Raw genomic sequence first — 57671 nt, forward strand, 5'->3', positions numbered from 1 at the left:
TACGATACTCAAAATCTCTTGCATGACTTTTGTAATGCTGATGATATTGGGCATCTCCTCATTCAGTTCGGCATTTACAATATGCAGCGCAATAAAGCCTGCCTCATCCTCCGGCAGAGACACGCCAGTCTTGTTTTTTACCATGATCAGCGCTTCTTTTCCGATTGCAAATTCGTCTTTGTAGAGCCTTTTTGTTTCCCACAGCAAGGCATTTTTGATATCCAGCCCTTTCTTATTGCGCTGGATGGCAAAGTTAATATGGTCGGTCAGCGACACATAAATGCTGTCGTTGAGCTTTTTGCCGAGCCGTAATTTCGCATAGCTGATAATCTCTTCGGATACTTCCATACACTCGATCGGGATATCATACAAAAGGGTTTTGAACTTTTCGGATACATCTCTGTTATCGAGGGTGAACACTTTCTCAATACGGGCTTCATCTACAGGGTCTCCCGTTTTCTTTTGAAAAGCAATGCCCCGGCCCATGATAACCAATTCCTGATTGCCTTCCTTAAGCACACTGACGACATTATTATTAATGACTTTCGCAATCTTCAATTCTGTCTCCCTCCCGCCTGACCATTACCTGCCACACCTTGATTGTACATCCTTTTTGAACTAGGTCAATATCTCCAGGTCAATCAGAAAACATTGTCCAACGATGCGGATGAGGCGCATATAATGCAGAGAACCGGTTTTTGAGAAGGAGCGTGTGTGATGAAACGGTTTACGAAAGAAGAAAGCAGCTGGATGCTGTATGATTGGGCCAATTCAGCTTATTCGGTCATTATTATGACGGCGGTATTTCCCCTGTTTTTTAAAGCAGCCGCGGCGGAAAACGGCGTCAGCGCGGCTGATTCCACCGCTTATTTAGGGTATACGATTGCCGCCGCGACTTTTATTTTGGCGATGCTCAGCCCCGTCTTAGGAACGATTGCCGACTACAAAGGATGCAAGAAACGGTTTTTTGCCTTCTTTTTTCTGATCGGTGTGGCGGGCACCGCCGCGCTGGCTTTGATTCCCGGCGAATCTTGGATGCTGTTGTTAATTTGTTATACGATTTCCACGATCGGCTTTGCCGGGTCTAATGTGTTTTATGATGCGTTTCTCGTTGATGTGGCCGCAAAGGAGCGGATGAATATGGTGTCGGCCAGGGGGTTTGGGCTGGGCTATATCGGCAGCACGATCCCTTTTCTCCTCAGCATTGCCGTCATTCTGTCAGCACAAGCGGGGGTGATTCCGCTGTCAGCCCAGACTGCGGGCCGCATTGCCTTTTTGATTACGGCTGCTTGGTGGGGACTGTTCACGATTCCGCTCCTTCGCCGCGTCCGCCAGCGCTATTATATCGAGAGAGAGCCGCGGCTTGTGATCAGCAGTTTTAAACGGCTGGCCGGCACGCTGAAGCAGATCAGGAAGTACCGGGCGCTGTTTTTGTTTCTGCTCGCCTATTTCTTCTACATCGACGGGGTCGGCACCATCATTACGATGTCGACGTCATACGGGGCAGACCTCGGCATCAGCGCGGCAAATCTGCTGATTATTTTATTTGTCACACAGGTCGTCGCCGCGCCTTTTTCGATTTTGTACGGGCGGCTGGCCGAACGGTTTAAGGGAAAAACGATGCTTTATGCCGGAATCGGCGTGTATATGATTGTCTGCACGTATGCGTATTTTATGGATTCCGCTTTTGATTTCTGGGTTTTGGCTATGCTTGTCGCCACTTCCCAAGGCGGTATTCAGGCGCTGAGCCGCTCTTACTTTGCCAAGCTTGTCCCCAAACAGCACGCCAATGAGTTTTTCGGCTTTTATAATATCTTCGGCAAGTTCGCTTCGATTATCGGCCCGCTTTTGATTGCCGTGACCGCCCAGCTGACCGGGAATTCGTCAGCCGCCGTGTTCAGTCTGATTTTATTATTTGTGATCGGCATTGCCATCCTTGCATTTGTGCCGGAAGAGAACAGTGCCGATATCAGCCAGCAGCAAAATGACCTGCCCCTTTAACTGGGAGCAGGTCATTCATCATTTATTCGCTTTATTCACCTTCAGCTTTTTCCCTTTGACGGTTGTGTTCTTCATCACTTTAAGAACTTGAGGGCCTTTTCCGTTTAAAATCTCCACGTAAGAGGCGTTGTCCATGATTGTGATAATGCCGATGTCATCAGCTGTCACACCGTCGATTTTGGCGATCGTTCCTACAAAATCAACCGCTCTGATTTTCTTTTTCTTCCCGCCGTTAAAATACAGCTTCATGATGTCTTTGTTTAACTGTTCGCTTCTGTCTGTTTTGACGTCTGGGCGGGCGTTCAATTTTTCCGCAAAAGCCGCTTTCCGTTCCGCTGTTTCTTTTTCTGACGGTGCTTCCCGCTTTTGGATGCGGAAACCGATATATGTCTCAATGTCATTCAGAAACCGCCCCTCAAACGGCGTCACAAACGTGATGGCCCGGCCGCGGTGTCCGGCGCGCCCCGTTCGGCCGGTGCGGTGCACATAGCTTTCTTTTTCTAGCGGAATATCATAATTGATGACGAGGCTGATGTTTTCAATATCAATTCCTCTGGCGGCAACATCGGTCGCAACGAGATAGCGGAACTCGCCGCGCTTGAACTCATTCATGACGTCAAAGCGGTCTTCCTGCACCATGCCGCCGTGAATTTTATCGCAAGGATAGCCCAGCCTGTCCAGCTCATCGGTTAACTGGATGACTCTTTCTTTAGTCCGGCAGAATATGATGCAGCTGTCCGGATTTTCGGTGATCAGGACATCACGCAGCAATGATGATTTGTCCTCTTCTGCTGTTCCGGTGACAAAATGCTCAATATCTTTTGTCGTCAGGCCTTCCGCTTTTACTTCAATCAATTCAGGGTCTTTCATATATGTGCGGCTCAGCTTCTCGACGTCGTCCGGCAGCGTCGCTGAAAAGAGCATGGTGACTCTGTTTTTCGGCAGGTGCTGAATGATGGCTTCCACCTGTTCAATAAATCCCATATTCAGCATTTCGTCCGCTTCGTCAATCACTAAATACGCCAGCCGTTCAAGCGGCAGCGTCCCTTTTTCGATATGATCAAGCACACGCCCCGGCGTTCCGGCAACGACGTGGCTTTTTTGCTTCAGTTCGGTTTTCTGTTTATCAAAAGAAGCTTTTCCGAAAACCGCCGTGGCTTTTATCCGTTTAAAACGGCCGATATTTGTGATATCTTCTTTAATCTGCGCCGCAAGCTCGCGGGTCGGCGTTAAAATCAGGGCCTGCGGTTTGTTTTCCTCCCACTCCGCAAGCTCGCAGATCGGAATGCCGAAAGCTGCGGTTTTGCCGCTCCCCGTCTGCGATTTGACGACGAGATCTTTTTTTTGCAGCGCGGCGGGGATGACGCGCCGCTGCACTTCAGTCGGCTCGGTGTATTGCAATCCTTTCAGCGCCCGTTGGATATCGGGGCTGATCGCGTATTCATTAAACTCATTCATGACTAAACTCCTTCTCTGTCCGGCTCCCCTCATTATACGCGAAACGCCGCCGCTTTACCCTGACGTTTTGCCGGAACATTCGGGGACTGCTTTTTCTTCATGTCAAGCACGACCCATTTGGCGCAATAAAAGCTCATGCTTCCTTCCCCGTCATCGACATAATAGCGTATCGATTCCCAGCCGCCGTCGACCGGGCTGATATCCAGACGGATGTCGGTGATGCTTTCCAGGTCATCCAGCCGGGCAGCACTCACACCTTCAAACCGCAGCACAGCATCATACTGTCCATCAGTCAGCTTCAGCTCAAACACCGGGATTTTATCATAATACTCGTTATACCCGGTATAGAACATAAACTCCGTCAATTCAAAACAACCCGGCGAATCCGGCCGCAGCATAACTGCTTTCTCATGTTCGTGCCACTCCATTTTGTGCCTCCTTCTCCTCTGCTGCTTCATATTGACGGCAGTAAAAGCGGAACGTTTGGTTCCCCCACTCCTCCACGAGAAAATGCTGTCCCTCATCTCCATCAGCAGCAGGATCAATTATTACAATGCCTGAACCAGCCGCATGACTCTCCATTTCTTTTATTTGAACGGAAGAAACGTCTTTGCATATGAGCCTCAAACAAATGAGCTGATGTTCATACTCGAAGGAAAACGCCAACTCAATTACAGAAATCTCTCGTTCCCGGAAAAGGCGGAATTCTAAAAGCTCCTGAATCAGCCACTTATTCTTTTTCATTTTCTATAAATTCTCCTATAGAACCGGCATACAACTCAACATCGGCAGTCTCATGATCCCACAGATAAACAGTCTCCTCCATTACGCCGTCCGTCTTTTTCAAACACAGCTTATCTCCGGTTCCGTTGTCGGCAATTACGATCATATCGTCGGGCATGCTCTCTTCTCTGCACACACTGTTTTGCCTGATCACATCATCCCAAGTTTTCTGTAAGCGGCTTTGTTCACGTATAGGAAAAAAATCCATTCTCCGATTTCTGCAGGGTTCTTTTTATGAAGCAGCCGTTTATATGCTTTCGGAAAAGACGCTCTCAAGCTTTTTTCTGCAGCTCTGAACTCTTCTTCTGTCATCCTGTTATTCCTCCCCCCGTAAAAGCATGAGATTCATTCGCAAGCTGTCTTCACTTTTGCAATAAGAAAGGAGCGTTTCTTTCTATCGCCTTTATTAGCGGTGAGCCAAATATCGTAATGGTTTGCTGCCGCGGATCCCCCAACAGCCCCCACTGAAAATCCTGTTGAATAAAGAAACAATAGTCTCCGTTTGGAATAACGGGGACAGGCCATTCACCGAATTCATTTTTATCAATTGGCGCATGAGGATTAAATAGATAACATTCATGCTGCCAGTCCAGCGCATACATAAACTCTTGCTCTAACGTACAAGATTGAAATGCCTTTAGTATCTGCATCTCTGCATCTTCCAGAAAACCGATACCATTGAATCCTTGAGATACATCAAAGACCTGAAACGGTTTTGGAGGTTTTATAGAAGCAAATATACTGCCCGGTTTCCATTTCACTGCGCGATTCACCCTGCGCCACAAGCACTCTGTCTCCTCTTCACTCAAATCATGCCAATTCATGTATTTCTGCCTCCCGCAGTTCAAACGTTTCACCTCTGCTCTCCCTTGTTCAAAAGCCGCCTGTCAGCTTAGTAAGTAAAGCCGGTTGCTCTCATCAATCCCCGCAGCCTTATCTTGATACGCAGTCACTCGCGTAAAACGGAGAGCTTTTCTTGAGACTTTATCAGTGAGCTGATATTGCCCAGCCTGTTTTGTCATGTTATGAAATTTTAGTGCTTTGTCAATTCGGCACGAAGCTTCATTCCGAATCAAAAAGTAATATGATGAATCAATCTTGAATTGTGCACTAAAGCCAAAGTCTGCCTTCTGAAAGCTTAACGTTTCGCCTTGCAAATCGACCTTCCGAATATAATCTTCACCAAGTGTATGATAATGAAGAGACAGGGCATTCTTTTCTGCATATGCCCCATAAAAATGATCAATAAGGTGCGGATACGTACAGAAAGACTCACAACGAGATTTCCACGTTCCGTCTGCAAAAGGAAAGCGGGTCACGCCTTTTGAACTGATATCGTCGTCCAGACAAGAAAATATTCCCGCTTCATCGTAACCCAGCCACAAATGATTTGCCGAATCGACTGTCATTGACCGGATATAACGGCCCCCGTAAAGCGAATGACAAAACCCTTTAATCGGGTGCCATACATAAATATTCGGTTCTTCATGAATCATCCCATCTTCATAGTCAATATGAATGAGAAATAAAAATAAATCCCCTGATTTCTGAACATCGGTTATTTTCTTTGATGTTTCAATTTGATAGCAATGACGTAAATATCCATCCCTGTTCCGGAATATGAAAATGCGGTTGATATATTTATCTTTCCGCTTTTCCTGAGCCAGTACGATGAGTTCCGCTGCATTCATGGACAAAATGATTGGGCCGCTTGCGTTTATTTTTGTATTGATTCTTGTAAAGACTAATTCCAACATGAATGTACCCTTTCTTCATGCGTTTTCATATATTCCTGCACCCAATCTCTTAATTCTTCTATCGTATGCAGATACGAATCAGGCGAATCTTTCAGATCAAACCCGCTCAAATATATGAGCATCTCCCAAACGGTTTCGTCCTCAACCGCCGGATCGTCTGCAGCCACATACTCAGACGCCCAATCCGCCACTTCTTCCCTCTCCGCTTGACCGTTCAGGATCAGACCAGCCTTTTTCAGACATTCTGCCATTATTGGTTCTTTCACGTCAGAAGCCTGCCTTTCATTTCTTGTTTAAAATGCTGACCAATAGCCTTCTCACCCGTTCGTGCCGCCCGATTTCCCGGCTGAGCTCCAGATAATCTGTTAAAGCGTTTTTCAGCTGCGCATATTGCGGATAAAGCTCAAAAAAGGATTTATATAAGGCTTTACGCTGCCGCGCAGGCATTTGTTTATTCGCCAAAACAAAATCTAAGCTGCCGCAGACAAACGCGAAATACTCATAAAAATCCCCAGCGCAGGCAGCACCCTCAAAGTCTTCTTCAAATCTTCCTGCATCTGAAGGCAGCGGACCCTCTAATTCTTTTTTGTATAATTTCAGGTTTCGGATGACGTCATTAGTTAAAGAATATCTGTTGGATCTTAACATCTCATTTAGCCGAGAAGAATTCATTTTATTTTTTCCCATTACTGATATCCCGCTTATAAATCCCCGAATTCGAGACCGCGTAAATGGCATTGCCAGTCAGCTTCAGCTGATGCCCGGAAAGCTCATAGCCATCCAGATCACAGCACGTTATCTCTTGCATCGGCAGGCTGACATCGGCCGGAATGAGAGACAGTGAATGATCATCTTTGCATATCCAAAACCCGTCATCTGAAATCGCTAGCTGGTCGTAAACCCCGGAATATGCTTTATCAGAAATAATCCACACTCGTTTCACGTCGGTTTCATCAAACGCAGCAATGACTGTATAAGCGTAATACAGCATGTAGATCAGTCCGTCTTTTTCTGCAAGTGCATAGCAGTCATCTGCCGCAGGCGCGTATATTTCAGAAAGCTGCTGATCAATGTGAGTTTTCTTTAGCTGCCCGTCTAAAGTGAAGCACAGCACACTGTGCCCCTCAGGATTTTCATCACTATAAATACCTTCATCACTTAAACCGATCCACAGGTTTTGTTTTTCGTCCAAAAGACTGCATGAAACCCCTGAAGGCAGAGAAAATGCACATTGTTCTGTTCCATCTGCTGAAAATACTTTCACTTTATACTCATGCGATTCAAAGTAAATCAATACATACCCGTCAGCCGAACTCTGTTGAAACAGCATAATATCCTCACATGTGATTTGTTCATCGATATGAAGCACTCGGGTAGCGCCGGATTCGTCGATGATCGTAAACGAAAGCCCGTCATTCTGATGCCGCCCGAGATACAGACGCCCGCAGTTATCAAAATGACAAAAACATCCTTTTACTGTTTCTTCGGCTATCTTATTCATTTTTATTTTCATGTAATTGCCCCTTGTATTTATAATGCGCGGCGAGCTTTTTTTGAAATTCATCCGGAACAATCTGATCCGGGAATACAACTGATATCCAGTCTAAAACATGATCATCTATTCTAACGTTTTTCCCGCAATCTCCTGATCAATGCCTAAAATACAAATTTCAAATTCCCTCTCTCCGTAAATCGCCCACTTGAAAGTCGGTGAAGCCCAAACAACACGAGATGCAATATTCATTATGCAGTCATTTTTACTGTGCTTTGGATAATCAGTTAAGATTGAAAGATATTCATCTTCGGTTATATTTAAAGGAATCTTTAACCGGTCAAAATAGCCGAATTCCACGTGAAACCGATTCATATCATCCGGTTGTGCCAGAACAGCCATTAAGATAAATTCATCGTGATGATGCTGCGCCAAACTTTTGAGCATCTCCCAGCCATCTTCAGACAAGACCCAGTGGAATTCCTCGAATAGATAATAATGTTTTTGTTGTTTAAATACTTGTTCGGGCAACGTTTTGTTTTCATGAAGTAAGGAATATATTTGGGATTGAAAAACCGCCAATTCCTTTGTGTTCTTTATAAAAAAGGGATGCATTTTGTACCTCTTTTCTGCGGTTTACACACAAGCTCACAGCCGTATTCTGTGTGAAATAAACAGACAGCAAATGAGAAGGGCGGCTCCACTACAATAAAGCTGTTAGAAAGCAACCGGTCTTCAAAATCTATAAAATCCATGAGACAGTGCAGATGACTTGCACAATCCTTCAGCGCACATTTGATAGCACCGACTTCATTACTATACGGATGAAACAGATAAACAATATCATTCATCCGTTCAACCCCCATATCCGCAATGTTTTCTAAAATAAGCGATACGGCTGTCTCCCTGTCGCTTATATCAACTTCACGCACTGCACTTTGGAAAGAATTCGATAATACGGTCTCTAATATCTGCCTGCTTTGATCTGCGTCAGCAAATTGATAAACAAATCCTGATTCTTCACAAGATTTTAATTCAGTACAAACATGTTTCATTAAAAAATGCCACTTGTTTTCCTCAAGCTTGTCCATTAACTTTTCTCTTATCACTGAGCACTTCCTTAGAAGTTATTTTCAGGGTGCACAGAACTATCAAAACTTTACCAAATATAAATCGTTATCATTAAAGATAAACATGCGGTCCCGGACGGCTCTGTACGTTGTTTTTCCTTTTCTATCAATACCGTGTATCATGACGTCAGCCTCTGATAAGCCTTTGTTCTCTTCATGAAATGCAAATAGGTTATCCTCGTGACTTTGAATCAGAAGCACCCTCTTTTTCGAAACGGACAGCTGATCACAATAGGAGTATTGATCGCCGTCCAGCACATATTCTGCAACAGTACGAATTCTGTCACGTTCAATCTGATAATGCCCGATGATACAGCAATCCTCTCCCTCAAAACAAACATACAAATCGAATTTGATCGATTGTACAGCATAGCATTCATGCATCATTTCTTTAAAATCGTCTTCAAAATAAAACGTTCTGTCTTCTGTATGAAAAGCAAATATCGCTTTCCCTTGAGGATTCCTCTCATCATACATACCCTCGTCTGTTAATCCGATCCATAATAACCCATCCTCACTCAGATGAAATACATTAGCGCTTAATAGAAAAGAACAAATCGGATTGATTTTATTACTGTTTACGCAGTATGCGGCCAATTGACACGTATGATTTTCCAGATAAACGATCACGATAGTGCCATCATACGAATCAACCAGATAGAAATGGGCCTCTTCAGAAAATCCGTGTAGCTCTTTTTTGATTAAAAGAGAGCTGCCTTTCATAACCTCCAATATTACTTTGTGATCGTGCACCGACACAATAAATACCTGATCATCCCGGCCCGCATTGAAATAAATGATATTTTCCCTTTCGTATGACCCAACACGCTCCGCGGTAAGTTCTAACATCAGCAACACTCCGTTGAATAGGAATCTGGAATTTATATTAAATTAAGCAATGATATATAAATCTGCTGCATCGTATTCAAACCAAATGATTTTTTCATTATACCCAGGGTTTACATCAACTTTTTTAGTGTTCAGATTCATATAGGACTTGTTTTTGGAAGGGTTTGCTATTATAACAACAAAATCATTGATCGACGCTAAAAAATATAATTCATCTAATAAGTGATCTGCCATCAATTCTTCTTTTGTCAGACCACATTCAATATGAATTAACTTTTTCGATATCGTATTCATATGTATCATTTTCTTTTCAATCTTCTTCTTCCATCCCTCAATAAAAGAAGGTGATGCCATTACTTCTATCAGAACGGTTTCGAATTCTAAGTCATTCATTAATTGAGAAAAAGTATCTTTACTCCCTAGATCACACGAATATATTGAGTTGTATTTCAGCGGGTTAATCACATTCAGATTCCCTATAGCCCCCAATGATTCTTTTTGTATATTTAAAGGACTGCTCATGTTTACCTCCGCAAACGGTTTCCCGCGTAAAAGCGGTTTTGTTTGTAAGAAAAAAGAGGCTGGAAACCTCTCTTATTTGTTTATTTATGATTTCGAATGATACGCATAAAATGATTGATCATCAAAGCGAACGGTTTCAGCTTCTACAGCAATCAGCATGCTGTTCATATTAATAAGAAAGTTAGCATTTGATTGATACTCCGGAATTACAGCATTTGATAGATTTCCGATTCCTTCCGGGTGGTAACTCATCTCAAATACTTGCCAATTGTATTCTTCCGGATCTATTTTTTCTAATCTCATATCACCAATATCTGCACTAAAATAAACAGATGCTGCATTTTGAAAAAGAATGTTATGCGTATATTCGGCTTTATTTTCAACGACCTGAATCTTAAGTGAAAGTTCTTTTTTAAACACATGAAAGTCAAAATGAAGGACAGCGCACCCTCCATCTATGTAATCTACCCATTCATTTATTGTTTTGTACATCGTTTATCTCCCTAATGAAGTTTTGGAGTCTTTGAGATCTGATTTTAAAGTCTTCACGAAAATTTCTAGCTTTTCTTCACTACAGTTCAATTTATAGAAAGTTGTGTTTGAATGATTTTCCACAAATCTAATGATAAATCTGTAATGTTCGTTTTCTTTATCAATACTTAGGATAAAAAATGGTTCAATTGTTTCTAAACGTATCCTGTCTTGATTGCCTGCTAATAACGCTTCGATCCCTGATGTCAGCATTTTATATTCACTTTCTAATAAAACGGCAGAGTAATCGCGGGCAATTGCTTTATTATGTTCCAACAATTCAAACATTATTAAGATAAAAGGATCATCCTCCGCCTCATGATACCTTCTCGGTGTTATTTCAAGTTCCAGACAACCGTCTCCGATTTTGGCCATGCTGTCACCTCGTTCTCTACTCAGTAGCTTTAATTTTTTAGTAAATGATTTGAATGACGCTCTAATTCAAGCTAAGTTTCAATCGATTGTTCACCTTTTACTGTCTCGGTTCTAATCACCTACCCACTTATATTTTTTTTAAAAAAGCCTGTTGACCAAAAGATGATCAGCAGGCTCATCTATTTTTAATTTAATGCCATTATTTAATAATGTTTATAATATTTTCTCTATGTCTAGATCCTATTCTGATTGTCTCAGAATCTGTTATTTCTATATGATAAAGAACATAATCCAGTAAATCTTTAATAATTGTTTTCTCTGCTAAAGGGGCTCCATTTAATATATCTTTTAACTCAACATCTTTTTCCAATAAGATTATATTTTCATGCGCAACTATTGTATTTTTGTACTCTTCTGCTGAGGTTTTCATAAAAGAGATTTTTTTATTAAACAAAGTAGTTGTTTTTAAGCTCGCTGAGAATATACAAGTATCACTACTTTTATTCGAAACAGAGTAAGAATACATTGCATATTGTTTACTTTCCAAATTTTTCAATTTAAAAAATATTAAATCCTCTATTGTTCTATACTCTTTTTCAACCCAATCATAGTCATTGAGAGTTGATATTTCATAAAAATAGTACATTTAATTCTCTCCTTCTATCTTTTATACACTGTAAACCGCCATTGTGCACTGCCCCTTTTCCATTTCCCTTTATATATAGAAAACTTATTACTTTGTAAATGATAACCATGATTGTTATGTGGTGTATGCCACTCTAGAGATCTATATATAGACCTCCCAGTCTTTTTCTTTTTCGAATAGATTATTCCCCAATAACCTCTTCCTTTTTCTCTATCCCCTTTTATACGGCCTACTTTATGAACTCTATATGGAATCCTTTTCGCGATTTTTTTTACGCCTTTTTTAATAACTGATTTAGTCCATTTCTTTGATGCATTATATGCCTTACCAACATTCCTCTTTGCCCACTTTCCTGGAGCACCATTCCATGACCTTTTTATTAATTCCCATAGAATTTTGGCCCAGTGCCCATCCGGGTCAACCTTTATCACCGGATTGTTATTGGCATAAGTATACCCATTCTGATCCAGTGAATCGCCGTCGCTTCCCGGGTCTGGGTCGAGTGATAAGAACACGCCGTTTCTTGGTTCGTAGTAGCGGGCCATGAGATAGTACAGGCCGGTTTCTTCGTCGTATTGGTAGCCTGCGTAGCGGTAGCGGTTGTCTTTTACTTCGTCGCTCGCTTCGGTTTTTGTCGGCTTCCCCCACGCATCGTATTGATATTTGGCAACAGTTTTTCCGGTGCTGTCTGAGATGGCGATGACGTCACCGTGTGCGTTGTAGTGATAGAAATATTTCTTGCCGTTCTCTGTATAGGATAACAGCTGGCCGCTGTCACCGTACGTATATGATTTTGTGACGTTGTTGTCGGCGTCTGTTTCATACAGAACGTTCAAGCTGTCTCCGTCGTAGAAGTAGTTCGTAACTTTTCCGTTGACGGTTTTTTGGATTCTGTTTCCTTTTTCATCGTATTTGTATGTTGCGAACGGCTTGTCTTCGCCTTTTTTCGTTACGGCGGTCAGGTTGTCTTCCGCGTCCCACGTATATGTGTATTTGCCGTCGGATGTGCGGTTGCCGTTTTTATCGTAGGACAGTTCTTCGTCATTCACCTTCGTCAGCTGGTTCATGATGTTGAAGGATGCGTTGACTGATTTGCTTGCGCCGTCCTTTGTTGTGGTGACGTTTGTCCGGTTGCCGAAGCCATCGTACGTATATTGAATGACGGTGCCGTCTTCATGTGTTTCTTTGACGAGCTGGTTGAGCTTGCCGTATTCGTACTGCACCTTTCCGCCCGCTGAGCTGTCGATGACCGTGCGGTTACCGTTGGCGTCGTATTCATAGCTTTCCCGGAAGATGCTGCCGCCGTTTTTCGCTCCGATATGAAGAGAGCTGACGAGATTCCGCTCATCATACGAGAAGCTCGTGCCGACTTCATTTCCGCTGATGAATGTCTGGACATTGCCGTTTTCATCATAATCAAATGTATAAGCTGAAGTGCCGTCTTTCATTTCAATCATTTGATCAAGTTTGTTGTACGTAAAGCTGTTTGTTCCTTTTTGACCGCCGTGGCTCCATGAGAAAGTTTTCAGCTTATCTGAATCAGCCGGATACGTCCAGCTTTGGCTGCCACCGCGGTCGGTTAATTCGGTCAGTCGGTTTTTGTTGTCAAAGGTGCGTTTTTTCGTTGTATTTTGTTCTTTGTTTGTGACCGACGTTTCATTGCCGTTTTTGTCATAGGTAAAGTTGTATTTTTCAGTGCCGTTATACGCTTTTGACTTAACCCGGTCGGTGCCATCATAGGTCAGCGACACTTCATTGCCGTTGGCGGAAACGGTTTTCGTCAAGTTGCTGTTGGCGTCATATTCACTCTTCAGTACATTGCCGAGCGGGTCGGTTGTTTTGACGAGCTTGCCCATGACGTCATATTCATATTGATAGGTCTGGTCCGCGCCGGCCCGAATCGTTTTTGTCAGCTCATTTCCTTCCTTGTCATAGCTGTGAAGGATGGATGTGCCGTTTGACAGGGTCAGCTTTGTCAGCTGGTCGGCCTGATCGTATTCGTAGGCGGTTGTTTCGCCTTTCGCGTCGGTTTCAGACATTTTCTTGCCAGTCTCGTCATATGAAGCAGTGCTTGCATACCCTAGTTCGTCTTCTTCTTTTGTGACGTAGTTTCCTTTTTCGTCATAAGTGTTTTTCGTCAGGATGCTTCCTTCGATTAAACGGATATCATCAAACCATGCCGTTCCTGTGGCGCTTTTTTGGAACAGAATGCTGATTTCGATTTTATTAATCGGCTTTGTTTTCGGAATGACTGCCGCCGCCCGGTTCCATTCCTGGGTACCCTGCGGGAATTTGGCGGTGTATACGCCCGTCGTGCCGTCCGCATAGGTGACGCCGGCCTGAAGCGCGTAATCATTGTCGTTCGTTAATTTTACGCCGTCTGCCTTGGACATCCCTGTCAGCGTGATATATACCGGCTTATCGTCCGCGCTTTGGCCTAATGTGACGGTTTGTTTTGCGGCCGCATTGGCTTGTGATGCATTTGTGCGAGATGCTTTTAATGAGCTGTCATCATCGAAGCCTTCATCAAGGTCAGCGGCTGCTCCGCTTGTGCTCCAGCCATCTGTTTTGGCCGTGAAACTGCTGTTTTGAACTGGGTTATAGCTTGAAGAGACTTCGCCTTTTTCCAGCTGAACCTGATCAAACCATGCTTTTCCTTTGCCGTCCTTGTCATTATGATCCACTTCCATATAGACGATGGCTTTTCCTGCATTGGCTGGTGTTGTAAAGGTGATCTGCCGTTTCGTCCAGTCATTCTTTCCGGCTAATGCGCCTGATTCATTGTGAATCCATTGAATGCATTTTTGGTCTTTGTCACGCAGATCAATGTTGAAATACGCTCTCGCCTTTGTCAGATCTGTTTTGATCTGGCCGCTGAGTGTATACGTCGTATTAGGCTCAAGCTGCACTTCCTGCGTTGCGGACGCATGGCCGTGCTCTGTTCCGGCTGAAGCGGATTGTGAGGTGATCTCCAGTGCTTTTTGTCCGGACAGTGCGCCGCTTCTTGCTTTTACAGATGCAATACTTCCGCTGTCTCTCGTAGCGGTGAGATTCCAGCCCAGCTTTGTTCCTTCAAAGCTGCCGTCTTTCAGCAGGCTTGCCGAAGCTGCCAGCTCTTTGCTTGATTGAATGAGATTACCGTATTTGTCATACACGGCGGCGGATGAGGATTTTCCGCTTTGATCCGTTTCAGAAACGGCATCCAGTCCGTTGTATGCAATATCAGTGACGTTCCCCTCGGTATCCTTCATTTTCGTTACGTCATTGTTTTTGTTGTACTGATACGTTTCGGTGCCGTAGTTGTCTTTTACGGCTGTGACGTTGCCGTCTTTATCATATTGATAGCTTTCTGTCGCTTTGCCCGCATCGGCGTCGTTCGGATCGGTGTCCTGAATGACGTTGTTGCCTTCGTATACGGTGTTAGTCGTGATTTTCAACCCTTCGGCATCATCGATCATCTGAATCGGGTTGCCCGCCTCGTTATAGCCGTACTGCACTTTGCGGCCGTTCGGCTGCGTCATGAGCAGTGTTTTTTTGCCGGCGTCATAGCTGTAATCATACGTTTCTTTTTTCGCATTGACGGCTTTGGCGAGGCGGTGGCCGCTGTATTGGTATTCAGTGAAGAGCGGTTTGTCATCCGTGCTGTTTGCGGAATACTGCTTGACGAGGCGCCCTTCGGCATCATAGTCATAGCTTGTGACGCTGCCGTCAGTATCCGTCACCTTTTTAAGAAGATCTTTGTCATATGAATACGAAATCTTTTTGTATTTCGGTCCTGTTAAAGATGTGACATGACCGTTTTCATCGTAGGTAAACGTCAGCTTGCGCCCTGAGGCGTCTGTTATGGCGGTCAGCTGATTGCTGTCGTTATACTCGTATACGGTTGTGTTGTTGTGTCCGTCAACGATTTTTTGGAGCTTTCCGCCTTTTTTGCTGAAATAAGCGTTCGTCTGATCTTTTGTTTTTAATACAAATTGATCGCTTGTTTCCGTCAGTTCGAGATAAACGCCCGTCGGCGGCTGATACGTGCCGTCAGATTTTTTCGTGAAGACATGTGTTGTCGCGTCCTCATCAATATAAACGGCTCTGCCGTCTTCAGAAAGGATCGACGTTTCCGCATCGGCATACCAGCCTTGGCCGAACATATGGTCAGAGCTGTCAAGGCTGTTGAAGGTCCGGGAGAGTCCGAGCCCCGGTCCGCGTCCGTCGATTGACATATCTTCTTCATTGACGACGACATTTCCCGTCGCGCCATTCAGCTGTCCGTCCGGAATGTCAATAATGGACCAGAATTCTTCCGTTCCGAGGAATTCCGCCCCTTCATGGAAAACAGGGTTAAAAGGTGCCGTCGGTATGCTTTCACCATTTGCGTCATAGGCGGTCAGCGTAAAGGAATAGTTCTTCTTCCCTTTGTAATTGCCGTTTGCGTTTTCGTAAACAGGTGAAGGGTCAAGCGCCAGTTCGCCGCCCTTTCCGTCCGTGTGAAGCTGGAATCTTCCCGCTTTCACTTCTTCGGCTGACGGCCAGATGTTTTTATTTTGGGTCGTCCAATGATCGGTATCCCCGACATCGAATGATTGATAGTCTTTTCCGTTGTAAATGTTGATTTTGTAGCCTTTGGCGTTTTTGACTTTATCCCATATGAGATTGACATAACCCGTTTGGCTCGATTTCGTGTTTGTATAAACATAGCCTGTCAGGTTTTTCGGCTTTGCGATATCAGGCAGCGCCGGACTAGCTTCCGGTGAGGCGATCGCTTCTCCGTCTTTGTTATAGGCGATAACTTTAAATCCGTATGTTTTCCGGTTTGCGTCTCCTCCGGCATTTTTATAAACGGGGCCCGGGTTGATCGGCAATTCCGCTCCTTTTTTGTCTTTCAGGTGAAGCGCATATTTTCCGGCGCTGATTTCCGCCTTTGTCGGCCAGATGTTTTGATCTTTTGTGGACCAGGATGTTTTATTTCCGAGGTCAAGCGTTTCAAAGCCTTTGCCGTTAAAGACTTGCATTTTATACCCGGCTGCGCCTGATACGGCTTTCCAGGAAAGATCAAACCAGCCTGTTGCGTTGTTGTTATTAAAGCCTTTCGTGCTTGGTTTCTGAACTCTTCCAATATTCGGAATGACGGGCTTGGCAGCCGCAGACATGGCGCCTTCTCCCTGGTCAAACACCGCACTGACCGCGACCCAGTAATTTTTGCTTGCCGGATAGCTGCCGCCGGAGTTTTTATAGACCGGTGAAGGGTCAAGCGCTAATTCACTTCCGCCTTTTCCGTCTGTATGCAGCTTATATTTACCGGAATCAATTTCCGCTTTTGTCGGCCAGATGTTTTTTCCTTTTGTGCTCCAAGAGGTTGCATTGCCGACAGAAATGGCTTGATATTCTTTCCCGTTATAAAGCCACACTTTATAGCTTTTGGCGCCTTCAGCTTTTTTCCAGCTGATATTGAAAAATCCTGTCGAATCTCCGTTATGATACGCTTTGACTGACGGCGTGTCCGCCTTCGGAATCGTGTATGTCACTTCGATATAAGGTTTTTTATTAGAGTTTGCTGATGACATCAGCTTCTTCCAATATTCTTTTCCGTTTCCGTTGGTGTGAAGCTTAAAGCCGTAATTGGCGCCGCCGCTGTTCCACGACTTGACTGCGGATGTGACATCGAAGCTTGCCCATTGGCCTTTATAGACCTCAGCTTTGCCGATGTTTTTGGAGCCCGGCTTGTTTTTCCACGTGATCTTGGCATTGTCGTAATTGCTGTTTACGGTGTCGAGCCAAAGCCCCGTCGCCTTTGATCCGTAATAGGAGTGGGCTGTGTATGCTTTAAGCGTCGCTTTTGTCACCGTCATGTTTTTGATCGGCTTTAAATTATCAAACTTCATAAATGCGTAGTTCGTTCCGGTTGTGCCGTCATAATAGCCCGTTTTCAGCACATATGCTTTCAATCCGGCGTCCCATTTCTGCGACGCGGCAGAGTAGTTTGTCGTCGGATACGCGCTCATGACAAAGGTATCGGATGACACAGATACTGATGTTGACGGGTCAATAGATACCGGATAAACCCGCTTGGGATCTTTCAGCCATTTTTCATCGGCCGTTACATGGAGCAAGTAGCCTTCGCTGTTTTTTTCAAGCTTGAAGCTGACATCTTCTGACCTGCTGACTTCACCTGACTTTTCATCGAGATCTGAGTCGGTCATAAAAGGCTTCGGCACGGTGTAGACGACATTGTCTTTATCATCAGAAAACGCGATAGAGCCGTCTTCCTGTTCTTTAGCCTGAAGGTCGGTTTTGATTTGGAAGGTGAAGGAATTGTAGCCTTCATATTTGTGAAGCACAAGGTCTTCTTTTATGTTTTCGTTAAATGTGTAGGTTTGTAAATCAATAGCAGGAAACACTTGCTGATACGTAAGCTCGTTGCTGTCTTCCTTGACTTTTGCTGAGGCATCTGTCGGAGTGATTGCAGCCTGATCGGGGCCTTTTGCGCCGGTTAATGAGTATGTGAGCTTATGATCATCTTGTTCAAATGTAGCGTATAATCCGTTTTTCATTTGCTTCAGAAAATCGGAGTTCAGCACTGTATTTTCCGTCCCGACTTCCTTTGAGCCGGTTTTCAATTCAGGAGAAATGTCTTCCCAGTCCGCATTGGCGGTTTCTTTCGTATGAATGGGGTCTGTGTAGATTTCCTGTTTGTATACACCCTCGCCCTCATAATAAAGTTTTGAATTCTCAGTTCTTTCAGACGTGATCTCACCGTCTTTATTGATATCTTTTTGATCAAACGGCATCTGCTCGGATGCTTTTTCCGCCGGAAGATCTTTTTCCGGGTCTGCTGCCGGAATGGCGGCGGTTTTCACTTGATCTTGTTTCTCACGCGTTTCTGCCGCAAATACATCGGCAGGCGCAATGGAAATCATAAGCGATGCCGCAAGAGTGCCGGCCAGCCATTTTTTCCACTTATTCTTTTTTCCTATTTTCATAGGTTCTCCTCCTTCTTTTGTAATATAGACTTAACAATAGTAATATTATTGAAATTGTTTATCAATATTTTCCTAGGTATTTAAGGTTATTTTAAGGATGATAGGAATTTATGACCTTTGACCCATATAAAAAAACCGCCTGCTAGGGCGGTTTTTCGTATTATGGATAGCGGAGATTTGTATTTTGTGCTCCCGCGTAGGATTGGGCGAAGTTTTTGGCATCCTGCGCTGAAAGCGTGCCGTAGCTGTAATTTGATCTCGGATTCCAGCCGGTGCGCGGTGATTTCGGGGCTATGAGCGACGGGAATGAACCGATGTCGGTAAATTGGGCCGTCCCGTAGTCGTCTATCATTCCGCCTTTTTCATTTCCGTTGCCGAAGTAGTTGGCTTCTGAGAAGACAGTCGCGTTTGTGTGAATGGTGAACCCTAAATTGAAATTGGTTACATAGTTGTTTTTCGCGTGAAAATAGCCGTATCTCATCAGGCCCGGTGAACGGACATAGACGTTATTAAAATAGTTGTTGGTGATCGTCATGTGCGGATAGCCGATATAATTGCGTCCTTCGTTATCATCATTCGGATAACCGAGAATCAGGCCGTAAAGATGATCGGAGAATTTAGAATTAGACAGCGTTACAAAATCCGCTTTGGCGCCGACATACAGAAGCTTTCCCAAATCGCTGTGGCTGTTCGGATTGTAGCTGTGCCCTTCAAACCACACGTGGTCAATCCAGTAATTCTGTCCGTTCGCTATGTACATCGGAATGTCGTTGTTGCCCGTAATGGCTGCACTATGGCTGATAATGAGGTTTTTGAAAATCACATTGTTTGAGCCGGAGCTTGTTGTCAGATAGATGTTGGTCAGCCTGTGGCTGGTATAAGAGCCGACGATGGTTTTATTGGCGCCGACTGTCACAACAGCTTTACCCGGGGAGTAAATATCACTTGTGATGACAATGGTTTTGCGGTCTGTCCCGCCCGCATTGTTTTTCAAATCATTGAGATTGCTGACGTAGACGACGGGGCCGCCCTGGCCTCCCGATACGGCGTATTTTGCTTTTCCGTTATGATCCTTCGCATTTCCCGCAAACCCGGTAAGTCCCTGCATCACATCCGGATACGCCGCTGCCGCTTCTGCCTGCTTGGATGCGGAACATATGATGGCCAGACAAAGCGCAAATCCGAGTGCAGCTAAAAAAGCGAGATGACGCGTCTTCTTGATCATGCCCTTCACTCCTTTAATCTCTTAAATTGTAAGCACAAGAAGTATTATACAATTACTATCCTCTTTTTCCATGATCTGTTTGTCTGCTTTTTCATTATGGCTAAAAAGACCCAAAACATAAAAAAAGCAGCCGATAAGGCCGCCTATATTCGGGTGCTGTCTGCCTGAGCTTCCGCAGGCACGGCTTTATGCTTTCGAATCAAGGACAGCGCCATCCCCGCAAAAATCATCACAATCCCCAAAGATTGATAAAGGTCGGGGCGGAATCCCGTAAACACGGTGTCAAGCACGATCGCCACAGCCGGATCAAGAAATACGATGATCGAAATAAACCGAGTGGATAAAAACCGCAAGCTGTCAAAAAAGAGCAAATACACAATTCCCGTGTGAATGATGCCGGTCGATACAATCATGATCCAGTTCACCTGCGACAAATCAGAAAAAGCGCCGAAACGGACGAACGGGAGAAGAATGATGACGCCCAATCCGGTCTGCAAACAGGTGACGGCATATGGGCTGAGGCTGTTGATACCTTTCCCGGCCAGTGTCGTAAAGGCGTAAAAAAGGGCGGCCAGCACGGCCCAAATAATACCCGATCCCATCAGCTGAGAAAATGATGTATTTCCGTTGATGCCGGAAATCAGAGCGGTGCCCAGAAAACAAATCACGATGGAACTGACGGACACAAGATGCAGTTTTTCCCGGTATAGGAGACTCCCGAGGAGAAGAACGAGGACCGGTGCCAGATGATAAACGGAAATCGCTATCGTCACTGATGTTTCCTCAAATGATTTAAATAAAAACACCCAGTTCAGCACGAGAAAAAAACCGCAGGCCAGTGTCTGCAGCACCTCACGCCGGTTCCATTGTTCGGTGCGGTACCGTCCGGAACCAAACCAGCAAACGCCCAGAAACAATGAGGCGCACAGACACCGCACAAAGACCAGTTCAATTGAAGGCACATTCGTATGTTCTGAGAAAAAGCCGATAGATCCGAAAATGACCATGGAAATGACCATTTTGATGACGGCATTTGATGTTTGTTTAGCTTGCATTGATTCGCTTCCCCCATATCATTGACTGTTTATTCAGACAAATACTAACAGCCATTTTACTTGATTCAGAGGAAGATTTCACCCTATTTTTCGAGAGACGGAGGTCTTTTCTCATAAAAAAAGCCCCGCATCAGCAGGGCCGTCTGTTTAATGAACGATCAGTACAGGGCAAGGAGACAATTGTGAGACTTTGTGGCTCACGCTTCCGAGCATCATTTCTTTAAATCCGCTGATTCCGCGGCTTCCGACGACAATCAGATTGAAATGCTGTTCTTTCGCTATGTTTAAAATTTGATGTGCAGGTTCGCCTTGAACGTACAGGCTTTCCGCGTTAACTCCGCTTTCCGCCGCTTTCTGCTTAGCGTCTTCCAGAATAGCTGCTCCTTTTTGCTCGACTTCATGTTTGATGTCTTCAATGAAGTTTTCCGGAACATAGACAATGCCGGTTAAGGCTGTTGTGGAGACAACGGCTTCACGTCCCGCATAGAGAATGGTGAGTTCCGCCTGCTGTTCTTTCGCCAGATGGATCGCTGCATCCAGAGCTTTGCTGCTCATGTCTGAACCGTCTACTGCTGCAAGAATTTTTTTAAACATATGAATCCCGCCTTTCTGCTTTTATTGTCCTCCTCTCTTTGCTGAATGTCAATCTTGCCGGCTTTCTCCTGAACATTATGTTTACAGACTTTCTCCGTTTGTGGCGATGACGTCTTTATACCAATAAAAGCTTTTCTTTTTCTTTCTTTCAAATGTGCCTTTTCCGTCATTGCCGCGGTCGACATAAATATAGCCGTAGCGTTTTTTCATTTCAGCGGTTGAGGCGCTGACGAGGTCAATCGGCCCCCACGACGTGTAGCCGATCAGGTCGACGCCGTCTTCAATCGCCTCTCTTGCTTCTATTAAATGATCACGCAGATAATCGATGCGGTATTCATCCTGAATGCTTCCGTCTTCCTCCGGCTCATCAACCGCGCCGAGCCCGTTTTCGACGATAAAGAGCGGTTTCTGATAACGGTCGTACAGCGTGTTTAAGGTGATGCGCAATCCCTTCGGATCAATCTGCCAGCCCCATTCCGAAGATTTCAGGTACGGGTTTTTCACACCGCCAAGAAGATTCCCCTTAGCTTGTGCCAGATCCTCAGGCGCCGTGCTGGCCGTCATCGACATGTAGTAGCTGAAGCCGATGTAATCCACCGTATGTTCTTTCAGGAGCGCCTCGTCTCCTTCCTTCATCTCGATCGTAATTCCGTTTTCTTTAAAGAAGCGCTTCATGTAGCCCGGATAACTGCCCCTCGCCTGCACATCAGAAAAGAACAGCGTGCTCCGCTCTTTTTGCATTGCCGCATATACATCCTCCGGCTTTGGCGTCATCGGATATGTCGTCGTTGCGGCGATCATGCAGCCGATCTGTGAATCCGGGATGATCTCATGGCCGGCTTTTACCGCCAGCGCGCTCGCCACAAATTGGTGGTGGGCTGCTTGGTACATCGTGTTTTGCTTATTTTCGCCTTCCCGGAATATAAGACCGCCGCCTGTAAACGGAGCGTGGAGAACGACGTTGATTTCATTGAAGGTCATCCAATATTTCACTTTGTCTTTATAACGGGTGAAAACCGTACGGGCGTACCGTTCATAGAAATCGACCGTTTGGCGGTTTCGCCAGCCGCCGTAGTTTTTCACCAAACCGAGCGGCATCTCATAGTGAGAAATCGTGACGACCGGTTCGATCTGATGTTTCCTCAATTCGTCGAAAAGACGATCGTAAAATTGCAGCCCTTCTTCGTTCGGTTCTGTTTCATCGCCGTTCGGAAAAATTCTCGTCCATGCAATGGAGGTGCGGAACGCTTTAAAGCCCATCTCCGCAAACAGGGCGATATCCTCTTGATAGCGGTGATAAAAATCAATCGCGTCGTGATACAGATTCAGCGCATCGTCCGTCTCATGAAACGGAGACATAATGCCGTCCGGGGAGACATCCGCCGTAGAAAGTCCTTTGCCGCCTTCTTTATAAGCGCCTTCAATCTGATTGGCAGCCGTTGCGCCGCCCCATAAAAAACCTTCCGGAAATCTCTTCATGTTTTCTCCACCTCTTTTTCAGGATAACGCCAGAAGCGCTTCGTTCGGTTTGACCATTCCGCGTTTTTTCACGTCTGTAAATAAATATTGATCCGTATTCGTAATGATGACCGGCGTCATCACGTCAAAGCCGGCAGCCTTTATCTCTTCAATATCAAAAGTAATCAGCAGATCTCCCAGCGCGACGGCATCGCCTTCTTTGACGTGCATTTCAAAATGCCTGCCATCCAGCCGTACCGTATCAAGCCCGATATGAATGAGAATTTCGGCTCCCCGGGCACTCGTAATGCCGATGGCGTGCTTTGTTTTAAATACGGCTGTCACCCTGCCTTCTACGGGAGAAACCGCCGCGCCCTCTTCAGGCAGAATCGCAAAACCTTTTCCCATCATTCCACCGGAAAACACGCTGTCGTTCACTTCGCTTAATGCCTTCACTTCTCCTTTAATCGGGCTGTGAATGATTTCTCCGCCAGCCGTCACACCCGGCGTTTCAGATGCTTTGTCCCGTTCAGACTGTACATCTTCAAATCCGATCAGCAGTGCCGCCGCCATACCCGCCGCAAACGAGATAAAAAGCCCGATCAGCGCGTAAAGAAACGTCGGCCCGATGAAGACCGGAATGCTCGGCAGACCCGCGTTTCCGCCGACAATGTAGGAAGCGACACCCGTTACACCGTAAAAAGCTCCACCTGCCGCGCCGCCGATTAAAGCAGCCGCGAACGGTTTTTTCAATCTCATGTTGACGCCGTACATGGCAGGTTCGGTTATGCCCATCAAAGCCGTAATGCTCGTTGTAAACGCAAGTGATTTGAAGGTTTTGTTTTTTGATTTTAAGAAAACCGCAAATGACGCGCCGGCCTGCCCCATGTTCGCCAAAAACATCGCTGGCAGAATGTAATCATGTCCATTTTGAGCGATGTTATTGATCATGATCGGCACAAGCGCATAATGCATCCCCGTCATAATGATGAGCGAAAATGTGCCGGCCAGCAGAATCATTGCGGCAATTCCCGCATGACTGAACAAATAATTGACGCCGACAGACAGATCATTTCCGAGAATCGCGCCGAGCGGGCCGACTGTGATCAGTGTGACAGGCACGACGATCACAAGCGTAAGCATCGGAACGGCAATCAATTTCAAAGAAGAAGGAGTGACTCGGTCGATTCCCTTCTCCACATAGGACATCAGCCAGATCGCCAGCAAAATCGGAATGACTGTCGATGAATACGTGGCAGCGGTTACAGGAAGACCGATAAAGGAGATGCTTTTCCCAGACCCAAGCAAGGCCGTCACAGCAGCCGCCACGTACGGATTACATCTGAATTTCCTCGCCGCGCTTACCGCAAGCAAAATCGGCAGGAAATAAAACGCACCGTCACCGACAGCCGTAAGAATGATGTGAGTCTGGCTCTTCTCCGACATCCAGCCGAATGTCACCGCTAACGCGACAAGTCCTTTTATCATGCCCGCTCCGGCAATGGCCGGCAGAATCGGTGTAAACACGCCGGAAATCACATCAAACACGGCGCTCAGCACATTTTTCTTCTGCTTTGAAGTTTTATTTGCGCTTTCATTGCTGAGCCCGCTGCTCTCCATCAAAGCCTGATACACCTTCGGCACATGATTGCCGATAATGATTTGAAATTGCTCGCCGCTGATATTTGTCCCCATCACGCCTTCCGTCTGTTCCAGCTCGTCCCGATCTGCTTTCGCATTGTCATACAGATTAAAACGAAGCCGCGTCATGCAATGGATGACACTCTGAACATTATCCTCCCCGCCGACAAGTTGTAATATCTCTTTTGATATTTTATGATAGTCCATGAGTATACCTCCTTAAAAATGGGGGAACTGCCGGACGAAAGGTGGCCGCCTTTCTCCGGCTTTTTTTATTATGAAATAAGCATCACCTCCAAAAAAGAGTATAAAAAAAACCTAAACTGCACAGCACACGGAGGTCTTCCCCGGTCTGACGCAATTTAGGTTTTGCCTGCGGTTTGCAGTAACAATCCTAGGTGAATGATATTGGGTTGATATGTATACTTTAGCACTGGATTTATTGGGTGTCAACGCTTACATTTTAACGGATGTACCAATTAAATATAAAGTATTGATCCTCCTTTCCTATATAAGAATATCCCTCCAAACTTACCTCAGCATTATTTTTATAAGCGCTTATCAGGACTTTATTCTCTTCTTTTTCAGTATTACCTATTGGTAAAAGTAGTGATAAAATGGAATTATTGATATAAAAAAGGAGAATATGATGAGAAATCATAGAGGCTTCCATGAGGAAATTCAGCAACAGCAAAAACATTATCCAACACCACATCACATTCAACCAGTTAACCCAAAAGAATATACAGAGGTTTTGACTTTACATACAGCAAAACAACTCAGCGAGACATTTCAAGCACTTGTGGATCAAAATCAGTATGAACAAGCGATTCAACTGAGCGAGAAGATTGCATCTCAGCTGGGACAACATACGAATTTCTCATTACCGCTTTCCACAGTGCTCTACAGCTTAAATGAAATGGAACTTCCTGTTTCAGATGACTTTTCTCTGCATCGTCTGAAACTGCTAGGAAATCATCAAACTCATGATAACTTTTTCAAAGCATTAAAACACGAGATGTTAACGGCAGACCGTGTAGACTTTATGGTTAGTTTTACAAGGTGGTCTGGTGTTCAACTCCTGATTCCTCCTCTTCAGGAGCTTGCTAAAAGACACGTCCCTGTACGCATCATTACATCAACCTATATGGGTATTACAGAGCCAAAGGCATTAAGACATCTTCTTCAATTTGAGAATGTTCAGTTGAGAATTGTAAATGAATATAAAAAATCCTTCCATACGAAGGCATACTTATTTGAACGCTGTTCTGGACAGCATAGTGTCATTGTAGGGTCTTCAAACCTATCGCAAGCTGCCCTTACGACAGGGTATGAGTTAAATGTTAGACTACCCGAAACCAGATATCTCCCTGTTTATCAACAAACAAAAGATTTGTTTGACACGGTTTGGAATGAAAAGACACAGCCTGTTGACGAACAATTTTTACAAGCCTATGAGGAATTCCAAGCAGGAAGCCAAAAAGTAAGTGCTTCCTTTGTTGCTCAAAACTCTCTTTACAAAACGAAAATGTCCCCGAATGCTATGCAAAAAGAAGCATTACGAAACCTTAAAAAAACAAGAAACGAAGGGGAAACAAAAGCCGTCATCATCGCCGCCACTGGCACTGGAAAAACATTTTTAGCAGCATTTGATTTTGAGCAATTTAAACCAAATAAATATCTTTTTCTTGCCCACCGGGAAGAGTTACTTACAAAAGCAATCGAAACATTCCAGAAAGTCACAAATAATCATAAAGACTTTGGTTTATTGACTGGAACAAAAAAAGAAAGAGATAAGCGCTTTTTATTTAGCACTGTACAAACATTACACAAAAAAGAAACTTTGGAATCCTTTTCAACAGATGAATTTGACTACATTGTGATTGATGAATTCCATCATGCTGAAGCATCTACCTATCAAGCTGTATTAAACTACTTTACACCAAAGTTTTTATTAGGTTTAACTGCAACACCAGAGCGTCTTGACGGTAAAGATGTGCTTCAGATTTGTGATCATAATGTAGTTTATGAAATCAGGCTTCGCGACGCTCTAAAGGCAGAGCTACTTGCGCCATTTCACTATTTCGGAATTTCAGATCATACTGTAGATTACGAAAAAGTAAAAGTGAAAAATGGGCTGTACGAAGAGAAATCTCTAGTCAATCATTTAAAAACTCATAAACGAGTAGAATATATCATTAAGATGATCAACATGTATGGATTTCACGGCGAGAAAATGGTTGGCTTAGGATTCTGTACAAACGTCGAACACGCAATATACATGAGTGATGAATTTAACAAATTGGGATTTTATACAACTTACTTAACAGGAAATGATTCTCCTTCAAAAAGACAAGAGATCATTCGACAATTGGAGGACCCGCACCACAGTTTAGAACTTATATTTACAGTAGATATTTTCAACGAAGGAATAGATATTCCAAAACTCAATCTACTATTGTTCCTTAGACCAACAGAATCACCAACGATTTTTATTCAACAATTAGGACGGGGACTAAGAAAAACTGATGACAAAGAGTTTGTAACGATACTGGACTTTATCGGAAACTATCAAAAGTCATTCGTTATTCCACTCGCACTATCTGGACAAACAAGCCAAAAATCGTTTGATAAAGATTCCCTCCGAGTGGCCGTGACACATGAGTTTGCAGATTTACCTGGAGGATCATATGTTGACCTTTCAGCTGTAACGAAGAAAGAAATTTTGAATAAGATCGATCATATTAAACTAAATTCAGATGCCATGCTGAAAACGTTATACAAGCAATTTAAACAAGAGCTAGGACGCTCTCCAGAGTTAATTGATTTTCTATACTCCGAACAGGCACCTGGGCTTACCTTTTTTATAAAGAAATACAAGTCATGGGTACAGACAAAAAAGAAAATGGACGATTTGAACGAATCAGATCAGCTCATTCTCAATCATCCAATGGTTGTAGAAATGGTAGCCAGATTAGAGCAGCAATTACCTATTAAATGGCCCTATGAATGGTTGATTTTGCAATGTGCCTTTCAAGCTAATATCATTACGGTCGAAAAAGTAAAAGAGACATTAGAGCAACAATTTCATATCAAAATCACAACAAATACTCATGATAATCTTATTGAACGGGCAATGGAGCGTTTAGCAAAGCCCGTTCAGAAACAGAATTGGTCATTCGGCTCTTTTAAAGATCATACATTTGAGGTAGCACCTGAAGTGAACCAAATCTTAGAAGATCCTATTTTTGGGGACTATCTCATGGAGCGTGTGCAATTCGGCCTTATGGAGTATCGTAGAATGAATAATATTGAAACCCTGACTTCAAAAGAGATAAAGCTTACAATGTATCAAACCTATACAAGAAATGAACTCATTTATCTTTTTCAGTCAACTGATCAGGAAGGGACTTGGCGAGAGGGTGTACGTAGAGTTAAAAATCACTATTTAATCTTTATCAATTTGAATAAGTCAGAAAAAGTAGAAGATCATTTGCTATATAAAGATTATTTTATTGATCCTAGCCATTTTCACTGGCAAAGTCAAAACCAAACCTCACATGCTTCAAGCGTAGGGCAAAACTTTATTCATCATAAGGAAAAAGGATACCATATTCATTTATTTGTGAGGAAATTCACTGAAATGCACAACATTACTTTACCATTTATTTATTTAGGAGAAGCGGATTACGTATCAAGCCACGGAGACAAGCCAATGAATGTCAAATGGAAGCTCCATCAGCCTGTCCCAGAAAACTTGTATGTGGATTTAACGAATTAAAGCAGAAACTGTCGGAAGATCAGCGGGTGCCCATTCTAGTGATTCAAGTTCATGGATAGGCACCCATCTGAATTCTGCGTGCTCTTTCGCTACCGGCTTCCCTGATACAATCTCCGCTTTTATTGATATTAAATTTACGATGACCTTCTCATATTCATGATGAATATCAGCAATCACATCGCCTGCAACAATTTTACAGTCCAGTTCCTCTTCAATTTCTCGCACAAGTGCTTCCTGTGCATTCTCCCCTTCTTCAAGCTTTCCACCAGGAAACTCCCATAGATTAGGGAGAGACATTTTTGGCGAACGTAGAGCACATAAAATTTCATTGTTTTCATTTTGTATAACTGCGGCGGCTACTTTTATTGTTTTTTTCAAAATTAAACTTCCTTTCGTTTTTTCTTAGATATGTAGTCATATTTTTAGTTTTTTATTTATACTGTTCGGCAAACGATAGAGATTGAATCCATCATAATTCAAATAGTTTATTAAAAGCAATAGAAGGTCATTTTCCTAATTAGCAAGCAAAAAAGCACCCTCCAAATAGAACTGGTGCTGGTTCACTCCACTCCCCAAACAGCCTCGCCGTCACTGCTCAGCACACTGAACGTTACGACTTCCTTCTCACTTGCCTGAGTCCCATTCTTTCAGGAGACGCCGTCATAATTTGTGCCGTTCAGGTTGATTCGGGCTTTGCTGCTGCCGGTTATTGTTCAGGTTCTGGTCATTTCCCCGGAAATGGTGCCGTTGGAGTTAAGCCGGATGGTTTTGGGGGTTTTGATGGCGGCTGTGATGGCTTTTCCGTGTTGGATGAGTTTGCATGTTCCGGCCGCGGCGGCTGCCGATATGTGTATCCGGTTCTCCTGCGCAGCGGTACGGCGCTGCAGCCGGATTTGCCGGCGTCGTGGTGTGGATAAGAATCGCCCTGTCTCAGCTGTTATTTCGAAAGCATGATGTAAAAAACGACGGCCGCCTCACAGAACTGACCTTCCGTACGCCGTTATATCCTCTCGTTCCGATCGCTTTCGTGACATTCATTTGGATAAAACTATGCCATAAAAAAAGGCACATACTGATGGGTATGTGCCTTTTTGTTCTTATTCCGTAATCAGCGTATGAATCAGCTTCGGTGCTTCCGCTTTTTCTGAGATGCGGATGTTGTCATAGACTTTGGCGGTCACGTCGTCAACGTTTTCGCGGTTGGCGTAAAGGGTGACGAGCGGCTCTCCTTTTTCGACTTTGTCACCGACTTTTTTACGGAGCATGATGCCGACGGCAAGGTCGATTTCGTCCTCTTTTGTCGCACGTCCCGCGCCTAACAGCATCGCTGCGACGCCGATTTCGTCAGCGATGATTTCTGAAACGACACCCGCTTCTTTTGCCGGGACGTCAATTTTGTACGCCGCCTGCGGAAGTTTGGACGGTTCGTCAACGACGGAAGCGTCTCCGCCCTGATTGCTCAGGAACTCTTTGAACTTTTCAAGCGCTTTGCCGTTTTTCATGACTTCCTGCAGCTTCGTTCTCGCTTCTTCCAATGTCTCGGCTTTTTTCGCCAATACGACCATTTGGCTGCCGAGCGTGAGGACGAGTTCGTTTAAGTCTTCAGGGCCTTCCCCTCTTAACGTATCAATGGCTTCTTGAACCTCCAGGGCATTCCCGATCGCAAAACCGAGCGGCTGTGACATGTCAGAAATCACGGCCATCGTCTGGCGGCCGACGTTGTTTCCGATGCGGACCATTGCTTTGGCGAGGTTTACGGCGTCTTCATCCGTTTTCATAAACGCGCCGGCGCCCGTTTTGACGTCAAGCACGATCGCATCTGCTCCGGCGGCGATTTTTTTACTCATAATGGAGCTTGCGATCAGCGGGATGGAGTTTACCGTACCCGTTACATCACGCAGCGCATACAGCTTTTTATCGGCAGGCGTCAAGTTGCCGCTTTGTCCGATGACGGCTACTTTGTCACGGTTCACAAGCTTGATGAATTCATCTTTTGACAATTCCACGTGGAAGCCTTCGATCGCTTCCAGTTTATCAATGGTTCCCCCCGTATGGCCGAGGCCGCGTCCGGACATTTTAGCAACGGGAACGCCGAGCGCCGCGACGAGCGGTGCGAGTACGAGAGTCGTCGTATCGCCGACCCCGCCCGTAGAGTGCTTGTCGACCTTGATGCCTTCGATAGCGGAGAGATCAATCGTTTCCCCTGAATTGACCATCGCCATTGTCAGATCGGCGCGCTCCCGATCTGTCATATCCTGAAAGTAAATCGCCATGGCAAGGGCGCTTGCCTGGTAATCAGGGATGCTTCCGTCCGTATATCCTTTTACGAAAAATTGAATTTCTTCTGTTGTCAGTTCTTTTCCGTTTTGTTTTTTTACAATAAGATCTACCATTCTCATGATCTATCACCTGTCCTTCAATTATGTTCAGTGAATCAATCCCACGATCGCCGCTGTCAGGAAGCTGACGAGCGTTGCGCCGTACAGCAGCTTCAGCCCGAACCGCGCGACGACGTTTCCTTGCTTTTCATGCAGTCCTTTCACCGCACCCGTAATGATACCGATAGAGGAGAAATTCGCAAATGAGACAAGGAATACCGATACCACTGCCTGAGTATGCGCGCTAAAATGGAAATCGCCGGATGAGAGCGTCTGCATCGCCACAAATTCATTCGATACCATTTTCGTCGCCATAATGCTTCCCGCGCTCACCGCTTCATTCCACGGGATACCGGTTAAAAACGCAAACGGCGCGAAGACATAGCCGAGCAGCGCCTGGAATGTAATGCCGAAGACCGCGTTAAAAACGCCGTTGACCAGGGCAATGAGTGCGACAAATCCGATCAGCATCGCCGCTACGACAACGGCGACTCTGAATCCATCCATTATATACTCACCGAGCACTTCAAAAAAGGATTGCTTTTCTTCTTCAGGAACGACAATCAAATCCTCTTCTTTGCTGACGGTGTACGGGTTGATGATAGAAGCGATGATAAATCCGCCGAATAAGTTCAGCACAAGCGCCGTCACGACGTATTCCGGCTTCAGCATCATCATGTAAGAACCGACGATCGACATTGAGACCGTCGACATAGCAGATGCGCAAAGCGTGTATAAGCGCTGTTCAGTAAGATAGCCGAGCTGTTTTTTCAAGCTGATAAACACTTCTGATTGCCCTAAAATTGCGGAGGCGACAGCGTTGTAAGATTCGATTTTCCCCATTCCGTTCACCTTGCTTAACGCAAGACCGATATACTTCGTGATGAGGGGGAGGACCTTCCAATGCTGCAGAATTCCGATTAAAGCGGATATAAAGACGATCGGCAGAAGCACGCTCATGAAGAACGTCGTCTGTTTCGCATTCACAAGTCCGCCGAATACAAAGTTAATCCCTTCTGATGCATATTCCAGCAAATAGTTAAACCCTTTTGCAAAACCGCCGACAAGAAAATTCCCGATACCGGTGTTGAGGAGAATATAACCGAGAACCAGCTGCAGTACGAGCATGACGGCGATCGGCCGTATTCTGATTCTTTTTTTGCCATTGCTGGCGAGCCAGGCAAGACCTAAAAACACAATGATACCAATAATTCCGATGAGATACTTCATATGTGTTCTCCTTTTATTTGTATTCGCTTACAATTTTTTATGCATCAACAAAGAAAGAGGATGGCGGAAGCTTTCAGCTTCCGCACTGCTGATTAATAGTCGCTGCTGCCGCTGTCTCCGCCGCTCACGATAGAGACGCCCGCACTTGCGCCGATCCGGCTCGCGCCCGCAGCGATCATGCTGTCAACATCAGCTTTTGTTCTGATGCCGCCTGATGCTTTGACCCCGATGTCCGGTCCGACTGTTTTTCTCATGAGAGCAATGTCTTCAGCCGTTGCCCCGCCTGTCGAAAAACCGGTAGACGTTTTGACGAAATTGGCGCCTGCGGATACCGCCAAACGGCACGCGCGCTCTTTTTCTTCATCTGTCAAAAGACATGTTTCGATGATCACTTTGACGAGCGCTTTTTTATCAGCTGCTTCAACTACCGCGCGGATATCAGCCTCAACAGCCTCATCATCACCGTCTTTTAATGCGCCGATATTGATGACCATGTCAACCTCAGTGGCTCCTTTTGAGATGGCATCCTTCGTTTCAAATGCTTTTGTTTCCGATGTCGTTGCGCCGAGAGGGAATCCGATAACGGTGCAAACGTCAACTCCCGTGCCCTTCAGCTCCTCCGCTGCGAGTTTGACCCAAGTCGGGTTCACACAAACGGATGCGAATTTATACTCTTTTGCTTCTTTTATCAGTTGTAAAATATCTGCTTTTTGTGTATGCGGTTTCAAAGCAGTATGGTCTATTTGACTTGCAATTGACATTGTATGCACTTCCTTTTTCCTAGGATAGGTTTAGAATAACCGAATTTTGAACATATGTAAATTGGTTATTGAAATTATGTTCATGAATTGTCACAATTCTTGAATGAGTTTTTTGGCCGTGTGCTGATCGGTAATCAAAACGTTAGCGTATTTTCCTGTCAGGGCCCCGTGAATGGCCTTGCATTTTCTGCTGCCGCCCGCCACCAGAATCGAACGTTCTTTCATTTTCAAGTCGCTGAGCTCGACTCCGATCGTCCGGCCGTTAATGCTGCTGCTGCAGATCCTGCCTTCCGCGTCAAAAAACCGCGAACAAATATCGCCGACCCCACGCGCTTTCAGCAATTGTTTCTCTTCTTCCCGGAAATAGCCGAGTCTGAAAAGCAGCGCCTCATCCCGGACGGTTCCGACCGTAAACAGCGCGATATTGGCTTGTCTGCCCATTTCAATGATCCGCTTAATATGTCTGTCCCGCTCGACCATCTGTTTCACATCGGCGCTGTCAAATATAACCGGCAGCGGCAAATACCTCGGCATGGTCTGAAATGCTTCGGCGAACAGCTGAATCGTTTCAGACGAATACGTATTGACATTGGAATGACTGATGCCGCCTTTGAGCTGTACGACTTCAACGCTCTTTACCTGCTTCGGCTCCATGCGGCTTGCGATCTGGTACATCGTCGTCCCCCAGCTTACGCCGAGTATATCGCCGTCCTTTACGGTTTTATGCATATAGTCTGCGCCATAACGGCTTAAGTAATGTGTAATGGCCTGGTAATCGTCACTTGGAGAAAAGACGACGTGCGCCTCAAGCAGCCCGTATTTTTCTTCCAGCTTCGCGCCGAGTTCGTCCAGATCCTCAAACGGGTCCATGACGCGAATTTGGACATATCCTTTTTCCTTTGCGTACTGAAGCAGCCTCGAAACGGTGGGGCGTGACAGATTAAGCCGTTCGGCGATCTGCTGCTGGCTGTAATCTGATTGATAATATAGTTTTGCCGCTTCTATGCTGAGCTGCTGTTTTTCACGATCCATATCGCGCCTCCCCTCTCCGCTTATCATATCACCAAAACACGCGGTAAAAAAGCACCCTCTGATGGGGTGCCTATTTTTTCAGCACAAGCTCCTGAATCGCATGCGCTACGCCGTGTTCGTTGTTTGATTTTGTTTCAAAATTTGCAATTTCCCTTACTTCCGGGATGGCATTGGCCATTGCGACACCGCAGCCGGCCCACTGAATCATAGACATATCATTGCCGTTATCGCCGATTGCCATGACGTCTTTTTGTTCAATGCCGAGTTTTTCAGCCAGCAGCTTGACCGCGTTTCCTTTACTGACTTTCGGATGAAGAATCTCATGAAAAAACGGCGCGCTTTTGACCATTGTGTATGTTTCCGTGAATGATTCCGGGATGGAAGCGATCGTTTTCTCCAGCTTGTCCGGATCGTCGATGAACATGACTTTCGGAATCAGAATATCCTTCGGCACCTCATCAATCGTGCGGAAATGAAGCGGCACTTTCGTAATATATGATTCGTAAACCGTGTATTCACTGATATCCCGGTTCGGCGTGTACAGATTAGCTGTGTCAAAGTAATGCATCGGAGTGTCCAGCTGTAAGCTCAGCTCGTAAAGGGACTTCAAATCCTCATAACCTAATGACTGCTCGGCCACGACACCGTTTGTATACGTATTTTGGACGAGGGCGCCGTTATAAGCAATCACAAAGTCGCCTTCCTCCTGTAAGTTCAGCTCTTCCAAATACCGCCGCACGCCGCCGATCGGCCGTCCCGTGCACAGAACGATATTGACCCCTTCCGCTTTAGCGGCATCAAGCGCCCCGCGGACTTCAGCCGTCACTTCATGATGATCGTTTAATAGTGTTCCGTCCATATCTATTGCGATTAACTTGTACATCCTGCATCTCCTTTGTATCCTTTTCGTCTTATGCTTTCATCATATCGTTTTTTCGTTTCAAAGAAAAATTAAACGGACGGATTTCTCCGCCTTCTCTGCTTATACCGGATCTGTCTCCGGATACGGGGCCGTCTTGTCCTCTTATCGGTTTGTTCTGTGCCGTTATCTGTTTTCTGCTTTAAGAGAATCAGTCCCGCCGCAAAGAAAGGGACGGCCGCTATGTCCAGAAGGGCAAGCTTTATTCCCATCGCTGCGGGAAAGTATGCCCATAATGAACGGCTGTTCCGCCTGATCATGATGTAAGAAACGATTTCCAGCAGAATAAACAGGGCGTTCACCCATAGGTAAATGAGCAGCGCCGCAAACAGAAACAGCAGGAGTGTATTCCGCAGCGTGCCGGAAAACAGAAGAGCGCGCATCATATCAAAGAATGAAAAAGACTGCATACTGCCGTTGACGACATTGGGATTATAAATGGTAAAACGCCCGAACTGCTCTACAAGCATAAAAAATAACCATACCAGTGAAAACCATTGAATGATATGTACGATGACACCCGTCAAAACGAGTCTGTCGGCAGCTTTATTTCTCATGTGCATCCTCCCCGCCTGTTTTTATTCTTGTCATTGTTTTTGTTTCTCCGTATATCTTCCAAATGAGCGTATCGTTTTTTCCTCTTTTCAACGTGCTTTTAACGGGGTGCGGACGCCCGAGGTATTCAATCTCGATCGTTCCGTCCGTGTTTTGTGAGATCACCTTGTAAGCATCCGAGGGCATAGGAACCTCGCCGCGGCCTTTAATGACCTGCTTTGTCAGCACGCTGTCTTTCGTAAACGTGACGGTTTCAGATCTGACTCCGTCCATCGGGCCCGGCTTCAGCCCCGCATCCCATGTCCCGTAATAAAAAGGGGTCTCGTCCGCTTTCTTTTGCGAGCAGCCTGTTATCATGACGCATCCGAAAACAAGAACCATCATGATGAAAATCCGTATGTCCCGCAACATGATCACCTTCCTTTGCAGCTTTTTTTACGCCTGTAAGTTAGGCGGATGCCGTGGCACTGTGCGATTGACTACATAGTGTATAAAGACTTCACTAGATAAGGAGAATGATGAATGAACCCATATCAGTACTACACCCCGCCTGCCTATTTCCCTCAGCAGCAGGAATACGAAGTGAACCGCGTTGAGTATGAGCCGTATCAGCAGGAAAGCTATTATGCGCCCTACCAGTCCGAAGAGCGGCAGCCGACAGGTTTAGAACGGAGAGTTGCCCAGCTTGAAAGACAAAATGCCGAGCAAACGAGAGAGCTTACCCGCCTCTCACAAGAAGACCAGCGCCAAAACCGGGAAATCACGCGGATGAATGAGCAGATCAGACGGCTGAGCCAGTCCATTGAAATCCATACCCGCCGCTTAAACCGTTTGAATCAGCGCCTGCGTGCAGTCGAAAACAGACTCAATATCCCTTTTCACGCTACAGAAGGCGGCTTCTGAGAAAAAGGGCCGGAATACAAAGCTCGACAGGCCATTCCCGAGCCTTGTATTCCGCTCTGTACATAACAGGTAAATATTTGAATGCCATTCTTGCATGAATGCCTCACATTTTCTTTCACATGATAAATATGTAAAATCAATCACTCCAGGAGGTTTTCATGATGTACCAAAACCAATACAGCGGAAATCAGCTGCAGCAATGCCGCCAAACCGCACAGCAGCTTATTCAGCAGACACAGCAAAGCAGCCAGCAGTACAAGCAAATGCTCCAGCAGGAACAGCAAAACATTCAAATGCTTCAGCAGATGCTGAACCATGAGCAGCATGCCGTTCATACCATTCAGCAAGCGCTGCAGGGTCATGAAATGGCCATCCAAAAATGTCAGCAAATCGTGAATGTGTGCAACCAGCTGCAGCAGGAAGTAAGCGGACATCTGACTTCACCGATGACAAACGCTAACGTTTCATCATTCCCGCAAACCCAGCATCACACACCGTTCCAGCAGCATTCATACCAGCAATAGCCCGATCACGCAAATGACAAAGCACAAGGATACCGGCTTTGTCATTTGTCTTTATCTCTGTTTTGTCAGGTCAATGCGCTGAGCGGGTTTTCCGCCAAATTTTTCCTCCGCCTCGTGCCTAACCGCTTCATACGCTCTCGCTTCGACGTTTTGTTTAAACACATCAAGCTGTATCAAATAAGCCGCCCGCACCTTCAGCCCGTGGATGATGGCGATGGCCCATAGAGGCAGCACGATATACACGCCGGGTGTGCCCGGCAGCACAAAAGCAATTGCTAAAATAATAAAATAGATAAGTCCGTATTTCAGCCATTTTTTGTTCTTGGCCCGGTAGCCGATATAGAAAAAGGCCAAGAAAGCGGTGAGCGCAAACGGCGCAAAAGTCAGCAGCAGCCACCAGCTGTGCAGCACTTCCCACCAAGTTCCTCTTTTCGTAATCAACATTCATTCCTCCTCCTTTACTACTATAACATGGATAATCAAGAAAGGATTTCTATAAAAACATAGACGGAATAAGGTCTTCCTGCTATATTAATAATGATAATCATTATCACTAAAATAGGGGGATCATGATGAAGAAAAGATCGTGGCTGATCGGCCTGGCATTTCTGCTTGTTTTCGCCTTAAGCGCTTGCAGCGGCGCGAAGGAAAACAGCAGCTCCGCATCAGGCAAAGGAAAGACAGACATGCGTACATATCAATCAACAAAAGGAAAAATTGACATACCCGCACATCCGAAGCGGATCGTCACTGACTTTTATGCGGGTGAGCTGCTGTCCGTTGACGCAAATGTCGTCGGAGCGGGCTCATGGGCTTTCAAAAATCCATTTATCCAAAAACAGCTGAAAAACACCACGGACATCGGCAATCCCGTCAATGTGGAGAAAGTAATGCAGCTGAAGCCTGATTTAATCGTGCTGATGAAGGATGATCAATACGAAAAACTTTCGAAAATCGCGCCGACGATTGTCATTCCTTTTAACACCGCAAAAAATACGAAAGATACGGTCAGCCTGTTCGGCGATATTGCCGGGGCGAAGGATAAAGCCAAAAGCTTTATGGCAGACTTCAACAAAAAAGCCGAAGCCGATCAAAAGCGCCTCAAACGTGTGATCGGCAAAGACGAGACAGTCGGCCTTTATGAAACGACGGATAAAGGCGAGATCTGGATTTTCAATGACAATTCCGGCCGCGGCGGCCAAGCCGTTTATAACGCACTCGGATTGAAAGCGCCGGCCACTATTGAAAAAGACATCATGAAAACGGGCGCCATGAAACAGGTTTCCCAAGAGGTCATCCCTCAATATGCGGCTGATTATATGTTCATCACTGATTACAATCCGAATGGAGAAAGCAAAACATTTGAGCGTCTGAAAGATTCATCCGTTTGGAAAAATCTCGACGCTGTAAAGAACAATCGTGTCTTTATCAACGACTTCAACACCTTCTATCCGTATGACCCGATTGCCGTCAGCAAACAGATGGATATCATCACCGACATGCTGATCAAACGGGCTGAAGAAAATAAAAAATAAGAAAACGGCACAGTCTGACGCTGTGCCGTTTTGTATGATTTACTTTAATTTCGACTGTACGGAGTCCGGCATATCTTTAAACCTGACTTCTTCCCAAGTCTCGACATACTTTCCTTTCGCCTTCACCTTCAAATAGGCATTCTTCCGGAGGTCTTTCCCGGCGAAAAAGGTCACTTCTTCTTTTTTTCCGGATGCGTTGTATCCGTCTAATGTATATTCAGTACCGCCCGGGCTAAGATGTTTGCCATCTCGGTCAATCTGTACATAAACATCTTGCTGGTGAATAAACGGATTAAATCTGTCTGTAACATCGTTATGAAAAAAGAGAAGCCCGCATATGACGGCAGCGGCCGCCAAGACGGCCAGGATTGCCAATGCCTTTTTCATCTTTACACTCCCCTTACTTGTTCAGTTTTTTCAAATAGCTTGACCGCACCGCGAGGAAGAACAGAAGCTGAAAAATGAAAAATCCTCCGATGGTCAGACTGAGCGGCCCCGCTACATCGGAATAACCTTCCACAGCCAATGTTCTCAAGGCAAACAGCGTATGCATGACGGCAATGACAAATGGAAAGAAGAAGAGAATCGCCAATTGTATCGTCACGCTTTGTGACATTTCACGCTCACTCAGACCGATTTTGGCCAGTGAACGATAGCGCTCCCGGTCGTCATCTAAATCGGTGAACAGCCTGAAATATAAGAAACTTGCTGCCGCGACAAAGAAGACAATCGCGATAAACAGGCCGATGAATAAACTCAAGCTCGGCAGCTGCACCGTATCATAGTAGGTGCCCGCTTTTGCCATAAAATCAGAATGCACGTCAATATAGTTGCCGTAAATCTCATTTTTCAAGGATTGGCTGATCCCAAGACTGTCTTTCCAATGATCGTAGCTGTAGCCGTATAATGACGCTTTATCACCAAGTGATTTCAGCCGATCAAAGGTTTGATCGTTCACCGCGATGATGGCATTGAGTGAAATCAGCGGTTTTTTGACTTCTTTTACCGTCAGTTTTTGGTCAGACGGCTTGCCTTTTTGGTTCAGCAGCTTCAGCTGATCCGGCGCTTCGTTTTTGAAATTGCGGTCATACGTGCCCGGGAAATACACGGCCTCACCATGTTTCAGGTCGTTCAGCTTAACATGGAAGTACTTCGCCGCCTCCGATTCGCTGATCATGTAAACAGGCGGAACAGTATCTCCTTCCTGATAGCGGACATAGGAAACATTTATTTTGTCTTTCTTATACGTAAAGCCGTGTGTTTTCAGTTCATGGTCAATATCTTTCAAATGAGTCTGTTCTTTTGGGTTATTGCTGAAAGATACATACTCCATCTCATAGGCGGACTCTTCCGCCCCGACGGTCGATTTGTACATCGCGAGCACGCCCGTCGCCGTAAAGGCTACCGCGGAAATAATGCTGACGATAAAGAACAGGCGGGCGTTGTCTTTTAAACGATAAACAAGATCAGAAACCCAAATGACATTTTTCCCGCGCAAATAAAAGGTTTTCCACTTCTTCAGCGCGCGCAGAATCCAGATGCTGCTTTGGCTGAAAAAGAAATACGTGCCAATGACGGTAAGCAGTAAAATGATAAACGGTTCAGTCCCGTGGACATTGCCTTTCAGAACCATGCCGTACCCGCCGCACAGGCAGGCGATGCCGAATAAGGACAGAAGCACGGACGGCTTCGGCTCCGGCTTGATCTTGTCAGTGCCCTTTATTAATTTGATCACCGTATTTGATCTGACAAAAAGGATCGTGAACTGCGATAAAAGGAAAAATAAGAGCAGAAATCCGCCGGCCGTCATGCCGAGCGCTTTCCAAGGCATATACAGAGGCAGCGCGTCCATTTCTAAAATATAAGCGCCGACCGTAAAGAACGTTTTCGAAAAAATGAAGCCTCCGATAATCCCGGCTGCGATCGACATGACGCCGATGATCATGTTTTCCGCCGTAATGAGCTTTCTCAGCTGCCCCGGCGTGATGCCCTGCATCAGCAGGATGCCGAATTCTTTATTTCTCGATTTCAAAAAGGCATTAACCGAATACAGAACAAATAAGAAAGAAAAAACAAAGATCATCCATTCCGCTGCGGTTAATCCTTTTCTGGCGATGTTATTCAGGTAGCCTTCCTTTAATGCCGGATGAAACAGGAACATCGCAAAGGTAAAGAAAGTCAACACGGAAAAGGCGCTGCTCAAGAAGAATGCAAGATAGGCCCTTTTGTTTCTCGTGACGTTTTTATAAGCGAACTGAAGAAAGGTCATTTGCGTTTCCCCCCAGCATAGACAGCACATCAAGAATTTGTTCATAAAAGACTTGGCGGTTTTCCCCGCGGTAAATCTCATTAAACAGTTCGCCGTCTTTTATAAAGATGACGCGGCGGCAGTAGCTTGCCGCAACCGGATCATGGGTCACCATCAAAGCCGTAACATGATCATCCTGGTTCAGGCTCTGCATCGTTTCCATGACGTCTTTTGACGCTTTGGAATCAAGATTTCCCGTCGGTTCATCGGCGAGAATGAGTGACGGCTTATGAATGACCGCTCTTGCGATGGCGGCCCGCTGGCGCTGTCCGCCGGATACTTCAAACGTCCGTTTGTTGAGCAGGTCTTCGATTCCGAGCTTTTTCGCGATGCCATGCAGTTTTTCTTCCATGACAGACGGCGCTTCTTTTTCAAGCGTTAACGGCAGCATGATATTTTCACCGATCGTCAGCGTGTCCAGAAGGTTGAAATCCTGGAACACAAATCCGAGCTGCTTGCGGCGGAAATGGGCGAGCTTTGTCCGCTTCAGCCGGTGCGGATTTTCTCCGTGAATCAGGATATCGCCTGAATCCGGACGGTCAATCGTTGAAATGATATTCAAAAGCGTTGTCTTTCCGGAGCCGGACGGTCCCATCACCGCCGTGAACCCGCCTTCTTCTATTGAAAATGAAATTTGTTTTAAGGCTTGATAGGATACTTGTCCTTTATAGGTTTTATTTATCTGTTTGACTTCAAGCATATACGCCATGAGAATCCTCCTTATGGTTTTATTCTTGTTGATCAGGGCTGCTTTCATGTAGTGCCGGGGCGTTCAGCATAAAAAATCCCCTTGACATGAATCCATGTTATCAAGGGGAAACAGAACGAGCTATGTTGTTTTCTTAACGCAGTCTTACATTTTTGTAAGAAATGAAAATCGAACCGATGTCCCTTCACCGGGGGACGAACTGATGTCCGCCGTATGATTGAGCTTGCCCGTAATTTCTTTGACGAGATGAAGGCCGATTCCCGTAGACTCTTGGAAACGCCGCCCGTTTTCGCCGGTGAAATAAGGATCAAACACCCGCTTGATGTCCTGCGAGGGAATGCCGACACCGTAATCTTTGACTTCAAGCACCGTCCTGTCTTCATCGCGGAAGACATTCAGCTCCAGTCTGTCACTCTTGCCTGCCGAATACTTGACCGCATTTGTGACCACTTGGCCGATCGCAAATTTGAGCCATTTGGCATCGGTGTAAATCTGATGATCATCGCGAATGTCTATTTTCGGATAGACGCGGTATTGAATAAAAAACCGTTTATAGCTTTGAATGACCGATTGGAGCAGCTCTGATAAGGAAACCGCTTCGACTTTAAAATCCCGCTCAAACAGGTCGAGCCGTGATGAATATAGGAGCGTCTCCAGCCCGAATTCAATCTGCCGGACCTCTTTTTTGATTTGTTCAAAGACGGGCTCATCCTCTTCCTGAATGATTAAATTAATGACCGACAGCGGCGTCTTTACTTGGTGCACCCATTGATTCATATACGTCACCCGCGCGTCGAGCTTGGCTTCGGTCTCATGGAGCTTCTGGTGCTGCAGCCGGATCAGCTCCATTTGCTTTTCGTACAGCTCTGAACAAAACACTGAAGAACCGAGATACGGGATGTCCGTCCCTTCCTGGTCCGAGCTGAGCCAATGATACACGCCGCGGTCTTTGTACCAGCGATAGGCCAGGTACCCTGCCAAAATAAGAAGCTGCACGCCCAATATGTAAAACAGGTGAGAAAAAGAATGAAGACCCGCAAACCAGTAATAAAAGAAGACAAACAGCCCTTGAAGGAGAAAAAGCAGAATCAGCACGGCATGGGAACGGAGAAACAGCTTCATGACAGCGCCCTCAGCTGGTAGCCTTCGCCCCGCACCGACTCAATGGAAACAGGCGCATTCAGCTCCCGCAGTTTTTTTCTGAGCCGCGTGATATACACATTAAGTGTATTGTCATCGACGAAAATGTCGGTGTCCCACGTTTTTTCCATGAGCCGGTCTCTCCCCGTCACCTTTTCTCCCCGCTCCAGCAGCACCTCCAAAAGCTTGCTTTCTTTTTTAGAAAGCTCGCTTTTTTCGTCCTGAAAGCGCAGTTCAAACCGTTCGACAAAGAGCTGCACACCGGCATATTCAACCACTTTCTCTCCCTGCTTGGCGGCGTACTCTCCGTATGCCCTGCGGATCTGGCTTTTGATTTTCGCGAGCACAATATCGTAGGAAAACGGTTTTTCGATATAATCGTCTCCGCCGTTTTCAATCGCCATCACCTGATCCATTTCCCCGCTTCTGGCTGAGATGAAAATGATCGGGCTTGTGGAATGCTGGCGGATCTGCCGGCACCAATAATAGCCGTCATAGGACGGCAGGTTGATATCAAGCAGCACCACATCAGGCTTTTCCCGCAAAAAAACATCAAGAACAGCTGTAAAATCATCGGCGGCCACGGTTTGATAGCCGTATTTTTCAAGGTAATTCCGCAATAGTCCGCGAATGTCTTCACTGTCTTCTACTATCATGATTTTATTCAAACTGAACCACTCCCGTTTTTACGCTGTTGCCATCATCATAATCGTTTCGGGCGTACGGACGCAACACCGCACAAAAAAACCGCCATTCCGGCGGTTGGTGGTTTCATTCAGCCGACCTGCTGTTTAGCGGCTTTTCCGGCTGATCCGAACGCTCTCATTTTGCTTCGCACCGTCTCTTCTACAGCTTCAATGCCGGGTATCATGTAGCCGCGCGGCTCATACAGATCGCTGGTTTTCTGAAACATGCGGCGTGTTTCGTCTGTCCAGGCGACCATACATTCCGTGTTGATATTGATTTTCGCGTGGCCGAGCGTGATGGCTTTTTGGATCTGATCCTGCGGAATTCCGGATGCCCCGTGAAGAACGAGAGGAATATCAGTCATGCGGGAGATCGCTTCCATCTCCTTAAATCCGAGGTTCGGCTCACCCTGATATTTGCCGTGTACAGAGCCGAGGGCGGCGGCCAGCGCGTCGATGCTGGTTTCTTTGACAATCCGCTCACATTCCGTGATATCGGCATAGCGGACACCGCCGACCAGACCGTCTTCCATGCCGCCGACCGTGCCGACTTCGGCTTCTACTGACACGCCGTGCTTTGCGGCATAATCGGTGACTTCTTTTGTCATCGCGATGTTCTCGTCAATCGGCTGATGGGAGCCGTCAATCATCACTGAGCTGAATCCGGCGTCAATGGCCTGTCTGCAGCGTTCCGCACTGCTTCCGTGATCAAGATGAAGCACGACGGGAACGGTAATCGCCATTTCCTCCATTAACGCGCTGACCATGGCGGCAATCGTTTTAAAGCCGCCTAAATAATCGACCAGACGATCGGAAGCCGCGGCGATGACCGGCGATTGCTCCTTTTGCGCCGCTTGCAGAATCGCCTTCGTCCATTGCAGACCGTTTATATTAAACTGGCCGACTGCATACTGCTCCCGTTTCGCTTCTGCAAGAAGATGTTTCATGGTGACAAAAGCCATGTTCACGCCTCCTTCATGAAGTATTTTGATACGACGGCTTCCGTTGTTTCCTTTGCCGTTTTGATCGTTTCCTCCGCGGTCAGCTTATAATATTCAGGCCTGAACAGTTCTACGGAGACAACATCATTGAATCCGATATCCCTTAACGCTGACAGGTGGGCGTCTAAGTCAATCGCTCCCTTCCCCGGCCAGACGCGGTCTTCATCCGTTAAAAAGCCGATCGGGAAATCTTCTGTATCGTCGATATGATAGATGAAAATTTTCTTTCCGTCCGCCTGCCTCAGGCTTTCAATATTGGAGCCCATCGCGTGGAAATGAAAGCTGTCAAACACAAGCCCGACATTATCGCGGCCGACAGCGTTCACGATGTCATACGCCTGTTCAAATGTATTGACCGTGCATTGCGGGTGGCCGACAAATTCAAGGGCAATGTTTACGCCGTACGGCTCCGCGATGTCCGAAAGCTCAGTCAGAACCTCTATACTGCTCTTTTTGATTTCTTCTTTTAAGATTTTCCGATCTGTCACCAGCGGCACAGCCACCACATATTTCACGCCGAGCGCTCTGCACGTTTCCATCATGCTTTTGAATTCCGAAATGGTCTCCCTATATCCCTGCTCATCACGGTTGTTGAAGAAAACTAGTGCGTTCAGGGCAAGCGGTTTAATGTGATGGGTTTGAAAATATTCCGCCAGATCAGCCAGTGAATGATCTTTTAAGTATTCCGGCAGTTTATCCATTGTGCGGATTTCAATATAATCATAGCCGTGCTTTTCGCACAGCTCTAAATCCTGTTTCAAGTTTGAATTCTCCAGCGTTGTCGCTTCATTAAAGCAAAGTTTCATGTCAGCCTCTCCCATCTGCGTTTAGCTGAGGAGCCTTTCCGCCCCGCCGAACTCCGTACTAAAGCTTATGCCATACCTAATTCTTCTTTTAATTTCTTAAGCATGAACCGGCTTGATTCATCCGCTCTTTCGCCGACCCAAGCGAAAACGGCATTCGTCGCAATTCCGTCGAACTTCATCTCTCTCATTTTTTTGAAAATCGTATCAAAATCAACCTCGCCTTGCCCGATGTCCAAATGCTGATGAACCGTTACTTTCGCGTCAGGCGGATTGACGATGTAACGCAGGCCGTGAGCCGCTTTATGATTAAAGGTATCTGCAAATAAAACATGTGTGAGGCGGCCGCCGGCTTCATCAAACATAGTCGCAATATCGCCTTTGCCGTCATCGTAAAAGAACGTATGTGCCGTCGAGTAGACAAGATTGATCCAATCCTTATCAAGCGCGCGGATCATATCCATCGCACCTTTGTGCGTCTCGATAAAATCGTACGGGTGGGCCTGCAGATTGAGTTTAACGCCTTCTTTTTCAAAGACGGGCAGCAGCTCATCCATGGACTTGATGAATTTTTCTTCACTTGTCAACGGATCATATTTTGAACCGCTGAATTCACTGTTCATCAAATCCACTTCAAGCTCAACCGCAATTTCGATCGCCCGTTTCCAGTTGCGCACAGCGGCCTGGCGGCGGTCTTCATCAGGCCCCGCCCAGTGGTAAAGCGGCAGAAGAGAGGACAGCTTCACGCCTGTATCCTTTAAAAGACGCTTCAATTGTTTGATTTTTGCTGAATCGACTTTCGGATATTTATAGAAAGGACAGAAATCCTCGCGGGGGGACAGTTCGATATACTCGTATCCGAGCTCCGCCGTTTTATAGACCATTTCCTCTAACGTTAAATCATCACGGTACATGGATGGATCTAAGGCCAGTTTCATTGTTTTCACTCCAAATCTATTATTTGCTCACAGTCGTAAAGGATTGATAGAATGCCGGTTTTTCTTGCAGCGCCACTGGCTCTTTCTGTCCGGATTCCTGAGCTTTTACGCACGCGTCAGTTGTCACCGCGGCAATATAACCGTCCCATGCCGTCGGACCGCTGACTTCGCCCTTTTTCCGGATCGAATCAATGAAGTCCTGAATTTCCGCATCATACGCAGCCACAAATCGGCGCTGCCAATCCATCAGGATATCGGTGCTGAGTTTTCCTTCTTTTCTCAAGCTGATGCTTGATGGCTCCGGAAGCTTGATAACACCGTCTTCCCCGACGATTTCACATTGAATGTCATAGCCGTATTTGCAGTTCACATAGATTTCGGCATTGATGACGATGCCGCCTTTTGTTTCGATGATGACCATCTGCGGATCTTTCAGATGCGGCAGCGCATTTTTTGATTTCTTCGGATAGATGACTTGTACGGATTCATAATCGTCATTGACGAGCCAGTGGAGGACATCAATTTCATGAACGAGCGTATCGACGACGGCCATGTCTGTTGAATAATTCGATGCGACTGTCGGGTTGCGGTGCGCACAGTGAATCATCAGCGGCTCACCGACCGCACGATTGTCGATCGCTTCTTTCAGCTGAATGTAACCGCTGTCATATCTGCGCATGAAGCCTACCTGAACTAAACGTTTACCCGTCTTCATTTCTTCTTTGACGATGCGCATACAGCCTTCTGCCGTCGTGGCGAGCGGCTTTTCACAAAACACGTACTTTCCGTGCTGAATCGCTTTCAAAACGCTGGACTCGTGAGCCGGGCCCCAGCTTGTCACTAAGACGGCGTCCACATTTTCAGAAGCGAGGAGGCTGTCGTCATCAGGATAAACGGAGGCGTTTAATTCGAAATCCTGAACGGTCTGCTTCGCGGCCTCCTGATTCACATCTGTTACAGCGGTAATTTCCGCTCCGGACAGCTTATTTGTGATGCGGTTGATGTGCTCCTTTCCGATAGCACCGGTTCCGATAACACCTATACGTAAGTTCATTGATCGCCACTCCTTATGATAATCAAATAATGGTTCTCGTCTTTCTTTTGTCGCTGCCGTCCTGAGGAGCACCGTACAGTTCCTGCTGAATCTGTTCAAGCGGATTGCCGGACGTATTCGGTGCGAAGACAAGCCCGATGGCCGTCACACATATGAGCAAAATACCGGCCATAGATGGTCCTTTTGCTGAAAGCTGATTCCGCCATGGCACGATTCATATAAGCCCCCCTCTAATTTGCAGGATCAAGCAGTTCACTGTCGATATACTTTCTCGCTATCAGCGCGTACTCAAGCGGATTGGCGATTGCGGGGTCTTGTTCGGCTTCAATGACGATCCAGCCTGAATAATCATGACGGATGAGCGTCCGGTACACTTCGGTAAAGTCGATGCATCCGTCTCCGGGAACCGTGAAAATGCCCTGTAAAAACGACTGCCTGAATGATTTGCCTTCTTGTCTGCACCGCTCCATAATGTCAATCCGCGCATCTTTGAAATGAACGTGTCTGATCCGATCCATATGCTTGTTGAGAATCGTCATGCAGTCTCCGTCGGAGATATAGGCATGGCCGGTATCATAAAGTAAATGGACATACCGGGGGTCCGTTCCTTCCATCAGCCGGTCAACTTCTTCCGCCGTCTGGACGCCTGTGCCGAGATGATGATGAAAAGTGAGGTTCAGCCCGTATTCCTTCGCGATTTTCCCGAGACGGTTTAAGCCATTGCACAGCGTAACCCATTCTTCATCTGAGAAGTGCGGTTTTTTCTTAAAAACATCAATCTCCAAGCCCTGGACACTGTACGTCTGTTCAGAAACGATGGCGGCATCCGCTCCGACTTTCTGCAAATAATCGCAGTGTTCCGTAAATGATTCAGCCGTTTTTTCAATACCGTCTTGAATGATAAAGCTGCTGAACCACTTCCCCGCAATCCGCAAGTTTCGGAGAGCCAGTTCCTTATTCAGGACGGAAGGTTCAGGGAAAAACCCTCCCGCTTCCGTTCCTTGAAAGCCGGCGACGACAATATCGCTCAACAGATGCTGCAGCGTATTCCCGGCTCCGATTTCCGGCATATCATCATTGCGCCATCCAATGGGAGCGATGCCCCACAGAATATCTTGTTTGCCCATCGTGATGCCTCCCCTCTAGTACTGCTTCGCAGACTTCAGCTTCATCTCTTTCGCTTCGAATGCCCGTTGAACGCTTTCCTGCTCAGACACTTCTGCCACACCGACGTGCCACCAGCTGTCATAGCCGTTCGTCATCGTTTTCGGCAGAACCTTCATTTCAATTAAAGTGGATACGTCTTGGGTTTTCGCATCTTCAAGCGCCGCCTTCAGCTCTTCAACCGTATTGGCTCTGTATGTTTTAGCGCCGTAGCCCTCTGCCACCTTCGCGTAATCAACGTTTAAAATCTGATTGTCCCCGGTGCGGAACTCACAGAAATAACTGCCGCCGCCGTGATCCATCTGCAGGTTGCTGATACAGCCGAAGCCGGAGTTATCAAAGAGCAGGACATTGATTTTTTTGTTATATTGAAGCGCGGTAATCAGCTCTGAGTGCAGCATCAGAAAGCTTCCGTCACCGACGAGTGAATAGACTTCTTTGTCAGGGTGGGCCAGCTTGAGGCCGAGCGTGCCTGATACTTCATATCCCATACAGGAATAGCCGTACTCCAGATGGTACGTATTCGGGACATTGGAATGCCACAGCCGCTGCAGATCTCCCGGAAGAGAGCCCGCCGAACTGATGACGACGCTGTCTTCAGGAATCGTCTCGTTGATGGTCAACAGCGCCGTTGTTTGCGGCAGCTCAGTCTCGAGTGCGTCGGCATACTCGTTTAACACGTCCTGTGAGAAATGGTTCTTAATTTCCGGTTCGAATGCGTCACGTGTAAAAGTGACTTTGCCGAGCCGGTCCCGTTCAGCGAGCCATTCATCTTTCCAGTCTTTAATCGCCGTGCCGAATGCACTTTTGTATCCGTCTAATAAGCCGTGCAGTCTGCCGAGCGTCACCTTCGCATCGGCTACGACCTGAAATGCGTCAAGCTTGTAAGCCTGCATGCGGCTGACATTGATATTCAGGAATTTTGCTTTGTCAAAATCAAACGCCGTTTTCGAGGATGTCGCAAAGTCCGTATACCGTGTGCCCACACCGATGATAAGATCAGCCTGGCGGGCGGCTTTGTTCGCGGCGAGAGTGCCTGTGATGCCCATGCCGCCCAGATTGTTGGCGAAATCAGCTTCAACCGTTGACTTGCCGGCCTGCGTTTCGACAAGCGGAATCCCGTATGTTTCAGAAAGCGCAATCAATTCCTCGCGTGCCCCGGAATACTTCGCGCCTCCGCCCACTAAAATGACGGGACGGCTGCTCTCCTTGATTCTCTCCGCGGCGCCTTTCAGTTCACGCTCGCTCGGCTGCATCCGGTCAATGTAATGAACGCGTTTTTCAAAGAAGCGTTCATCAAAATCATATGCTTCTCCCTCGACATCCTGAGAAATGCAGATTGTCGCCGGGCCCGCTTTTGCCGGATCCGTCATCACTTCAAAGGCCCGGATTAAGCTGCTCATCAGCTGCTCGGGGCGGGTGATGCGGTCCCAATAGCGGGACACGGGCTTTAACGCATCGTTTGTCGTGACGGCGGCACTGTATTCCTGCTCCACCTGCTGAAGCACCGGGTCAGGCTGCCTCGTCGCAAATGTATCAGCCGGAAGCAGCAGCACCGGAATGTTATTGGCCAGCGCCGTACCCGCGGCAGCCGTCAAATTTGCGGCACCCGGACCGACCGATGTCGATACCGCGTAAATTTTTCTTCTCAGCATCTGCTTGCTGTATGCCATTGCGGCATGCGCCATGCCTTGTTCATTTTTGCCTTGATACACTTTCAGGTGCCCGGCGTCCTGCTCAAGCGCCTGCCCGATCCCTAACACATTTCCATGGCCGAAAATCGTGAAAATGCCCTCAACGAACGGCTCTTCATTCCCATCAACATGAATATACTGCCGGTTCAAGAATTTAATCAGCGCTTGTGCTGTCGTTAAGCGAATTGTCTTGCCCACAAACGATCCCACCTTTTATACGTTCTATTTACCATTCAGGCTGTGCTGCGCTTCAATCAGCTCGAGGATTTCACCGGCAGCCGGCATGGCTTCTGACGAGCTGTGTTTGCTGACGACGATGGAAGCGGAAGCGCTCCCGTATTTTAAGGCCGTTTCAATATCCCGGCCGCTGACAAGTCCGTAGATGAAGGCAGACGCATAGGAATCACCCGCTCCAAACGTCTTAAGCACCTTTGTTTTATAGGCGCGCGCACGGAAAACTTCTCCCGATCTGCTGTATGCGTATGATCCGTCAACGCCGTGCTTAATGACAACAAGATCGGCGGAATGCGCAAACAAACGGCGGACGGTTTCATCGTTATTTCCGCCGCTGCGGTTTTCCATTACGTCAAATTCTTCACGCGTTCCGATGACGATATCGGATTGTTCCGCCGCCAGCGTGTAATACACGGCGGTTTCTTCTGCCGATTGCCATGTATACGGACGGTAGTCGAGCTCAAAAACGACTTTTACGTCATGTTTTTTTGCGATATGCACCGCTTTTAGGACAGCTTCGCGTGACGGGCTTTTTGCAAGCGCCGTGCCTGATACGAGCAGCATTTTCGCGTTTGCGATGTAGCCTTCATTGACTTCCGACGGCTCAAGATACAGATCCGCCACGTTATCTCTGTACATCAGAATGCTGCACTCTTCGGGACTGAGAATTTCCGTAAAAGCGAGTCCGGCTTTGCGCCCTTCTTTGTCAACGGCCATTTGTGACGTATCAACGCCCTTTCCCTGCATATAGGAAACGATGAATCTGCCATGCTGGTCGTCCGGGATTTTGCCGATAAAACCGGCTTTTAATCCGAGCTTGGCGCTGCCGATCGTAATATTTGCCGGGGAACCGCCGACATATTTAGAAAACGTCATCGTTTCTTCCATCGGCCGATTGTATTCCGCCGCGTTCAAATCAATACACGCGCGTCCGATTGCGACAATATCAAACTCTTTTTCTTCATTAAACGTATACTTCATCGTTATCTGCCACTCCTCACTTGTCAGCGTTCCAGAATCCATTCATGGGCCGGATCATTATGAAACTTCCATTTTCGTGTCGGTCCCGCCATTACATTCAGGTAGTAAGAGGTATACCCGTCCGGAACACCAACCGGGTGATAGCCTGCCGGCACGATGACAACGTTTTCATTTTCTGCGGTCATCGTCTCGTCAATCGAGCGGTTGTCCGTGTACACACGCTGGAAGACAAACCCCTGGGGCGGGTCCGTTTCATGGTAATAGGTTTCTTCTAAAAAGGATTCAGCCGGCAGATTGTCTTGGTCATGTTTATGCGGCGGATAGCTCGACCAGTTGCCGCTGTCCGTGTAAACTTCAACAACGAGAAGGCTGTTTGCCGATGGATCTGAATCGGGGAGAATGTTATGAACGGTTCGTTTGTTTGCCAGCTTGCCGCGATGTTCCACACTGTTGTCTTCCGCTTTAATCAGCTTTGTCGGAAGCTGGTGTTCGGACGGAGAATAGCACAGCGCGACCCTCGCCCCGCTGACGGCTGTGATGTCAAAGGAGCGGTCATTGGACACATAAACACTGTCCGTCGGCTTTCTTTCAAATACGCTTTCACGGGTGCCGATGCTTTCAAATGCCTGATCATGATCTGTGACGGTGATTTTTCCCGTGAGCGCCACGATGCAGCACTCCGTCTTTTTCAAATCTTCTGTATATGTTGAGCCGGGAGCGAGATCAACGACTTTAAATCCGACGTATTTGAGGCCTGAATTGGCTGAAGTGACGTCATGTATGATGTTCACGCCTTGAGAAATCTCATCGGCCTGCGGTTTGCGCAGCAAATGACTCATGTGTATTCCTCCTTAATTGATGGTAAAAGAAACCCGGACGGAATCACAAAGCCGTCCGGGCCGGCTGTCAATTGAAATCAGGAGATGGATATCGTGCCGTCACGACTTTTTTACGTGTATAAAAGTCAACGCTGTCTTTTCCATTTGCGTGCAATGTGCCGAAGAAAGAAGACTTCCAGCCTGAGAATGGGAAGAATGCCATCGGCGCCGGGACGCCAAGGTTGATCCCGAGCATTCCCGCGTCAATATTTTCACGGAAGTAGCGGATCGCGTTCGCATTTGAAGTGAACAGGCAGGCGCCGTTCGCAAATTCAGACTGGTTGGCGATGTCAACCGCTTCTTTTAAGTTTTTCACACGCATGACCGACAGAACGGGCGCAAAGATTTCATCTTTCCAGATCGTCATATCTGTCGTCACGTTGTCAAAAATCGTCGGTCCGACGAAATAGCCGTCTTCCGTTACATGTTCACGGCCGTCACAAAGCAGTCTCGCTCCCTCTTCGATACCTTTTTCAATATAGCTGTGCGTACGCTTCTTGTTGTCCTCGCGGATGACCGGGCCTAAGAACACGCCGTCATCCAGTCCGTTTCCGAGCTTGATGTCCGCGGCCTTTTCCTGTAATTTCGCCATAAACTCATCGGCGATTCCCTCTTCAACCGTCACAACCGCGCAAGCCATACAGCGCTCTCCTGCCGAACCGAATGCCGCTCCGATAATGTTTGTGACTGTATCTTCAAGGTGGGCGTCATTCAGCACGATCGTGTGGTTTTTCGCCCCCGTTAACGCCTGCACTCGTTTCAAATGTTCGCTGCCTTTTTTGAAAACATACTCGCCGACAGGTTTTGAACCGACGAATGAGATGGCTTTAATCTCCGGATGTTCAAGAATGCCGTTTACGACGTCATGCGCGCCGTGCACGACATTGAAGACGCCCTTCGGCAGACCGGCCTGTTCAAACAGCTCTGCCAGTTTTTCCGTTAACAGCGGCGTGCGCTCAGACGGCTTCAGAATGAACGTGTTTCCTAACGAAATGGCCATCGGGAACATCCAGCACGGGACCATCATCGGGAAATTGAACGGTGCGATACCGCCGACCACCCCGATCGGATAGCGGTAGTTCGCCGCTTCTACATCTGTGGCGATAGAGGCAAGTGAATCGCCCATCATGAGTGACGGCGCGCCCGCTGCGAATTCGACGTTTTCAATTCCGCGTCCCACTTCACCGAGTGCTTCTGTCGTGTTTTTACCGTTTTCCAATGTAATCAGACGGGCAAGCTCTTCTTTGTTTTGCTGAAGAAGCTGCTGATAGTTAAATAGAATTCTCGCACGGCGCGGCACTGCCGTCTTCGACCATGTTTTAAACGCTTCTGACGCTGAGCGGACGGCGTATTCCACATCCTCCCGCGTAGAAATCGGAACTTGGCACATCACTTCTTTTGTAGCCGGATTGACAACGTCTTCATATTGATCTGTCTTACTTTCAACCCATTCACCATTGATGTAGTTTTTCAGTTTTCTGATCTCTGCCATGCTCATTGCCTCCTTAAATAGTAAACATCCTGTTCAGCTGGGTAATAACGGATGGATATATTCATCTTTTACATACAAAAGACATGAATTAAACGCTTACAAATGCTAAAATGATGGTGTCTCCCATTCTTTCCATGTAAAAGTTGGTCATGTACCGACCCAAGCAAACGGTTACATCTATCATTTTTAATTTTACGGGTTACATTTTGGTCATTTCTTGGTTACATTTTAATCCCCACACCACTTCAAGTCAATCTAAAAAATCAAAATTTTTTCATTATTTTCATCATACCTTTTTGGATCGGGAAAACAGAAACTTGAAGAATGGTGTCGAATCGTACGGGAGATCCATCTTTTTTATCATTTGTTAAGTAAATATTGATTAACTCTTGGTGTTTATTATATATTTTAATTACTTTAAGAATTCTAGAAGGAGTTTTTTTATGAAACTGATGCGGATTCAGGAGATGGAAGAATACATTCTCAAACACGGAGCCACTTCGCTGGATGAGCTGTGCGAGGTTTTCAACGTCTCTAAAAACACGGTCAGACGCGATATTAATAAGCTTGCGGAAAAAGGGGTGATCAAAAAGGTGTACGGCGGCGTGACATCAGCAGAAAAATCCATGCTCGTCCCTTTTGAGAACCGCACCATTCAACATCAGGATGAAAAAATCAAAATCGCCCGTTATGCGTCACGGTTTATCGAGGATCACGATCTTGTGTTTATTGATTCCGGCACGACGACCAAATCGATGCTGGAGACGCTTGATCCGGATAAGAATGTGACGGTGCTGACGAACAGTCTTGATATTATTAACGCCGCTTCATCCATGAAAAATGTCGACCTGATCATCATCGGCAGCAACTACAAGCGGAAGACAAGGTCATTTGTCGGCATTGATGATCCGAGCACCCTCAATAAATACAATATTAACAAGGCGTTCATGTCCGCTACCGGGACAACGATCACCCACGGCCTGACGAATTCCGACTTGTTGGAATACGAGGTGAAAAAGAAAATTTCCGAAAAGGCGAACGAAGTGTATCTGCTCGCGGACCATTCCAAATTCGGCAAATCCACGCTTCTGACATACGCGCCTTTCGACCGGCTTCACAGCATCGTCACTTCTCAGCAGCTTGATGAGGAATATACAAAGTATTGTCAAGAGCACCAAATCGACATTCACTTGGCATAGCGTTACAATTAATAGAGAACGCTGCCGTATTTTTCCGGCAGGCGCTGTGATATCCTAATCTACTTTTTCAGGGGGCGAAAACATGAGCAAAGTAACAATCGGCAAAACTGACCTACAAGTATTTCCGATCGGTTTGGGAACAAATGCGGTCGGCGGACACAATCTCTATCCGAATCTGAATGAAGAGACGGGAAAAGAATTGGTCCGGGAAGCGATTAAAAGCGGCGTTACCATGTTAGATACCGCCTATATTTACGGGGTGGGCCGTTCTGAAGAATTAATCGGCGAGGTGCTGAAAGAGTTTAACCGCGAGGATGTCTTCATCGCCACAAAAGCCGCGCACAGAAAAGAAGGCAATGACTTTGTTTTCGACAACTCACCGGCCTTTTTGAAACAATCGGTCGAAGACAGCCTGAAACGTCTGCAGACTGATTACATTGATTTATTCTACATCCATTTCCCGGATGAGCACACACCGAAGGACGAAGCTGTCCAAGCATTGAATGAGATGAAAAAAGAAGGAAAAATCCGTTCCATCGGCGTCTCCAATTTCTCTCTGGAGCAGCTGAAAGAAGCCAATAAGAATGGCTTAGTCGATGTGATTCAAGGGGAATACAACCTGCTGAACCGCGAGGCGGAAAAGACTTTCTTCCCTTATACGACAGAACACAGCATCTCATTCATCCCGTACTTCCCGCTCGTATCCGGACTGCTAGCCGGCAAATACGACGAGAACACCACCTTCCCTGAAGGCGATTTGCGCAATGATCAGGCGCATTTCCAAGGGGAGCAGTTTAAAGAAAACATCAAAAAAGTCAACCAGCTCAAACCGATTGCCGAGAAGCACAATGCCGACACGGCGCATATCGTGCTTGCCTGGTATTTGGCCAGACCTGAAATCGACATTCTGATTCCGGGCGCCAAACGCGCGGATCAATTAAAAGACAATATGAAAGCAGCCTCCATTACGCTTTCTGCAGAAGAAATCGCGTTTATCGACAAGCTGTTTTCCTAAGAAAAAAGAAACACGCCTTTAAAAGGGCGTGTTTTTTTTTGAAGGTTTATATTTTTTTCACAGGGGAATGAAATAGTTATCTAAATAAACTATTATGCGTTCCTAAAAGATGAGGAGGATCATCTGTGAAGAAAAACACCAAAAAATATCTGATTTACTTTTTCGGAGCATTAGGCGGGCTGCTTTACGGTTATGACACCGGCGTGATTTCAGGGGCTTTGCTTTTTATCAACAATGATATTCCTTTAAACACGCTGACTGAGGGATTGGTCGTCAGCATGCTGCTGCTCGGTGCGATTTTCGGGTCCGCCTTAAGCGGGACATGCTCTGACCGATGGGGCCGGAGAAAAGTCGTTTTCGTCCTTTCACTCATTTTTATTCTTGGCGCGCTTGCCTGCGCAGCTTCGCAAACCGTCACCATGCTGATCATCTCACGTGTCATTCTCGGATTAGCCGTCGGCGGTTCAACGGCGCTTGTTCCCGTTTATCTTTCTGAGATGGCTCCGACAAAAATACGCGGAACGCTTGGCACATTGAATAACTTAATGATTGTAACCGGAATTTTACTTGCATATATTGTGAATTACATATTCACCCCATTTGAAGCTTGGCGCTGGATGGTCGGTCTCGCCGCAGTACCGGCGGCGCTGTTATTAATCGGAATCGCGTTTATGCCGGAATCACCGAGATGGCTCGTCAAACGCGGCCGTGAACAGGAAGCCAGACAAGTCATGGAAATGACGCACGACAAAGAGGATATCGCCGTTGAATTGGCGGAAATGAAACAAGGTGAAGCTGAGAAAAAAGAATCTACGCTCGGCTTGCTGAAAGCAAAATGGATCCGCCCTATGCTGCTGATCGGGATCGGCCTCGCCATCTTCCAGCAGGCGGTCGGTATCAACACGGTGATTTACTATGCGCCGACCATCTTTACAAAGGCCGGACTCGGCACCTCGGCGTCCGTTCTCGGCACAATGGGAATCGGTGTCTTAAACGTCATCATGTGTATCACCGCCATGATCCTAATTGACCGGATCGGCCGGAAAAAACTGCTGATGTGGGGAAGCATCGGCATCACCTTGAGCCTGGCGTCATTATCAGCCATTCTCCTTCTGGCCGGCCTGTCAGCTTCAACGGCTTGGCTGACCGTGCTGTTTCTCGGAATCTATATCGTCTTTTACCAGGCGACATGGGGTCCCGTCGTATGGGTCCTGATGCCGGAACTGTTCCCGTCAAACGCACGCGGGGCCGCAACCGGATTTACGACATTGATTCTGTCGGCAACAAACCTGGTCGTTTCACTGGTATTCCCGCTTATGCTGAGCGCCATGGGCATCGGCTGGGTATTCGGAATTTTCTCAGTCATCTGCCTCACATCCTTCTTCTTCGCCGCTTACATCGTTCCTGAAACGAAGGGCAGAAGTTTAGAAGAAATCGAAACACACTTGAAAAAACGGTTCTCCTTAAAGAAGCGCAGCAAAAAAAATCAAATTCTTAAACAGCGCACGCTGTAATAAAAAAAGGAATCGCCCCCGATGGGCGATTCCTTTTTTGGCGTCATACCATGACTTTGCAAATATCATTCGTAAATTCGACCGGATCATGGATCGGCAGCCCTTCAATCAGAAGCGCCTGATTGTACAGAAGATTTGTGTATAAAGCAAGCTTTTCCCGATCTTGTCCGTGCGCGTTCTTTAACGTCTCAAACACTTCGTGATTCGGGTTGATTTCCAGCACTTTTTCCGCTTTGACCTGCTGGCTGTCAGGCATGGCGTTTAACACTTTCTCCATTTCGATCGTCACTTCGCCGTCTGTCGCAAAGCAGACCGGATGAGATTTCAAGCGTTTTGATGCTCTGACATTCTTGACTTTATCCGCAAGAATGTCTTTCATGCTTTCAAACAGGTCTTTATATTCGTTTTCTTCGGCTTCAGTCTGCTTTTCATCTTCGTCACTGTCGATGCCTAAGTCGGCGCTAGATACGGATTTGAACTCTTTTTCCTCATAGCTTGTCAGCATTTTGATCGCGAACTCATCAATATCTTCCGTGAAATATAGAATCTCGTAGCCTTTGTCCGCCACCATTTCAGTTTGCGGCAGCTTTTCAATCCGCTCATATGAATCGCCGGACGCGTAATAGATATATTTTTGATCCTCAGGCATTCTGGACACATATTCATCCAGTGTGACGAGCTTTTTCTCTTTAGAAGAATAGAAAAGAAGCAGGTCTTTTAATACGTCTTTATTCGCGCCGAAATCATTGTAG

At 46.3% G+C, this 57671-nt stretch carries 54 protein-coding genes and 5 pseudogenes (2 of these 59 cut by a window edge); 9 read left to right on the top strand and 50 right to left on the bottom strand.

What is annotated here, in order from left to right:
• Positions 1 to 558, bottom strand: the 5' portion of a protein-coding gene (locus AADZ70_RS14090; protein ID WP_099744587.1) for a PRD domain-containing protein. Its footprint begins 276 nt before the window's first position; 558 of the gene's 834 nt are visible here — the first part of the coding sequence; the start codon lies at positions 556 to 558; the stop codon falls past the left edge of the window.
• A gap of 156 nt (positions 559 to 714) precedes the next feature.
• Between AADZ70_RS14090 and AADZ70_RS14095 the strand changes: the two genes are divergently transcribed.
• The gene (locus AADZ70_RS14095; protein ID WP_342007221.1) at positions 715 to 2001 is read left to right on the top strand and encodes an MFS transporter; all 1287 of its coding nucleotides are present in this window, start codon (positions 715 to 717) and stop codon (positions 1999 to 2001) included.
• 18 nt (positions 2002 to 2019) lie between these two features.
• On the opposite strand, the gene AADZ70_RS14100 is transcribed toward AADZ70_RS14095, so the two are convergent.
• The 23 genes and pseudogenes from AADZ70_RS14100 to AADZ70_RS14210 form a co-directional block, all read right to left on the bottom strand.
• Positions 2020 to 3459 (bottom strand): DEAD/DEAH box helicase, encoded by a 1440-nt coding sequence (locus tag AADZ70_RS14100; RefSeq protein WP_264819387.1) that lies wholly within the window; start codon positions 3457 to 3459, stop codon positions 2020 to 2022.
• A 32-nt stretch (positions 3460 to 3491) separates the two neighbouring features.
• The gene (locus AADZ70_RS14105) at positions 3492 to 3887 is read right to left on the bottom strand and encodes a hypothetical protein (RefSeq protein WP_045925545.1); all 396 of its coding nucleotides are present in this window, start codon (positions 3885 to 3887) and stop codon (positions 3492 to 3494) included.
• Positions 3868 to 4203 (bottom strand): hypothetical protein, encoded by a 336-nt coding sequence (locus AADZ70_RS14110; protein WP_342007223.1) that lies wholly within the window; start codon positions 4201 to 4203, stop codon positions 3868 to 3870. Before AADZ70_RS14110 ends, AADZ70_RS14105 begins: the two co-directional genes overlap by 20 nt.
• Entirely contained in the window at positions 4190 to 4450 is a 261-nt protein-coding gene (locus AADZ70_RS14115; RefSeq protein WP_223152278.1) for an SMI1/KNR4 family protein, read from the bottom strand. The genes AADZ70_RS14110 and AADZ70_RS14115 overlap by 14 nt, the downstream gene beginning before the upstream one ends.
• Entirely contained in the window at positions 4393 to 4554 is a 162-nt protein-coding gene (locus tag AADZ70_RS14120; RefSeq protein WP_223152351.1) for an SMI1/KNR4 family protein, read from the bottom strand. Before AADZ70_RS14120 ends, AADZ70_RS14115 begins: the two co-directional genes overlap by 58 nt.
• A gap of 50 nt (positions 4555 to 4604) precedes the next feature.
• Positions 4605 to 5066, bottom strand: coding sequence for a DUF2716 domain-containing protein (locus AADZ70_RS14125; protein WP_342007224.1), 462 nt, complete (start codon positions 5064 to 5066; stop codon positions 4605 to 4607).
• 63 nt (positions 5067 to 5129) lie between these two features.
• Positions 5130 to 5999, bottom strand: coding sequence for a hypothetical protein (locus AADZ70_RS14130; RefSeq protein ID WP_342007225.1), 870 nt, complete (start codon positions 5997 to 5999; stop codon positions 5130 to 5132).
• Positions 5987 to 6265, bottom strand: coding sequence for a DNA-binding protein (locus AADZ70_RS14135; protein ID WP_342007226.1), 279 nt, complete (start codon positions 6263 to 6265; stop codon positions 5987 to 5989). The genes AADZ70_RS14130 and AADZ70_RS14135 overlap by 13 nt, the downstream gene beginning before the upstream one ends.
• 19 nt (positions 6266 to 6284) lie before the next feature.
• Positions 6285 to 6647: pseudogene (locus tag AADZ70_RS14140) on the bottom strand (YxiJ family protein); the annotation flags it as partial.
• Between the two features lie 25 nt (positions 6648 to 6672).
• Positions 6673 to 7512 (bottom strand): DNA-binding protein, encoded by an 840-nt coding sequence (locus tag AADZ70_RS14145; protein ID WP_342007227.1) that lies wholly within the window; start codon positions 7510 to 7512, stop codon positions 6673 to 6675.
• A pseudogene (locus AADZ70_RS14150) lies at positions 7493 to 8106 on the bottom strand (hypothetical protein). Before AADZ70_RS14150 ends, AADZ70_RS14145 begins: the two are co-directional and overlap by 20 nt.
• Entirely contained in the window at positions 8088 to 8582 is a 495-nt protein-coding gene (locus tag AADZ70_RS14155; protein ID WP_342007228.1) for a reverse transcriptase, read from the bottom strand. Before AADZ70_RS14155 ends, AADZ70_RS14150 begins: the two are co-directional and overlap by 19 nt.
• A gap of 60 nt (positions 8583 to 8642) precedes the next feature.
• Positions 8643 to 9470, bottom strand: a complete 828-nt coding sequence (locus tag AADZ70_RS14160; RefSeq protein ID WP_342007229.1) for a hypothetical protein — start codon at positions 9468 to 9470, stop codon at positions 8643 to 8645.
• Positions 9471 to 9512: 42 nt separating this feature from the next.
• A complete protein-coding gene (locus tag AADZ70_RS14165; protein ID WP_342007230.1) occupies positions 9513 to 9992 on the bottom strand; it encodes a hypothetical protein in 480 nt (159 codons plus the stop codon).
• 84 nt (positions 9993 to 10076) lie between these two features.
• Positions 10077 to 10484, bottom strand: coding sequence for a hypothetical protein (locus tag AADZ70_RS14170; RefSeq protein ID WP_082197865.1), 408 nt, complete (start codon positions 10482 to 10484; stop codon positions 10077 to 10079).
• Between the two features lie 3 nt (positions 10485 to 10487).
• Positions 10488 to 10898: a hypothetical protein gene (locus tag AADZ70_RS14175; RefSeq protein WP_342007231.1), complete on the bottom strand. Its 411-nt coding sequence runs from the start codon at positions 10896 to 10898 to the stop codon at positions 10488 to 10490.
• Between the two features lie 199 nt (positions 10899 to 11097).
• Positions 11098 to 11544, bottom strand: coding sequence for a hypothetical protein (locus tag AADZ70_RS14180; protein ID WP_099744578.1), 447 nt, complete (start codon positions 11542 to 11544; stop codon positions 11098 to 11100).
• A gap of 14 nt (positions 11545 to 11558) precedes the next feature.
• Positions 11559 to 18518, bottom strand: a complete 6960-nt coding sequence (locus AADZ70_RS14185; RefSeq protein WP_342007232.1) for a DNRLRE domain-containing protein — start codon at positions 18516 to 18518, stop codon at positions 11559 to 11561.
• 160 nt (positions 18519 to 18678) lie between these two features.
• Positions 18679 to 19743, bottom strand: coding sequence for a pectate lyase (locus tag AADZ70_RS14190; RefSeq protein ID WP_342007233.1), 1065 nt, complete (start codon positions 19741 to 19743; stop codon positions 18679 to 18681).
• 143 nt (positions 19744 to 19886) lie between these two features.
• The gene (locus AADZ70_RS14195) at positions 19887 to 20798 is read right to left on the bottom strand and encodes a DMT family transporter (protein WP_047476025.1); all 912 of its coding nucleotides are present in this window, start codon (positions 20796 to 20798) and stop codon (positions 19887 to 19889) included.
• A gap of 147 nt (positions 20799 to 20945) precedes the next feature.
• A complete protein-coding gene (locus tag AADZ70_RS14200) occupies positions 20946 to 21392 on the bottom strand; it encodes a universal stress protein (protein WP_016937450.1) in 447 nt (148 codons plus the stop codon).
• An 81-nt stretch (positions 21393 to 21473) separates the two neighbouring features.
• Positions 21474 to 22871, bottom strand: a complete 1398-nt coding sequence (locus tag AADZ70_RS14205) for a 6-phospho-beta-glucosidase (RefSeq protein ID WP_342007234.1) — start codon at positions 22869 to 22871, stop codon at positions 21474 to 21476.
• Between the two features lie 18 nt (positions 22872 to 22889).
• Positions 22890 to 24698: a beta-glucoside-specific PTS transporter subunit IIABC gene (locus AADZ70_RS14210; RefSeq protein ID WP_342007235.1), complete on the bottom strand. Its 1809-nt coding sequence runs from the start codon at positions 24696 to 24698 to the stop codon at positions 22890 to 22892.
• A 442-nt stretch (positions 24699 to 25140) separates the two neighbouring features.
• Here AADZ70_RS14210 and AADZ70_RS14215 point away from each other — a divergent pair, with 442 nt between their 5' ends.
• Positions 25141 to 28272 carry a DUF3427 domain-containing protein gene (locus AADZ70_RS14215; protein WP_342007236.1) on the top strand — a complete coding sequence of 1044 codons (3132 nt, stop codon included), beginning with the start codon at positions 25141 to 25143 and terminating at the stop codon, positions 28270 to 28272.
• Here AADZ70_RS14215 and AADZ70_RS14220 read toward each other — a convergent pair.
• Both AADZ70_RS14220 and AADZ70_RS14225 read right to left on the bottom strand, forming a co-directional pair.
• Positions 28261 to 28650 (bottom strand): (deoxy)nucleoside triphosphate pyrophosphohydrolase, encoded by a 390-nt coding sequence (locus AADZ70_RS14220; RefSeq protein WP_264819397.1) that lies wholly within the window; start codon positions 28648 to 28650, stop codon positions 28261 to 28263. The genes AADZ70_RS14215 and AADZ70_RS14220 overlap by 12 nt on opposite strands.
• Before the next feature lie 182 nt (positions 28651 to 28832).
• A pseudogene (locus AADZ70_RS14225) lies at positions 28833 to 29163 on the bottom strand (glycoside hydrolase family 43 C-terminal domain-containing protein); the annotation flags it as partial.
• On the opposite strand from AADZ70_RS14225, the pseudogene AADZ70_RS14230 reads away from it, so the two are divergent.
• Positions 29153 to 29296 (top strand): annotated as a pseudogene (locus tag AADZ70_RS14230) (amino acid permease); the annotation flags it as partial. The pseudogenes AADZ70_RS14225 and AADZ70_RS14230 sit on opposite strands and share 11 nt — an antisense overlap.
• Positions 29297 to 29369: 73 nt before the next feature.
• Here AADZ70_RS14230 and AADZ70_RS14235 read toward each other — a convergent pair.
• From AADZ70_RS14235 to AADZ70_RS14265, 7 genes are all read right to left on the bottom strand, one after another.
• A complete protein-coding gene (locus AADZ70_RS14235; protein WP_016937442.1) occupies positions 29370 to 30671 on the bottom strand; it encodes a pyrimidine-nucleoside phosphorylase in 1302 nt (433 codons plus the stop codon).
• A gap of 27 nt (positions 30672 to 30698) precedes the next feature.
• Entirely contained in the window at positions 30699 to 31880 is a 1182-nt protein-coding gene (locus AADZ70_RS14240) for a NupC/NupG family nucleoside CNT transporter (RefSeq protein ID WP_342007237.1), read from the bottom strand.
• Positions 31881 to 31972: 92 nt separating this feature from the next.
• Positions 31973 to 32641: a deoxyribose-phosphate aldolase gene (gene deoC, locus AADZ70_RS14245; RefSeq protein ID WP_016937441.1), complete on the bottom strand. Its 669-nt coding sequence runs from the start codon at positions 32639 to 32641 to the stop codon at positions 31973 to 31975.
• A gap of 90 nt (positions 32642 to 32731) precedes the next feature.
• Entirely contained in the window at positions 32732 to 33673 is a 942-nt protein-coding gene (locus AADZ70_RS14250) for a sugar-binding transcriptional regulator (RefSeq protein ID WP_060963897.1), read from the bottom strand.
• 70 nt (positions 33674 to 33743) lie between these two features.
• Positions 33744 to 34556: a sugar-phosphatase gene (yidA, locus tag AADZ70_RS14255; RefSeq protein ID WP_016937439.1), complete on the bottom strand. Its 813-nt coding sequence runs from the start codon at positions 34554 to 34556 to the stop codon at positions 33744 to 33746.
• Between the two features lie 68 nt (positions 34557 to 34624).
• Positions 34625 to 35149, bottom strand: coding sequence for a hypothetical protein (locus AADZ70_RS14260; protein WP_342007238.1), 525 nt, complete (start codon positions 35147 to 35149; stop codon positions 34625 to 34627).
• Positions 35139 to 35558, bottom strand: coding sequence for a DUF3255 family protein (locus AADZ70_RS14265; protein WP_045925567.1), 420 nt, complete (start codon positions 35556 to 35558; stop codon positions 35139 to 35141). Before AADZ70_RS14265 ends, AADZ70_RS14260 begins: the two co-directional genes overlap by 11 nt.
• A 111-nt stretch (positions 35559 to 35669) precedes the next feature.
• Here AADZ70_RS14265 and AADZ70_RS14270 point away from each other — a divergent pair, with 111 nt between their 5' ends.
• Positions 35670 to 36050, top strand: coding sequence for a hypothetical protein (locus AADZ70_RS14270; protein WP_016937436.1), 381 nt, complete (start codon positions 35670 to 35672; stop codon positions 36048 to 36050).
• A gap of 161 nt (positions 36051 to 36211) precedes the next feature.
• Complete coding sequence (locus AADZ70_RS14275; RefSeq protein ID WP_016937435.1) at positions 36212 to 36574, top strand: hypothetical protein; 363 nt, start codon at positions 36212 to 36214, stop codon at positions 36572 to 36574.
• A gap of 51 nt (positions 36575 to 36625) precedes the next feature.
• Here AADZ70_RS14275 and AADZ70_RS14280 read toward each other — a convergent pair whose 3' ends face one another.
• Complete coding sequence (locus AADZ70_RS14280) at positions 36626 to 37018, bottom strand: hypothetical protein (RefSeq protein WP_045925570.1); 393 nt, start codon at positions 37016 to 37018, stop codon at positions 36626 to 36628.
• Between the two features lie 128 nt (positions 37019 to 37146).
• Between AADZ70_RS14280 and AADZ70_RS14285 the strand changes: the two genes are divergently transcribed.
• A complete protein-coding gene (locus AADZ70_RS14285) occupies positions 37147 to 38109 on the top strand; it encodes an iron-hydroxamate ABC transporter substrate-binding protein (RefSeq protein WP_342007239.1) in 963 nt (320 codons plus the stop codon).
• A 39-nt stretch (positions 38110 to 38148) separates the two neighbouring features.
• On the opposite strand, the gene AADZ70_RS14290 is transcribed toward AADZ70_RS14285, so the two are convergent.
• The 15 genes and pseudogenes from AADZ70_RS14290 to iolA form a co-directional block, all read right to left on the bottom strand.
• The gene (locus AADZ70_RS14290) at positions 38149 to 38496 is read right to left on the bottom strand and encodes a YxeA family protein (RefSeq protein ID WP_016937432.1); all 348 of its coding nucleotides are present in this window, start codon (positions 38494 to 38496) and stop codon (positions 38149 to 38151) included.
• A gap of 13 nt (positions 38497 to 38509) precedes the next feature.
• Positions 38510 to 40378: an ABC transporter permease YxdM gene (yxdM, locus tag AADZ70_RS14295; protein ID WP_342007240.1), complete on the bottom strand. Its 1869-nt coding sequence runs from the start codon at positions 40376 to 40378 to the stop codon at positions 38510 to 38512.
• Positions 40353 to 41126 carry an ABC transporter ATP-binding protein YxdL gene (gene yxdL / locus AADZ70_RS14300; protein WP_049627676.1) on the bottom strand — a complete coding sequence of 258 codons (774 nt, stop codon included), beginning with the start codon at positions 41124 to 41126 and terminating at the stop codon, positions 40353 to 40355. Before yxdL ends, yxdM begins: the two co-directional genes overlap by 26 nt.
• A 144-nt stretch (positions 41127 to 41270) precedes the next feature.
• The gene (gene yxdK / locus AADZ70_RS14305) at positions 41271 to 42248 is read right to left on the bottom strand and encodes a two-component system sensor histidine kinase YxdK (protein WP_095241101.1); all 978 of its coding nucleotides are present in this window, start codon (positions 42246 to 42248) and stop codon (positions 41271 to 41273) included.
• Positions 42245 to 42934, bottom strand: a complete 690-nt coding sequence (gene yxdJ, locus AADZ70_RS14310) for a two-component system response regulator YxdJ (protein WP_047477471.1) — start codon at positions 42932 to 42934, stop codon at positions 42245 to 42247. Before yxdJ ends, yxdK begins: the two co-directional genes overlap by 4 nt.
• A gap of 107 nt (positions 42935 to 43041) precedes the next feature.
• Positions 43042 to 43914 carry a 6-phospho-5-dehydro-2-deoxy-D-gluconate aldolase gene (gene iolJ / locus AADZ70_RS14315; RefSeq protein ID WP_049627678.1) on the bottom strand — a complete coding sequence of 291 codons (873 nt, stop codon included), beginning with the start codon at positions 43912 to 43914 and terminating at the stop codon, positions 43042 to 43044.
• A gap of 2 nt (positions 43915 to 43916) precedes the next feature.
• On the bottom strand, positions 43917 to 44759 hold the full coding sequence (iolI, locus tag AADZ70_RS14320; RefSeq protein WP_064779174.1) for a 2-keto-myo-inositol isomerase: 843 nt from the start codon (positions 44757 to 44759) through the stop codon (positions 43917 to 43919).
• 65 nt (positions 44760 to 44824) lie between these two features.
• Positions 44825 to 45694: a sugar phosphate isomerase/epimerase gene (locus AADZ70_RS14325; RefSeq protein ID WP_064779175.1), complete on the bottom strand. Its 870-nt coding sequence runs from the start codon at positions 45692 to 45694 to the stop codon at positions 44825 to 44827.
• Positions 45695 to 45713: 19 nt separating this feature from the next.
• A complete protein-coding gene (locus tag AADZ70_RS14330; RefSeq protein WP_342007241.1) occupies positions 45714 to 46748 on the bottom strand; it encodes a Gfo/Idh/MocA family oxidoreductase in 1035 nt (344 codons plus the stop codon).
• Positions 46749 to 46770: 22 nt separating this feature from the next.
• Positions 46771 to 46929 (bottom strand): annotated as a pseudogene (locus AADZ70_RS14335) (MFS transporter); the annotation flags it as partial.
• A gap of 49 nt (positions 46930 to 46978) precedes the next feature.
• Positions 46979 to 47875 carry a myo-inosose-2 dehydratase gene (iolE, locus tag AADZ70_RS14340; protein WP_047477444.1) on the bottom strand — a complete coding sequence of 299 codons (897 nt, stop codon included), beginning with the start codon at positions 47873 to 47875 and terminating at the stop codon, positions 46979 to 46981.
• A gap of 15 nt (positions 47876 to 47890) precedes the next feature.
• Positions 47891 to 49804, bottom strand: a complete 1914-nt coding sequence (iolD, locus tag AADZ70_RS14345) for a 3D-(3,5/4)-trihydroxycyclohexane-1,2-dione acylhydrolase (decyclizing) (protein WP_342007242.1) — start codon at positions 49802 to 49804, stop codon at positions 47891 to 47893.
• Positions 49805 to 49828: 24 nt separating this feature from the next.
• Positions 49829 to 50821 (bottom strand): 5-dehydro-2-deoxygluconokinase, encoded by a 993-nt coding sequence (gene iolC / locus AADZ70_RS14350; RefSeq protein WP_342007243.1) that lies wholly within the window; start codon positions 50819 to 50821, stop codon positions 49829 to 49831.
• 23 nt (positions 50822 to 50844) lie between these two features.
• Entirely contained in the window at positions 50845 to 51660 is an 816-nt protein-coding gene (gene iolB / locus AADZ70_RS14355; protein ID WP_342007244.1) for a 5-deoxy-glucuronate isomerase, read from the bottom strand.
• A 67-nt stretch (positions 51661 to 51727) separates the two neighbouring features.
• A complete protein-coding gene (gene iolA / locus AADZ70_RS14360; protein ID WP_016937418.1) occupies positions 51728 to 53191 on the bottom strand; it encodes a methylmalonate-semialdehyde dehydrogenase in 1464 nt (487 codons plus the stop codon).
• Between the two features lie 443 nt (positions 53192 to 53634).
• Between iolA and AADZ70_RS14365 the strand changes: the two genes are divergently transcribed.
• From AADZ70_RS14365 to AADZ70_RS14375, 3 genes are all read left to right on the top strand, one after another.
• Positions 53635 to 54390: a DeoR/GlpR family DNA-binding transcription regulator gene (locus AADZ70_RS14365; protein ID WP_016937417.1), complete on the top strand. Its 756-nt coding sequence runs from the start codon at positions 53635 to 53637 to the stop codon at positions 54388 to 54390.
• 82 nt (positions 54391 to 54472) lie between these two features.
• Positions 54473 to 55405: an aldo/keto reductase gene (locus tag AADZ70_RS14370; RefSeq protein WP_342007245.1), complete on the top strand. Its 933-nt coding sequence runs from the start codon at positions 54473 to 54475 to the stop codon at positions 55403 to 55405.
• A 125-nt stretch (positions 55406 to 55530) separates the two neighbouring features.
• Positions 55531 to 56919 (top strand): sugar porter family MFS transporter, encoded by a 1389-nt coding sequence (locus AADZ70_RS14375; protein ID WP_342007246.1) that lies wholly within the window; start codon positions 55531 to 55533, stop codon positions 56917 to 56919.
• Positions 56920 to 56962: 43 nt separating this feature from the next.
• Here the strand turns inward: AADZ70_RS14375 and htpG are convergent, their stop codons facing one another.
• On the bottom strand, positions 56963 to 57671 hold the end of the coding sequence (gene htpG / locus AADZ70_RS14380) for a molecular chaperone HtpG (RefSeq protein WP_016937414.1). It continues 1172 nt past the right edge of the window; 709 of the gene's 1881 nt are visible here — the last part of the coding sequence; its start codon lies off the right edge, out of view — the gene reads right to left on this strand; its stop codon occupies positions 56963 to 56965.

It is taken from the genome of Bacillus sp. YBsi01 (assembly GCF_038406745.1).
Lineage (GTDB): Bacteria > Bacillota > Bacilli > Bacillales > Bacillaceae > Bacillus > Bacillus siamensis.

What these genes read in the sequence shown, in the direction of transcription:
- AADZ70_RS14205 (WP_342007234.1), bottom strand. Translation starts at nt 22,871, where the DNA reads ATGAAGAGATTTCCGGAAGGTTTTTTATGGGGCGGCGCAACGGCTGCC.
- AADZ70_RS14190 (WP_342007233.1), bottom strand. Translation starts at nt 19,743, where the DNA reads ATGATCAAGAAGACGCGTCATCTCGCTTTTTTAGCTGCACTCGGATTT.
- AADZ70_RS14120 (WP_223152351.1), bottom strand. Translation starts at nt 4,554, where the DNA reads ATGACAGAAGAAGAGTTCAGAGCTGCAGAAAAAAGCTTGAGAGCGTCT.
- AADZ70_RS14185 (WP_342007232.1), bottom strand. Translation starts at nt 18,518, where the DNA reads ATGAAAATAGGAAAAAAGAATAAGTGGAAAAAATGGCTGGCCGGCACT.
- iolJ (WP_049627678.1), bottom strand. Translation starts at nt 43,914, where the DNA reads ATGGCTTTTGTCACCATGAAACATCTTCTTGCAGAAGCGAAACGGGAG.
- deoC (WP_016937441.1), bottom strand. Translation starts at nt 32,641, where the DNA reads ATGTCAATTGCAAGTCAAATAGACCATACTGCTTTGAAACCGCATACA.
- AADZ70_RS14260 (WP_342007238.1), bottom strand. Translation starts at nt 35,149, where the DNA reads ATGAGAAATAAAGCTGCCGACAGACTCGTTTTGACGGGTGTCATCGTA.
- AADZ70_RS14275 (WP_016937435.1), top strand. Translation starts at nt 36,212, where the DNA reads ATGTACCAAAACCAATACAGCGGAAATCAGCTGCAGCAATGCCGCCAA.
- AADZ70_RS14155 (WP_342007228.1), bottom strand. Translation starts at nt 8,582, where the DNA reads ATGGACAAGCTTGAGGAAAACAAGTGGCATTTTTTAATGAAACATGTT.
- AADZ70_RS14270 (WP_016937436.1), top strand. Translation starts at nt 35,670, where the DNA reads ATGAACCCATATCAGTACTACACCCCGCCTGCCTATTTCCCTCAGCAG.
- AADZ70_RS14195 (WP_047476025.1), bottom strand. Translation starts at nt 20,798, where the DNA reads ATGCAAGCTAAACAAACATCAAATGCCGTCATCAAAATGGTCATTTCC.
- yxdL (WP_049627676.1), bottom strand. Translation starts at nt 41,126, where the DNA reads ATGGCGTATATGCTTGAAGTCAAACAGATAAATAAAACCTATAAAGGA.
- AADZ70_RS14130 (WP_342007225.1), bottom strand. Translation starts at nt 5,999, where the DNA reads ATGTTGGAATTAGTCTTTACAAGAATCAATACAAAAATAAACGCAAGC.
- AADZ70_RS14105 (WP_045925545.1), bottom strand. Translation starts at nt 3,887, where the DNA reads ATGGAGTGGCACGAACATGAGAAAGCAGTTATGCTGCGGCCGGATTCG.
- AADZ70_RS14175 (WP_342007231.1), bottom strand. Translation starts at nt 10,898, where the DNA reads ATGGCCAAAATCGGAGACGGTTGTCTGGAACTTGAAATAACACCGAGA.
- iolC (WP_342007243.1), bottom strand. Translation starts at nt 50,821, where the DNA reads ATGAAGTATACGTTTAATGAAGAAAAAGAGTTTGATATTGTCGCAATC.
- AADZ70_RS14145 (WP_342007227.1), bottom strand. Translation starts at nt 7,512, where the DNA reads ATGAAAATAAAAATGAATAAGATAGCCGAAGAAACAGTAAAAGGATGT.
- AADZ70_RS14210 (WP_342007235.1), bottom strand. Translation starts at nt 24,698, where the DNA reads ATGGACTATCATAAAATATCAAAAGAGATATTACAACTTGTCGGCGGG.
- AADZ70_RS14170 (WP_082197865.1), bottom strand. Translation starts at nt 10,484, where the DNA reads ATGTACAAAACAATAAATGAATGGGTAGATTACATAGATGGAGGGTGC.
- AADZ70_RS14290 (WP_016937432.1), bottom strand. Translation starts at nt 38,496, where the DNA reads ATGAAAAAGGCATTGGCAATCCTGGCCGTCTTGGCGGCCGCTGCCGTC.
- AADZ70_RS14280 (WP_045925570.1), bottom strand. Translation starts at nt 37,018, where the DNA reads ATGTTGATTACGAAAAGAGGAACTTGGTGGGAAGTGCTGCACAGCTGG.
- iolI (WP_064779174.1), bottom strand. Translation starts at nt 44,759, where the DNA reads ATGAAACTTTGCTTTAATGAAGCGACAACGCTGGAGAATTCAAACTTG.
- AADZ70_RS14115 (WP_223152278.1), bottom strand. Translation starts at nt 4,450, where the DNA reads ATGGATTTTTTTCCTATACGTGAACAAAGCCGCTTACAGAAAACTTGG.
- iolA (WP_016937418.1), bottom strand. Translation starts at nt 53,191, where the DNA reads ATGGCAGAGATCAGAAAACTGAAAAACTACATCAATGGTGAATGGGTT.
- AADZ70_RS14330 (WP_342007241.1), bottom strand. Translation starts at nt 46,748, where the DNA reads ATGAACTTACGTATAGGTGTTATCGGAACCGGTGCTATCGGAAAGGAG.
- AADZ70_RS14160 (WP_342007229.1), bottom strand. Translation starts at nt 9,470, where the DNA reads ATGTTAGAACTTACCGCGGAGCGTGTTGGGTCATACGAAAGGGAAAAT.
- AADZ70_RS14370 (WP_342007245.1), top strand. Translation starts at nt 54,473, where the DNA reads ATGAGCAAAGTAACAATCGGCAAAACTGACCTACAAGTATTTCCGATC.
- AADZ70_RS14325 (WP_064779175.1), bottom strand. Translation starts at nt 45,694, where the DNA reads ATGAAACTGGCCTTAGATCCATCCATGTACCGTGATGATTTAACGTTA.
- iolE (WP_047477444.1), bottom strand. Translation starts at nt 47,875, where the DNA reads ATGGGCAAACAAGATATTCTGTGGGGCATCGCTCCCATTGGATGGCGC.
- AADZ70_RS14235 (WP_016937442.1), bottom strand. Translation starts at nt 30,671, where the DNA reads ATGAGAATGGTAGATCTTATTGTAAAAAAACAAAACGGAAAAGAACTG.
- yxdK (WP_095241101.1), bottom strand. Translation starts at nt 42,248, where the DNA reads ATGAAGCTGTTTCTCCGTTCCCATGCCGTGCTGATTCTGCTTTTTCTC.
- AADZ70_RS14110 (WP_342007223.1), bottom strand. Translation starts at nt 4,203, where the DNA reads ATGAAAAAGAATAAGTGGCTGATTCAGGAGCTTTTAGAATTCCGCCTT.
- AADZ70_RS14250 (WP_060963897.1), bottom strand. Translation starts at nt 33,673, where the DNA reads ATGGATCGTGAAAAACAGCAGCTCAGCATAGAAGCGGCAAAACTATAT.
- AADZ70_RS14285 (WP_342007239.1), top strand. Translation starts at nt 37,147, where the DNA reads ATGAAGAAAAGATCGTGGCTGATCGGCCTGGCATTTCTGCTTGTTTTC.
- AADZ70_RS14125 (WP_342007224.1), bottom strand. Translation starts at nt 5,066, where the DNA reads ATGAATTGGCATGATTTGAGTGAAGAGGAGACAGAGTGCTTGTGGCGC.
- AADZ70_RS14265 (WP_045925567.1), bottom strand. Translation starts at nt 35,558, where the DNA reads ATGTTGCGGGACATACGGATTTTCATCATGATGGTTCTTGTTTTCGGA.
- iolB (WP_342007244.1), bottom strand. Translation starts at nt 51,660, where the DNA reads ATGAGTCATTTGCTGCGCAAACCGCAGGCCGATGAGATTTCTCAAGGC.
- AADZ70_RS14165 (WP_342007230.1), bottom strand. Translation starts at nt 9,992, where the DNA reads ATGAGCAGTCCTTTAAATATACAAAAAGAATCATTGGGGGCTATAGGG.
- AADZ70_RS14240 (WP_342007237.1), bottom strand. Translation starts at nt 31,880, where the DNA reads ATGAAGTATCTCATCGGAATTATTGGTATCATTGTGTTTTTAGGTCTT.
- AADZ70_RS14180 (WP_099744578.1), bottom strand. Translation starts at nt 11,544, where the DNA reads ATGTACTATTTTTATGAAATATCAACTCTCAATGACTATGATTGGGTT.
- AADZ70_RS14365 (WP_016937417.1), top strand. Translation starts at nt 53,635, where the DNA reads ATGAAACTGATGCGGATTCAGGAGATGGAAGAATACATTCTCAAACAC.
- yxdM (WP_342007240.1), bottom strand. Translation starts at nt 40,378, where the DNA reads ATGACCTTTCTTCAGTTCGCTTATAAAAACGTCACGAGAAACAAAAGG.
- AADZ70_RS14200 (WP_016937450.1), bottom strand. Translation starts at nt 21,392, where the DNA reads ATGTTTAAAAAAATTCTTGCAGCAGTAGACGGTTCAGACATGAGCAGC.
- AADZ70_RS14215 (WP_342007236.1), top strand. Translation starts at nt 25,141, where the DNA reads ATGAGAAATCATAGAGGCTTCCATGAGGAAATTCAGCAACAGCAAAAA.
- AADZ70_RS14100 (WP_264819387.1), bottom strand. Translation starts at nt 3,459, where the DNA reads ATGAATGAGTTTAATGAATACGCGATCAGCCCCGATATCCAACGGGCG.
- yidA (WP_016937439.1), bottom strand. Translation starts at nt 34,556, where the DNA reads ATGTACAAGTTAATCGCAATAGATATGGACGGAACACTATTAAACGAT.